The 57,671-nt window shown below is 69.4% G+C and carries 49 protein-coding genes (1 of these 49 running past the window's edge); 13 read left to right on the forward strand and 36 right to left on the reverse strand.

The window, feature by feature from the left end; genetic code table 11:
- The coding region (locus tag ACFHYQ_RS22560; protein ID WP_394303119.1) for a transposase at positions 1–187 on the reverse strand (187 nt) is incomplete at its 3' end.
- Between the two features lie 23 nt (positions 188–210).
- On the opposite strand from ACFHYQ_RS22560, the gene ACFHYQ_RS22565 reads away from it, so the two are divergent.
- On the forward strand, positions 211–852 hold the full coding sequence (locus ACFHYQ_RS22565) for a hypothetical protein (protein WP_394303120.1): 642 nt from the start codon (positions 211–213) through the stop codon (positions 850–852).
- Positions 853–877: 25 nt separating this feature from the next.
- Here ACFHYQ_RS22565 and ACFHYQ_RS22570 read toward each other — a convergent pair whose 3' ends face one another.
- Both ACFHYQ_RS22570 and ACFHYQ_RS22575 read right to left on the reverse strand, forming a co-directional pair.
- Complete coding sequence (locus ACFHYQ_RS22570) at positions 878–1,960, reverse strand: lytic transglycosylase domain-containing protein (protein ID WP_394303121.1); 1,083 nt, start codon at positions 1,958–1,960, stop codon at positions 878–880.
- 298 nt (positions 1,961–2,258) lie between these two features.
- The gene (locus ACFHYQ_RS22575) at positions 2,259–2,813 is read right to left on the reverse strand and encodes a hypothetical protein (RefSeq protein WP_394303122.1); all 555 of its coding nucleotides are present in this window, start codon (positions 2,811–2,813) and stop codon (positions 2,259–2,261) included.
- Positions 2,814–2,872: 59 nt separating this feature from the next.
- Between ACFHYQ_RS22575 and ACFHYQ_RS22580 the strand changes: the two genes are divergently transcribed.
- Positions 2,873–3,052 carry a hypothetical protein gene (locus tag ACFHYQ_RS22580; protein ID WP_394303123.1) on the forward strand — a complete coding sequence of 60 codons (180 nt, stop codon included), beginning with the start codon at positions 2,873–2,875 and terminating at the stop codon, positions 3,050–3,052.
- An 8-nt stretch (positions 3,053–3,060) separates the two neighbouring features.
- Here the strand turns inward: ACFHYQ_RS22580 and ACFHYQ_RS22585 are convergent, their stop codons facing one another.
- The 6 genes from ACFHYQ_RS22585 to ACFHYQ_RS22610 all read right to left on the reverse strand — a co-directional run bounded on the left by ACFHYQ_RS22585 (position 3,061) and on the right by ACFHYQ_RS22610 (position 8,360).
- Positions 3,061–3,816: a hypothetical protein gene (locus tag ACFHYQ_RS22585; RefSeq protein ID WP_394303124.1), complete on the reverse strand. Its 756-nt coding sequence runs from the start codon at positions 3,814–3,816 to the stop codon at positions 3,061–3,063.
- A complete protein-coding gene (locus tag ACFHYQ_RS22590) occupies positions 3,803–4,228 on the reverse strand; it encodes an SUKH-3 domain-containing protein (RefSeq protein ID WP_394303125.1) in 426 nt (141 codons plus the stop codon). The genes ACFHYQ_RS22585 and ACFHYQ_RS22590 overlap by 14 nt, the downstream gene beginning before the upstream one ends.
- A 3-nt stretch (positions 4,229–4,231) precedes the next feature.
- On the reverse strand, positions 4,232–4,801 hold the full coding sequence (locus tag ACFHYQ_RS22595; protein WP_394303126.1) for a hypothetical protein: 570 nt from the start codon (positions 4,799–4,801) through the stop codon (positions 4,232–4,234).
- 740 nt (positions 4,802–5,541) lie between these two features.
- The gene (locus ACFHYQ_RS22600) at positions 5,542–6,111 is read right to left on the reverse strand and encodes a hypothetical protein (RefSeq protein WP_394303127.1); all 570 of its coding nucleotides are present in this window, start codon (positions 6,109–6,111) and stop codon (positions 5,542–5,544) included.
- Positions 6,112–6,138: 27 nt separating this feature from the next.
- Positions 6,139–7,578 carry a polymorphic toxin-type HINT domain-containing protein gene (locus tag ACFHYQ_RS22605; protein ID WP_394303128.1) on the reverse strand — a complete coding sequence of 480 codons (1,440 nt, stop codon included), beginning with the start codon at positions 7,576–7,578 and terminating at the stop codon, positions 6,139–6,141.
- Positions 7,579–7,886: 308 nt separating this feature from the next.
- On the reverse strand, positions 7,887–8,360 hold the full coding sequence (locus tag ACFHYQ_RS22610) for an Lrp/AsnC family transcriptional regulator (protein ID WP_394303129.1): 474 nt from the start codon (positions 8,358–8,360) through the stop codon (positions 7,887–7,889).
- A 100-nt stretch (positions 8,361–8,460) separates the two neighbouring features.
- On the opposite strand from ACFHYQ_RS22610, the gene ACFHYQ_RS22615 reads away from it, so the two are divergent.
- On the forward strand, positions 8,461–9,927 hold the full coding sequence (locus ACFHYQ_RS22615; RefSeq protein WP_394303130.1) for a pyridoxal phosphate-dependent decarboxylase family protein: 1,467 nt from the start codon (positions 8,461–8,463) through the stop codon (positions 9,925–9,927).
- 308 nt (positions 9,928–10,235) lie between these two features.
- Here ACFHYQ_RS22615 and ACFHYQ_RS22620 read toward each other — a convergent pair whose 3' ends face one another.
- Complete coding sequence (locus ACFHYQ_RS22620; RefSeq protein ID WP_394303131.1) at positions 10,236–11,477, reverse strand: ATP-binding domain-containing protein; 1,242 nt, start codon at positions 11,475–11,477, stop codon at positions 10,236–10,238.
- Between the two features lie 601 nt (positions 11,478–12,078).
- Between ACFHYQ_RS22620 and ACFHYQ_RS22625 the strand changes: the two genes are divergently transcribed.
- Positions 12,079–12,273, forward strand: coding sequence for a DUF5999 family protein (locus ACFHYQ_RS22625; protein ID WP_204018190.1), 195 nt, complete (start codon positions 12,079–12,081; stop codon positions 12,271–12,273).
- Between the two features lie 30 nt (positions 12,274–12,303).
- Here the strand turns inward: ACFHYQ_RS22625 and ACFHYQ_RS22630 are convergent, their stop codons facing one another.
- From ACFHYQ_RS22630 to ACFHYQ_RS22710, 17 genes are all read right to left on the reverse strand, one after another.
- Positions 12,304–12,927: a response regulator gene (locus ACFHYQ_RS22630; protein WP_394303132.1), complete on the reverse strand. Its 624-nt coding sequence runs from the start codon at positions 12,925–12,927 to the stop codon at positions 12,304–12,306.
- Positions 12,905–14,056, reverse strand: a complete 1,152-nt coding sequence (locus tag ACFHYQ_RS22635; protein ID WP_394303133.1) for a sensor histidine kinase — start codon at positions 14,054–14,056, stop codon at positions 12,905–12,907. The genes ACFHYQ_RS22630 and ACFHYQ_RS22635 overlap by 23 nt, the downstream gene beginning before the upstream one ends.
- Positions 14,057–14,124: 68 nt before the next feature.
- Complete coding sequence (locus ACFHYQ_RS22640) at positions 14,125–14,760, reverse strand: response regulator (protein ID WP_394303134.1); 636 nt, start codon at positions 14,758–14,760, stop codon at positions 14,125–14,127.
- The gene (locus tag ACFHYQ_RS22645) at positions 14,757–16,004 is read right to left on the reverse strand and encodes a sensor histidine kinase (protein WP_394303135.1); all 1,248 of its coding nucleotides are present in this window, start codon (positions 16,002–16,004) and stop codon (positions 14,757–14,759) included. The genes ACFHYQ_RS22640 and ACFHYQ_RS22645 overlap by 4 nt, the downstream gene beginning before the upstream one ends.
- A gap of 136 nt (positions 16,005–16,140) precedes the next feature.
- Complete coding sequence (locus ACFHYQ_RS22650; RefSeq protein WP_394303136.1) at positions 16,141–16,461, reverse strand: hypothetical protein; 321 nt, start codon at positions 16,459–16,461, stop codon at positions 16,141–16,143.
- A 104-nt stretch (positions 16,462–16,565) separates the two neighbouring features.
- A complete protein-coding gene (locus ACFHYQ_RS22655) occupies positions 16,566–18,041 on the reverse strand; it encodes a SagB/ThcOx family dehydrogenase (protein ID WP_394303137.1) in 1,476 nt (491 codons plus the stop codon).
- On the reverse strand, positions 18,038–20,314 hold the full coding sequence (locus ACFHYQ_RS22660; protein WP_394303138.1) for a TOMM precursor leader peptide-binding protein: 2,277 nt from the start codon (positions 20,312–20,314) through the stop codon (positions 18,038–18,040). The genes ACFHYQ_RS22655 and ACFHYQ_RS22660 overlap by 4 nt, the downstream gene beginning before the upstream one ends.
- Positions 20,315–20,338: 24 nt before the next feature.
- Positions 20,339–23,611 carry a DUF4135 domain-containing protein gene (locus ACFHYQ_RS22665; RefSeq protein ID WP_394303139.1) on the reverse strand — a complete coding sequence of 1,091 codons (3,273 nt, stop codon included), beginning with the start codon at positions 23,609–23,611 and terminating at the stop codon, positions 20,339–20,341.
- 1 nt (position 23,612) lies between these two features.
- Positions 23,613–26,207: an ATP-binding cassette domain-containing protein gene (locus tag ACFHYQ_RS22670; protein WP_394303140.1), complete on the reverse strand. Its 2,595-nt coding sequence runs from the start codon at positions 26,205–26,207 to the stop codon at positions 23,613–23,615.
- Positions 26,204–28,372, reverse strand: coding sequence for a cysteine peptidase family C39 domain-containing protein (locus ACFHYQ_RS22675; protein ID WP_394303141.1), 2,169 nt, complete (start codon positions 28,370–28,372; stop codon positions 26,204–26,206). The genes ACFHYQ_RS22670 and ACFHYQ_RS22675 overlap by 4 nt, the downstream gene beginning before the upstream one ends.
- Positions 28,365–29,078 (reverse strand): hypothetical protein, encoded by a 714-nt coding sequence (locus ACFHYQ_RS22680; RefSeq protein ID WP_394303142.1) that lies wholly within the window; start codon positions 29,076–29,078, stop codon positions 28,365–28,367. Before ACFHYQ_RS22680 ends, ACFHYQ_RS22675 begins: the two co-directional genes overlap by 8 nt.
- The gene (locus ACFHYQ_RS22685; protein ID WP_394303143.1) at positions 29,075–29,404 is read right to left on the reverse strand and encodes a TIGR04351 family putative TOMM peptide; all 330 of its coding nucleotides are present in this window, start codon (positions 29,402–29,404) and stop codon (positions 29,075–29,077) included. Before ACFHYQ_RS22685 ends, ACFHYQ_RS22680 begins: the two co-directional genes overlap by 4 nt.
- A 185-nt stretch (positions 29,405–29,589) precedes the next feature.
- Entirely contained in the window at positions 29,590–29,880 is a 291-nt protein-coding gene (locus ACFHYQ_RS22690) for a hypothetical protein (RefSeq protein ID WP_394303144.1), read from the reverse strand.
- Between the two features lie 151 nt (positions 29,881–30,031).
- Positions 30,032–30,808, reverse strand: coding sequence for a sensor histidine kinase (locus ACFHYQ_RS22695; RefSeq protein ID WP_394303145.1), 777 nt, complete (start codon positions 30,806–30,808; stop codon positions 30,032–30,034).
- Positions 30,809–30,980: 172 nt separating this feature from the next.
- Positions 30,981–31,331 carry a thiocillin family RiPP gene (locus tag ACFHYQ_RS22700; RefSeq protein WP_394303146.1) on the reverse strand — a complete coding sequence of 117 codons (351 nt, stop codon included), beginning with the start codon at positions 31,329–31,331 and terminating at the stop codon, positions 30,981–30,983.
- Positions 31,332–31,572: 241 nt separating this feature from the next.
- Positions 31,573–33,936 carry an ATP-binding protein gene (locus ACFHYQ_RS22705; protein ID WP_394303147.1) on the reverse strand — a complete coding sequence of 788 codons (2,364 nt, stop codon included), beginning with the start codon at positions 33,934–33,936 and terminating at the stop codon, positions 31,573–31,575.
- Between the two features lie 21 nt (positions 33,937–33,957).
- Positions 33,958–34,191 carry a hypothetical protein gene (locus tag ACFHYQ_RS22710; RefSeq protein ID WP_394303148.1) on the reverse strand — a complete coding sequence of 78 codons (234 nt, stop codon included), beginning with the start codon at positions 34,189–34,191 and terminating at the stop codon, positions 33,958–33,960.
- Positions 34,192–34,497: 306 nt separating this feature from the next.
- Here ACFHYQ_RS22710 and ACFHYQ_RS22715 point away from each other — a divergent pair, with 306 nt between their 5' ends.
- Positions 34,498–36,756: an MMPL family transporter gene (locus tag ACFHYQ_RS22715; RefSeq protein WP_394303149.1), complete on the forward strand. Its 2,259-nt coding sequence runs from the start codon at positions 34,498–34,500 to the stop codon at positions 36,754–36,756.
- Between the two features lie 62 nt (positions 36,757–36,818).
- Here the strand turns inward: ACFHYQ_RS22715 and ACFHYQ_RS22720 are convergent, their stop codons facing one another.
- Positions 36,819–37,544, reverse strand: a complete 726-nt coding sequence (locus ACFHYQ_RS22720) for an MBL fold metallo-hydrolase (RefSeq protein WP_394303150.1) — start codon at positions 37,542–37,544, stop codon at positions 36,819–36,821.
- 90 nt (positions 37,545–37,634) lie between these two features.
- On the opposite strand from ACFHYQ_RS22720, the gene ACFHYQ_RS22725 reads away from it, so the two are divergent.
- Entirely contained in the window at positions 37,635–38,471 is an 837-nt protein-coding gene (locus ACFHYQ_RS22725) for a putative RNA methyltransferase (protein WP_394303151.1), read from the forward strand.
- Positions 38,472–38,474: 3 nt separating this feature from the next.
- On the opposite strand, the gene ACFHYQ_RS22730 is transcribed toward ACFHYQ_RS22725, so the two are convergent.
- On the reverse strand, positions 38,475–40,013 hold the full coding sequence (locus ACFHYQ_RS22730; protein WP_394303152.1) for a PP2C family protein-serine/threonine phosphatase: 1,539 nt from the start codon (positions 40,011–40,013) through the stop codon (positions 38,475–38,477).
- 160 nt (positions 40,014–40,173) lie between these two features.
- Here ACFHYQ_RS22730 and ACFHYQ_RS22735 point away from each other — a divergent pair, with 160 nt between their 5' ends.
- Together ACFHYQ_RS22735 and ACFHYQ_RS22740 are read left to right on the forward strand one after the other, a co-directional pair.
- A complete protein-coding gene (locus ACFHYQ_RS22735) occupies positions 40,174–44,385 on the forward strand; it encodes a HAMP domain-containing protein (RefSeq protein ID WP_394303153.1) in 4,212 nt (1,403 codons plus the stop codon).
- 3 nt (positions 44,386–44,388) lie between these two features.
- A complete protein-coding gene (locus ACFHYQ_RS22740; protein ID WP_394303154.1) occupies positions 44,389–45,033 on the forward strand; it encodes a response regulator in 645 nt (214 codons plus the stop codon).
- 251 nt (positions 45,034–45,284) lie between these two features.
- Here the strand turns inward: ACFHYQ_RS22740 and ACFHYQ_RS22745 are convergent, their stop codons facing one another.
- Together ACFHYQ_RS22745 and ACFHYQ_RS22750 are read right to left on the reverse strand one after the other, a co-directional pair.
- A complete protein-coding gene (locus ACFHYQ_RS22745; RefSeq protein ID WP_394303155.1) occupies positions 45,285–46,760 on the reverse strand; it encodes an NYN domain-containing protein in 1,476 nt (491 codons plus the stop codon).
- A 195-nt stretch (positions 46,761–46,955) separates the two neighbouring features.
- Entirely contained in the window at positions 46,956–49,541 is a 2,586-nt protein-coding gene (locus ACFHYQ_RS22750) for a hypothetical protein (RefSeq protein WP_394303156.1), read from the reverse strand.
- Positions 49,542–49,673: 132 nt separating this feature from the next.
- On the opposite strand from ACFHYQ_RS22750, the gene pyrE reads away from it, so the two are divergent.
- Positions 49,674–50,210 carry an orotate phosphoribosyltransferase gene (gene pyrE / locus ACFHYQ_RS22755; RefSeq protein WP_394303157.1) on the forward strand — a complete coding sequence of 179 codons (537 nt, stop codon included), beginning with the start codon at positions 49,674–49,676 and terminating at the stop codon, positions 50,208–50,210.
- On the opposite strand, the gene ACFHYQ_RS22760 is transcribed toward pyrE, so the two are convergent.
- Both ACFHYQ_RS22760 and ACFHYQ_RS22765 read right to left on the reverse strand, forming a co-directional pair.
- Entirely contained in the window at positions 50,188–50,676 is a 489-nt protein-coding gene (locus tag ACFHYQ_RS22760; protein ID WP_394303158.1) for a hypothetical protein, read from the reverse strand. The genes pyrE and ACFHYQ_RS22760 overlap by 23 nt on opposite strands.
- Before the next feature lie 46 nt (positions 50,677–50,722).
- A complete protein-coding gene (locus tag ACFHYQ_RS22765; protein ID WP_394303159.1) occupies positions 50,723–51,403 on the reverse strand; it encodes a DedA family protein in 681 nt (226 codons plus the stop codon).
- Positions 51,404–51,558: 155 nt separating this feature from the next.
- On the opposite strand from ACFHYQ_RS22765, the gene fbaA reads away from it, so the two are divergent.
- The 4 genes from fbaA to ACFHYQ_RS22785 all read left to right on the forward strand — a co-directional run bounded on the left by fbaA (position 51,559) and on the right by ACFHYQ_RS22785 (position 55,612).
- Positions 51,559–52,581 (forward strand): class II fructose-bisphosphate aldolase, encoded by a 1,023-nt coding sequence (gene fbaA, locus ACFHYQ_RS22770; protein WP_394303160.1) that lies wholly within the window; start codon positions 51,559–51,561, stop codon positions 52,579–52,581.
- A 119-nt stretch (positions 52,582–52,700) separates the two neighbouring features.
- Positions 52,701–53,123: a DUF3151 domain-containing protein gene (locus ACFHYQ_RS22775; RefSeq protein ID WP_394303161.1), complete on the forward strand. Its 423-nt coding sequence runs from the start codon at positions 52,701–52,703 to the stop codon at positions 53,121–53,123.
- Positions 53,124–53,252: 129 nt separating this feature from the next.
- Complete coding sequence (locus ACFHYQ_RS22780) at positions 53,253–54,536, forward strand: adenylosuccinate synthase (RefSeq protein WP_394303162.1); 1,284 nt, start codon at positions 53,253–53,255, stop codon at positions 54,534–54,536.
- A 149-nt stretch (positions 54,537–54,685) separates the two neighbouring features.
- Entirely contained in the window at positions 54,686–55,612 is a 927-nt protein-coding gene (locus tag ACFHYQ_RS22785; RefSeq protein WP_394303163.1) for a glycerophosphodiester phosphodiesterase family protein, read from the forward strand.
- 264 nt (positions 55,613–55,876) lie between these two features.
- Here the strand turns inward: ACFHYQ_RS22785 and ACFHYQ_RS22790 are convergent, their stop codons facing one another.
- The 3 genes from ACFHYQ_RS22790 to ACFHYQ_RS22800 form a co-directional block, all read right to left on the reverse strand.
- Positions 55,877–56,071 carry a ferredoxin gene (locus ACFHYQ_RS22790; protein ID WP_394303164.1) on the reverse strand — a complete coding sequence of 65 codons (195 nt, stop codon included), beginning with the start codon at positions 56,069–56,071 and terminating at the stop codon, positions 55,877–55,879.
- Between the two features lie 9 nt (positions 56,072–56,080).
- On the reverse strand, positions 56,081–57,283 hold the full coding sequence (locus ACFHYQ_RS22795; RefSeq protein ID WP_394303165.1) for a cytochrome P450: 1,203 nt from the start codon (positions 57,281–57,283) through the stop codon (positions 56,081–56,083).
- 130 nt (positions 57,284–57,413) lie between these two features.
- Positions 57,414–57,671 carry the end of a magnesium and cobalt transport protein CorA gene (locus tag ACFHYQ_RS22800; protein ID WP_394303166.1) on the reverse strand. The gene runs 855 nt beyond the window's last position, so only the last 258 of its 1,113 coding nucleotides appear in the window; its start codon lies off the right edge, out of view — the gene reads right to left on this strand; its stop codon occupies positions 57,414–57,416.

Genomic DNA, 57,671 nt, shown 5'->3' on the forward strand with positions numbered 1-57,671 from the left:
TGAACTCACGCAGCTCGACCTCGAAGTCGGCGCACACCTCCCGCATGATCTCCCCGCAGCGGACCAGCATCGGGCCGGTGAACACCCCCCGCCGATACTTTGTGACGAACACCAAATGCGCGTGAAGGTGGGAGACGACATGGCGTCCCCTCCGGACGTCAGGGTTCGGTTCCCATCGCGGTGACATAAACCAAACGATACGATCAGGGTGTGGAGTTGGTGAAGCAGACCCGGGCGCACGTGGCGCGACTCGACCTCAGCGCAGCCCAGGTGGCTGTGCTGGACGGTCAGGCGCACACCGCCCGCGCGCTGTGGAACCTGCTGCACGAGTACTTCACCTTCCGACAGGGCCGGTTCGCGACGGTGAAGGACTGCGACGAGGCGATCCGGGCGGCCCGCCGCGAGATCGACTGGATGGGCCAACTGCCCGCCCAGGCAGCGCAAGCGGTACTGAAAACGTATCGGCAGGCATGGGCGAACTTCTTCAACCCCGGCCACCCCGCCGGACGCCCCACGTTCAAGGCCCGGTTCCGATCCCGGCCGGCCGTAGACGTGCCCCAGGCCCGCGACCTGCAGATCAAGCGGGTCAACCGGCGATGGGGCGCAGTCAGCCTGCCCAAGGCCGGGCGGGTCCGGTTCCGGTGGACCAAAGACCTGCCCGGCGTCACCAGGGGCGGCCCCGCCGGGCGGATCACCGGAGCCCGCCTGGTCAAAGCAGCCGACGGCTGGCACATCGTGTTCCGTACACCAGATCCTGGAGAAGATCGGAGACGCCCGGGGAGGCACCGGCGTCCGGTACGGCCCGGGCCCTCGCTTTCCCGGTTGACATCAACGTCGAGGAAGAAGGCGTAACCGACCGGACAGTTCCGATGCGGCGTCACGGCCCGGTCAGGCGGCGCTCGCCGCGAGTGGTGATCACGTACACCTGCCAGTTGTAGTAGGCGTAGTAGTTCCTGACGTCCCGCTTCATCTGCCGCGCGTGCAGCAGGACCGCCTCGACGTACGCGTTGGAGTGATTGTAGGCGTACAGCGCGCGCCGGTAGTCACCCGGCGCCCCCGACGCGTGCAGGTAGTTGGCCGCGGCGAGCAGGGCATCGCGGGTGTCGTGGACGTCACCGCCCATGCCGTACGCCTTCCAGGTGCCCGGCATGAACTGCATCGGCCCCTCGGCACCCGTGTGGCTCGGCGACCGCACCCGGCCGAACTTGGTCTCGACGAACATCACCGCCGCCAGGACCTCCCACTCCACGCCGAACCGGCGCTCGGCCCGCCGGAAATGCCTGAGCAGCACATCGGCCGGCTCGGGAGGCTTGAGGCGGAACTTCGCCGTCCCGCTGACGGGGTGGGCGAGGGAGAGCAGGCCCCGCACGGCCGTCACGTTGTCCCGGGCCCGCCCGGCCAAACCCTTAGGCAGCTTGTCGTACGTCCGGGACGCGAGCTTCGGATCGCGGGCCAGGCGCCGGTAGACGCGCTGCTCGTACAGCGCCGGCAGGACCACCGACTCGGGCGCCTGTCCCTTGGCGGGGCCGCCCGTACGGACCCAGTCGTCGACGCTGTCACGCAACAGCGCGACGGTACGGCGCAGGGCGTCGGCCAGCCGCGCGGGATCCTTGGGGATCGCCGCGTCCGGCGCGGGCAGACCGGCCGCCGAAGGCCTCAGCGACGGCACCGCCGAAGGCTCCGGGGTCGGCCGTACGGTCACCGGCCGCGTCGCGCTCTCGGTGACCGGCGCGGCATCCCCCTGCGCCCCGGCACAGCCGGAGACCGGCACGAGCAGACCGGCGAGCACGGCGACGAGCAGTCTGGCGGGCAGTCTGGCGGGCAGTTCGCGACGCCACCGGCCTCCGTACATCCCCGGCCTGCCGCCCGGCATATCGACGACTCCCTTGGCGGGCAGCGCCCACCCACCCGGCCTGCGGCGACGTCCCGGCCGCTCACTCCCCGCACACTGATCCCTCATCGTTCCCAACGTATGCCCAGCGGAGACCCGCCACGCCGCTTTCCTGGACAAGGCCGGCAGGCCGGCGAGGAAACCCGGAGATGAGCTAAGTCAGATCCAGGCCGCCGGGGCAGCCGCCGACCCGCCAAGACTGGGGACGACTGGCCACCCACCTTCGCGCCGCGTTGACCCACCGCATCGACGAACTGTTCACCCTGCTCGACCCGATGACGGTCTGGCAGCCTGACGACTAGAGGTTCATCTACGAGAACAGTTCGCCAGGCTCAAGGTTGCAGGAGCACCGCCGCAGCGGCTGCACTCACAGGCCGAGCGACATCTGCCCTTCCCACAGTGACGACGGTAGGAAGATCGGGCCTACCACGGCCCGAGCTCCCGATGCATAGGCGAGCCACCTCACGTCATCGGCCTGAAAATTCGGCTCGTAATTCGAATCAAGCCAGATCTGCGCAATAGACCCTCCAGCCGCTGTTACGTCCCACCATGACCATTGACGTGTTCCCGATGCGAACTCCCATAGCCAATCCTGCAGATCCCAGGGCTCTTCACCACAGTGCTCGATATATCGGCGGCGCCCTTCGAGAACTTCAGGCCAAGAGTCCAAAGCCGGCGCCTGCTCTCGGCATGCGGCAGAGAACCAGACGGGGACGTTCGATTCGCTCAACTCCTCGGCGTCGGACTGCCCTTGAGCAGCGAACTCCACGCCTGCGGCCAGCGCTACGCGAATACGGCTGGCATACGCGTTCAGATTCCCGATTACTTCCACCACGAAGGATGACAGCCGGGAAGGCGTTCCCTCCCGGACCGGTCTCCCGTGCAAGCGTTCCATCTCGTCCCGCGGCTGGAACCCGTCCACAACTCACCATCCTCAGAGCAGGAACCTCCGGTTCTACCGGTGCCCTGGACGGGCCCCGGATGGATCACGTCGGGCGCAACTACGAGAATCAGCTTTTCGATGGCATCATCACCGACCCCGAAAGTCACCAACCAGTCAGCGACCAGATATATCTCCTCGAACTGATCGTTGCCAAGAAAGTAGTGATCGATGAGGTGGTCAGCGGGCGGACGTGCTGTCGGTACGGCGCGGATGACTGAGTGGCCCTTCACGCATATTCGTCTCTGAATCCACCAGTCCGACGGACCTCGGAATAAGCCGTATCGAGCACTGATTCCGCATGTTCGAGATCGACCCCGGTCGGACGGGCCCTCAGGATGACCCTGGCGACCCGGAAACGCACAGCCGCGCTCTCATCAGCGAGCAAGTCCGCGCATAACTCTGCGGCGCGCTCAGCGCTTTCCTCAGTGCGGATCGCGGCTGCAGCCATCGCGGCGGCAAGATCAGCCCGCGCAGAAGGGTCGTTCTCAGAGGCGAGCCGTATGGAGAATCGTCGTATCACCTCCTCGGCCTCGCCCGCATCGCCCAGCAACTCGATACAGGAGCCGCGAATGTTAACGTCTCCAGCATGCTCGGCAAGCTCTGCGACCAAGCCGATCCCCTTCTGAATCGCGATCCTGCACGCATACTCAGCAGACGCTCCGCGAGGCGCTAGAGGCGGCGCGTATACTCCTCGGACGACCGCGACGCAATCGATGAACTGCACGACGTAATGTCGCCAGTGAAACGATTGGTCGGCGACCAGCGACCACAGGATCTGGATCGCCGGAGCCGTCGCATCGACGACTTCAAGTCCCCCGTGGCAGAGCCTCTCGTTGAGCTCCCATGCCGACTCTGCGGCTTCGTCCCGCGTCGACGCAGATTGCAGTCTGGCGACTATGTGAGGAATATCTGACGCGCTCCCGATATTGTGACTCAATGAGCCCCAATCGATCCTTTCCTGTGTGAAGTTATCTCGATTCATCTGAACACCGCGACAGGAGCGTCCAGCGGGTCCTCGCCGTCGCTGTCGGGGAAGAGTGCCGCGATCTCGGCGTAGCGGGCGTTGGGGGCGATGACGGGGAGCCGCCCGTCCCCGATCGCCGCCAGCTCCGACTCGGCGAGCCCGCGCAGGTCGGTCTCGGATGTCGGGACGGCACGCGGCCGCGCCTCGCCGTACCGGGCCTTCCACAGTGCTCGATAACGGATTCAGCTCGAAAGCCTCGCGTGCCCCCCGAGATGCCAGCACCGCCGAACTCGGAGAGGAACCGGGCGGCTGCGTCACGCATATCGAAGCCGGAAGCTTCGAGCGAAGCACGCCACCCACCGGTGCAGGCCCTTCTGCCGGGCTGCCATCCCGCAGCCAGCAGAGCACGCTCCGTTTCCGCCACGCTCATTCATTACCCGCTCGCCATTAGATTCAACACCTCTGCTCGATGCCGGCCGATTTTGCGAGACCCACCTCTGAGAACAGGTACGAGTTCGGTCCCGTCTCCCGACTCTCCAATCAGCAGATCAATGTCGCCGATTTGCGCCCTGATCTCTTCGTTGACGAACGTCTCCCCAGCACCTGCAGCCTCATCGAGAAATCCCGCCGAATTCAGCAGGTGATTGGAGCAGTAAGTGATGTTCAACCTGTCATCGGATACCAGATACGCGTACGAATAGAACATGGCGGCGACCGCATCGTACGCATAGGCGAATACCCCCGGCGGTTCCTCCTCTTGCTGCAGTTCCCGGAAACCGGCTGCTATCTCTTGGCACCTGCGCCTTTCATCTCGTGGCAAACTCTGAAATTTCCAGAGACTTTCGAGCAGTTCCAAGAACTGGTCTGCGTCCGCCCTTCTAGTTTCATCAAGCGACATGGCCAGGAAGAATGCAACTGAGGCCCGCTCAACACAGCTTGCTGCAAAATATGTGAGCTGAGGACCGTCCGCCTCGTTGAGGAAGCGAGCAAGGCTCTGATCCACTGCTACCACTCAAAGGTCCTGATCATCGTTCCGCTCTCTCGCCGATAAACCTGCCCCGTGATTCGGCCACCCGCCGCGAATCAATGGGGCACAGTTCTCGGTGCCTAAACTACGCGAGGCTGCGCCCGCGACAGGAGTCCAACCCATGCAGTTGATGAACAGCAAAGCATTCTGCTCTGCGTGTTCCCAGGGAGGAGGCAACGCTGATGACCACCGGTCAACCGCTATATCAGTTGCCGGAAGGGATATAGCCCGGCCTGTCGGGATCTGGATTCACTAAAGTAATGACGTCGACTCGTACGTCGATCGTCACCCAGTAATCCCGTCCACAGAAATGGCACTCCACGTATCCTTCACCGCTGAGGTTTCCCTCTTCGGGGCGCCGCCGCGGAGAGCGATCTCCTGTGACGCCCCATTCTAGGTGATCACCGATTTCATACTCTCGGAACTCGAAGAGACCGAAACGAAATTCGGCACACACTGATCCCAACTTATCGCAGCGCGGACACATCAGTACTGCCTTGAGTAGGTTATATCCGCTCACTACGGCGTCGCTCTCCGAACATCAGCACCCGGGATTCTGGCCGTCTGTGTAACGAAGTTGGTTAGTCGCTTCTCCATCGTTACCGCGGTTCTTCCACTAGCGGCACCGAACGCGATCAAGGCGGCATCGCCCCGGCGATTCCATTGCCTTCCGTAGAGGGATTCGACCTTTTCGTCAGCGGAGCGTTGCTGAACAACTACCTCGCCGCACCTCCTTCGCTCAACTCACGGATCGAGGCGTGAATGACGTCTCGATGGCCTTCCAGGCCGTCCAACTGAAGTGCCTTCCCCAGGAAATACACCGATCGCCCCCTGAGCCTCTCATCTGAAAGTCCGCACGCGAGAATCAGATCAATGCAGGCGGTTCGAGAGTGAATACTCTTTCCAGCCTCAAGGATCTCGACATACATCGGGAAGCCTAGCCTTATCTCGCTAAGGCATTGCTCCTGACTTATCGGTCCGTAAACAGTCGGATCTTCCTCATCGACAACGGCCACAGAGATATCCGAGAGCATGCCGAGAATCAGATCCTCGGCATGCTCGGACCGGCGCCACAGGCAGTGGACCAGAGTCGATGCCGCTGCAGCCGAGGCCTCGCAGAGCAATCCCTGCGCAAAGATCACTCTTTCCACACGGCGTGCAGCTTGGACTGCCTCATCTCGGTCGCCGGCTTGAGCAAGTGCGCGAAGGGCGGACTCAAGGGCACCGGCATCGCCTGACACTCCCTGGAGTGATCGCCATTCATGCCGCTTCAGTTCCAGTTCCAAGAGCTCGCCCCTCGGTCACACTTACCATTAGTCATCGAAAACCCTAAGCACGTCTGAATCGAATATTGTACCGGGCTCCTTGAATGGTTTACGCCCGAACTGACCTTCGCACGAGACGCAGATGTTTATGGATTGCCCGGTCCGCGGCCGGACAGCTGAGGTGAACACAATCTTCGAAGGGTCACCTCCGAGCTGGTTGACGACACAGACCTCTGCACAAACTCCCTTAGCTGATGCGCCTGCCGCATACTGCCCAGTTTCAACGTTGTAGCCAGCCGTAACTGTCGCAGGCCGCTTTCGATTCGATAGCTTTGCCATTTCGCCGGCGTACCCGTCTCGAAGGTCCTGGGCCCTCGACATGAGTTCTTCGGGAGTAAGGCCAGCGCCATCCTTTGGACCAGTACCGCAGTTGTGCACGAGGACCGGCGTGGCACTTGCGAGTACATAGTAGGTGTGGGTGTCGGCGATGGTGAGGTTGTGGACGCGCTGGTCGCTCTTGGTCCAGGTCTTGATTGCGGTGACCTGGACGTGGGTGCCGGCGCTGGTGCGCAGCCACATGCCGGGCTGGAGTTGGTCGGCCTTGAGCCAGGCGCGCGCGTTCTCGACCCAGAAGGGGTGGCCGTCGGTGGCGACGAGTTGGCCGGTGGCGGTGCCCTTGTCGCCGTCGGTGTCGACGGTGACGCCGACCAGGTGTTTGTCGCCGTCGCCGGTGATCAGTCCGACCACGGGTTCGGCTGCGGTCTGACCGGTTTCGGGATCGGTGGCGATCACGGTGTCGCCGAGGTCGACCTCTTCGATGGGTTTGGCCGTGCCGTCGGCCATCAGCACCAGCGTGCCGGGGACGAAGCTGTTGCCGCCGACGGTGGCCGTGGCCAGGCTGTTGTCGAGGTTGTAGGTGAAGCGATCGGCGCCGGCCCGGATCTGGTTGCCGTTGACGTCGTAGGCGAAGTCCTTGGCCGTGCTCGCGCCCGGCCGGGTCACGGTCTCACGGGTGAGCTGGTCGGCGACGTCGTAGGCGTAGGTGGTGGTGTCGTTGCCCTCGCTGCCGGTCCGCTTCTGGGACAGGCGGTTGCCGACCAGGTCGTAGGTGTAGTCGATCCGTCCGGCCATCTGCGAACCGGCCGCGCAACTGGTCGCCGAGTAGCGGTGGCTGTCGGCGTCACCGGTGCCGCGCTGGGAGCACACCAGCGTGTTGCCCCGGTACCCGTCCCAGATCACCACGCCGTCGGGGTCGGTGGTGGTCGCCTCCTGCTTGGCGGCGTTCCATTCGAAGGTGGTCTTCTTGCCCAGCGCGTCGAGCTGGGCGGTCATCCGGCCGTCGGGGCCGTAGGTGTTGGTCACGATCGCCACGCGGTGCGGATCGATCACCTGGGTCAGCAGCCCGTTGGCCTGGTAGACGTACTTCCAGGTGAACCCGCGGGCGCCGATCACCGACGTCAGCAGCCCGCCGGTGTAGAAGTACGACACGTGCCGTCCGTCGGGCAGCTTGATCTGCTGGATCAGCCCGCCCTCGATCCGGACCTCGGCCCTGCGGCCGGAGGCGTCGGTGATGTTCCGCTGGTCGCTTGAGGTCGACAGATCTCACGCGGCGTCAACAGGCAAGAAATACGCCCGACCGAAAGGCGCGACCATAATTCCGGGGTAGGGACAAAGAGGTATGCCTGCAGCAGGCCGACCGGCTCCTTGTCCCTTCGAAACCGAGGCCGGCCGGGCACCCGGACCGACAACACGGTCAAGGTCCTGGCCGGGGCGGGCCGTTGTTGGCGCAGACCCCTTCACGCCAGAGGACGCTGGTCGGCGGCCTGCTCGATCAACGCGCGGGTGCGCAGTGGCAACTGTTCACGGAGGGAGATCACCGTGCTGGTGCGCACGACGTCCGGGACGGCGAGGAACTCTCCGGAGATGCGGTGCAGGTCGGCGGTGTCGCGGGCGACGACCTTCAGCAGCAGGTCGGCTTCGCCCGTGGTGGAGTGCATCTCGATGACTTCGGGAAAGGCCGCGAGGGCGGCGGTCGCACGGTGCCCGGTGGTCTGGCTCAGGGCGATGGAAACGAACGCGACGAGGCCGTAGCCGAGAGCGGCGGGGTCGACGCGGCGGGTGAATTCGCGTACGGCACCGGCTGCTTTGAGCCGCTGCAGCCGGGCGTGAAGAGTGTTGCGGGCGATGCCGAGCCGCTTGGCCAGGGCGAGGCTGGGGGCATCGGGGTCGTCGTCGACAGCGAGAAGGATTCGGGCATCGAGCGCATCCACACTGACCATTATGACAAGTCTTACCCCCGTATGAGTATCGTTCTGCTCAACGAAACAGTGCCTTCTTGTGCGTATGCCCATACTTCAGCACGCTGTCGGCATGACGCGTGCGACAGACCACCTCGTTCCAGAATCGCTTCGTACCTCGCCTTCGGCGCTCACCGACCGGGCGGGAGTCCTCGAAGGCCTTTCCCACTACCTGACAGCGGCATGGGAGTCGTTCGACCGCCCGCGACCGTGTGAACCGGATATCGACGCGGACCTTGTCGGGCGCCTGCGGGCCGCGCTGCCGGAGCAGCCGGACGACACGCGGGCCGCGCTGGATGACGCCGTCCACATCCTGGAGGCCAGCGTGTCGCCATCTCGACCGCTGTACCTCGCCTATGTCGGCTCCAGCGGACTGGAAGTAAGTGTGCTGGCTTCCGCGCTGTCCGCCGCCTATGACGCGAACCTGGCCACCGCCGCAGGGGCTGCCGACCTTCTCGACCAACAGGCTGTGCGCTGGGTGGCCGAATTCGTCGGCTTCCCGCTGGGGGAGGGACACTTCACCAGCGGCGGCCAGACGTCCAACCTCACCGCCCTGCTCGCGGCGCGGGAGCAGGCACTGCCGGGCGCGCGTGAGGAGGGAGTCTCCGGCTACCGGGCCACCGTCTACTGCTCGGACGAGGCGCACCACTCCGTCGCACGCGCTGTGGAGGCGGCGGGCCTGGGTCGCCGAGCACTGCGCCGGATACCGACCGACGAACGGCGCCGGATGCGGGTGGACGCGCTCCGAGACGCCCTCGAGCGCGACCGAGCGGAGGGCTTCACCCCTGTGGCGGTCGTCGCGACCGCCGGCACCACCCTGACCGGAGCGGTCGACCCCCTCGCCGCGATCGCCGACGTGTGCGAGCGCGAGGGGGTGTGGCTGCACGTCGACGGTGCCTACGGCCTGCCGGCCGCCGCCACCTCGACGGCCGGGCACTGGTTCGCCGGACTCGACCGCGCCGACTCCGTCACCGTCGACGCACACAAGTGGTTCGGCACGCAGAAGAGTTGCAGCGTCATCCTGCTGCGTCATCGCGGCCCGCTACGGGCGGCGTTCGGCCACGAAGAGCGCTACATGCTCCACGCGGAGGACACCGGCAAACCGGTTGACCACACCTTCGAATACTCCCGGCCCTTCCGCTCCCTGCGCCTGTGGCTGTCGATGCGGGTCCACGGCGCCGACCAGTTCCGTGCCTGGATCGAGGGCACGCTCGCCAACGCGGCGCTGCTCGCCGACGAGGTGCGGGCGCACGCCTCCTTCGAACTGTCGCACGAGCCGATGCTGTCGACCGTCTGCTTCCGGCACGTCCTGCCCGGGATGAGCGACAGCGAACTCGATTCCCACAACGAACGGCTCGCCAGGGCCATGCAGGCCGACGGCCGCGTCTACCTGGCGCCGGCCATCGTCGACGGCCGCACCTGCCTGCGTGTGTGCTTCGTGAACTTCCGCACCACGCCGGATGTCGTCAAGACCGTCCTGGACGTGGCGGACGAACTGGGGCAGACGTTTCCGCCCGAAGAGACCGCCATCACCCGCTGAACGGCAGAGAGGTGTCGGTCGGCCGGCTGGTCGGCAACGGATACCTCGCGCAACGCCTGCGAGTGGTTGCAGGCGTACAGCGCACGCCGGTAGTCACGCGGCGCCACCGGCCTCCGTACATCCCGGCCTCCCACCCGGCATATCAACGACTCCCTCAGCGGGCAGCACCCGCGGACGGCGAGGAACCCGAAGGCGAGGGAAGCGTGATCGGGTTAGCAGTCGCCCACACAAAGTAACTTATGCCATAATTCTTTTCGCAAAAGCGCGGGAGAAACAAGTTTTTCATATCCGTGCTTCTATCCTGAGCGTCAGGCGTCGTGGCGAGGCGACGGAAAGGCCTCAGCCAGACGGCCAACGGCCGTGTCCATCCGCGGGGTGAGCTTGCTGAGCATCTCGGGGAGCGGGGATTCGTAGACCACGGTCAGCCGGCGGGTCGCTCTGGTGATCGCGACGTAGAGGTCCTGGCCGCCCTTGGCGGACTGCCGCAAGATCGCGCCGGGATCGACCACCACCACCGCGTCGAACTCCAACCCCTTGGAGCTCCGCACGGTGAACACCGCGATCGGAGCGTCCAGCGGGTCGTCGCCGTCGCTGTCGGGGAAGAGCGCCGCGATCTCGGCGTGCCGCGCGTCGGGGGCGATGACGGCGAGCCGCCCGTCCCCGATCGCCGCCAACTCCGACTCGGCGAGCCCGCGCAGGTCGGTCTCGGACGCCGAGACAGCACGCGGCGGCGTGTCGCCGTACCGGACCGACTCGGGAGGTGACTGCTCCGGCATGACCGCCTTCAGCACGTCGGCGGCGACCTCCATGATCTCGGCGGGGGTGCGGTAGTTGACCAGCAGGCGCTCCTCGCGCCACCGGCCGCCCACGTGGGGTTCGAGCATCTCTCCCCACGATCGCGCGCCCGCCGCCGACCCGGTCTGCGCGATGTCGCCCACGACCGTCAGCGAACGGGTCGGCACTCGGCGCATGACCATCCGCCAGGCCATCGCGGAAAGCTCCTGTGCCTCGTCCACGACCACGTGCCCGTACGCCCAGCGCCGGTCGCGGGCGGCCCGGTCCGCCGTGGTCAGGTGGGCGCCGGTGTCGCGGTTGCGGTCGGCGAAGGCCGCCACGTCCATCACGTCGCCGAGTTCGTTTACCGTCAGGACCTCCCTGGCGTACAGCTCCTCCTCGGCCCGCTCCTCGGCGCGGCGCCTGCGTTCGGCCGACCGGTGGGCGACCGCCGCCGCGGTTTCGTCCTCGCCGAGCAGTTCGGCGGCCTCGTCCAGCAGCGGGACGTCACCCAGCGTCCAGGGAGCGGTGCGCGGCCGTGCCAGCGCCCCCGACTCCTCCTCCGACAGGTACGGCGAGGCGGCCGGGCGCAGCCGCTCCTCGTCGGACAGCAGCTCGCCGATCAGCCGCTGCGGGGTGAGCTCCGGCCACAGTGCGTCGAGCGCGTCGCGTACGGACCGGTGCTGCCAGAGCCCGCGCGCGGCGTACCGCAGGTCGGCGGCGTCCATGGGCCGATCGAGCCGGTCGGCCTCGTCGCGGGCGAGCGCGTCGAGCATCTCGGCGAGGAAGAGCCGGCGTGCCGCGTTGTGCGGCCGCCGCAGCCCGCGGGCCCGGTCCCGGGCACGCTCCGCGGGCGAACACCTCGCGCAACGTGCGTGCGGTCCGCTCGCGCGTGACGTCCAGCCGTCGGTAGAGCCTCGACACGTACGTCTGCTCCGCTTCCAGGGCCTCGACCCGGGCGGTCTCGGATTGACACTGCTTCATGCGTGTGATAGCATCCTAGTTGGAGGATCGGGTTACTTCATTTGCGTGTTATCCCATTCTAGACGACCGGGTTCTGTGCTGCGTATCGGCAGACAGGCCCGTTTTTTGTTTCGCCCACTACATCAGAGAACCTTCTGATCTACCTTGACCGGGCTGCGGGGGCAGTACGTACTACCCGTACAGGGCGGAACGGGTACCGATGTGGGGGTTTCCCCGGTGCAGTGCCAGGGGTAGGAGAGGGCACGCTGAAGCGGACGTAAAGAACGTTCCGGCACCCGCCGTCCGAAGTCCGGCCCGGTGCCCCGCACCGAAGCCCGCCCGGTGCCCAACCCGGAGCCCGGCCACCGACATCCCGGTCGACGTCCAGTACAGCCCAGCCGGAGGAAACCGATGCTGTGTCAGCACCACCCGCCCTGTCCGTCCGCCGATGCCCCCGACCGTGAAGCCGCCTGCCTGGTGGCCTTCCACCCCGAGCAGGGCTGGGGCCTGCTGTGCAACGGCGTCGTACTGTTCGACGACTGGGGAGAACTGCTGCCCGATGGCCGCAGCGTGCCCTCCCATCAACAGACCCTGGGACGGGCCGCATAAGTTCTCACGCCGGCCGGACGACGGCGTGGCTCACCCGTGCCGCGGCCTCTCGATCCACCCGGACTCCATGGCGATGCGCACGGCGTCCGTCCTGTTCCTGGCGCCGGTCTTGGTGAGGACGCTGGAGATGTAGTTGCGGACTGTCGCCGCCGACAGGTGCAGCTCGGCGGCGATCTCCCCGGTCGTGGCCCCAAGGCCGACCAGGCCCAGCACGCTCGCCTCCCTGTCGGTGAGCGGCGTGGCCGTCGCGCTCATCGCCGCCAGGGCCAGGGACGCGTCGACCACCCGCTCCCCTTGGGCGATCCTGCGGATGCTCTCGGCCAGTCGTTCAGTGGGGGCGTCCTTGAGCAGGAAGCCGCTCGCGCCCGCGTCCATGGCCCGCCTGAGCAGCCCGGCCTGGGCGAGCGCGGTGAGGATGAGCACGCGGCAGGACGGCATGGCCTGCCTGAGGCGGCAGGTGGCCTCGATCCCGTCGCATCCCGGCATCTCGATGTCGAGGACGGCGACGTCGGGCGCGGCGGCGAGAGCGTAGGCGACGACCTTGTCACCTCTGTCGGTGTCGGCCACCACCTCGATGTCGCCCGTCAGGTTCAGCAGGATGGTCAGGGCGCCCCGCACAACGCCGTGGTCCTCAGCCAGCAGGACACGAATCAATGGTGATCACTCTTTCCAGATCGTGTACGGCGGGCAGCCACACCCGCACTTCGAACCCGTCTCCCCCCGTGCCACCCGCGTGCAGATACCCGCCCAGCTTGTCCACCCTCTGCCGCAGCCCGGCGAGCCCCGAGCCTCGCCGCGGGCCCGCTTCGCGGCGTGCGCCGTCGTTGCGCAGCAGCAGATGGATCCGCCCGTCCACTCTGTCCAGCTCGATCAGGCAGTGACGGGCGTCGCTGTGCCTGACGATGTTCGTGGCCGCCTCGCGCACGATCCAGCCGAGCGCGTCGGCCGTCTCCTCGTCGATCTCACTGATCCCCACGCGCAGGTCGCAGCGCGCACCGGACAGTTCGATCAGCGCGACGGCCGCCGACAGCTCCGCCCCCACGTCGAGCGAGCGCCTGGCCGCCACGACGTCACCGATCTCCTCACGCGCCTCGTTGACGATGGCGATCACGCCCGCGACCTCGCCGATGGCCCGATTCCTGTCCAGGTCCACCAGGGCCAGGGCCAGCTCGGTCTTCAGCGTGATCGACGCCAGCGTCTGGCCGAGCAGGTCGTGCAGCTCTCCCGCCATGCGCACCCGGTCCTGGTCCACGGCCATCTCCGCCAGTGCCGCCCGCAGCTCGCGCAGTTCCCGGACGAACCTGGCGTAGTGCAGGATCCCCGCGGCGACCACCGAGGCGACGAACACTCCGGCGCTCTTCAGCAGCGCATCCTCCGGTGCGTGGTCCGACACCGCCAGTGCCAGCGGGAACTCGGCGACGGCCACCGCGAGGACTACGCCGACGGCGAACCCGAGCGGCAGGAGGAGCAGCCCCGCGGCGGCGACGATGAGGGGCGTGTAGATCCAGGCCGACCCCATGAACGGGAACGCCCCGTAGACGACCACCGCGAACAGGGCGAAGGTCCGCACCCGGTGCGGCCCTTGGCCCGTCCCGGCGATGTGCCGGGCGACGACCCGCATGTACACCACCAGCAACCCGCCGAGCAGCACGCCCGACAGCAGTGCCCGGCCCACCTCCCCGACGATCAGGAACGCGACGGGGGTGAGTGCCCACAGCGCCCCTGTCACCGCGACGATGCCCGTGAACAGCCACCTGGCCTGCGCCTCGCTCTCCTGCGCCACGGGCGATCTCCCGAAATATCCGGAGGCATCATGGTTTCACATAGATCTTGACGCCTTCCGGGCCCGTGTCAACCGGCGACGCGATTGTTCTCCAGCCACCCGTTGACCCGCGCGATGCGTACGGCCTCCTCATCGCTGCGGGCACCGGTCTTCAGGCGAGCGGCGGCCAGGTAGTTCCTGATCGTGTGGTCGGACAGCCCCAGGGTGCTCCGCAGGTCGCTGCCTCGCCCGCCGGCCGCGACGGCCGACAGGACGCTGATCTCCCTCGCGGTCAGCGGGTTGGTGTCGACCTCCTGCTCGCCGCCGCCGTCGGCGGCCACGTCCAGGTCGATGTAGCGCTCCCCCCTGGCCACGGCGCGGATGGCGTCGGTGAGCCGATGGGCGGGCGCGTCCTTGACCAGGAACCCGCGCACCCCCGCGGCCATGGCCCGGTCGAAGTTGCCGGGCGACCCGACGCTGGTGAGGATGAGCACCGGAGGCGGCTGCTCCAGCTTCTTGATCAGGCCTGCCGCTTCGAGGCCGTCCATGCCCGGTAGTCCGATGTCGAGCAGGGCCACATCGGGCCTGCTGCCGACGACGGCGGGCACGATCTCATCGCCCCTGGACACCTCCCCGATCACTCGGATGTCCCGCTCCTCCGACAGCAGCGCGATCAGCGCTCCCCTGATGAGATCGTGGTCCTCCGCGATCAGAACTTTGATCATTTCCGGTCTCCTGTGGCCGAGGTGAGTGCGGCCGCCGTGGGGCGGCCGGGAACGTCCAGCGACAGCGTGAACCAGCCGTCTTCGGTGTGCCGCCCGCTGCTCCCGCCGACCTGTGCGAGCCGCTCGTCGAGCCCGGCCAGGCCGCTCCCGCCCACACCGTTTCCGCCCACGCCGGGCCCCGAGGTACGCCCCGTGGCGCTTTCCGAGGCGCTTTCCGAGGCGGCACCGCCGCCGTCCGGACGTACGCCGTCGTTGGCGACGGTGACCGTGATCCGGTCACCGTGCGACTCGACGCCGAGCAGGCAGACGGTGGCGTCGCTGTGCCGCAGCAGGTTGGTGGCCGCCTCGCGCACCGCCCAGGCCAGCGCCACGCGCACGTCCGGGGGCAGCGAGGGCGGCAGTTCGGCGAAGTCGCACCTGACGCCGGCGGCCTCGAGCACCCGGCGCACCCCGCCCAGCTCCTTTTCCAGCGACATCTCGCGGTAGCCCTTGACCACCGCCCGCACGTCGTGGAGGGAGCGTCTCGCGATGTCGTGGATCTCCGCCAGCTCACCGTGCAGCCGCGCGACCTGGTCGGTGGGGATCCGCATGGACAGCTCGGTCCGCATCGCGATGACCGAGAGGTTGTGCCCGAGCACGTCGTGCAGCTCGCGGGCGAACCTGAGCCGCTCCTCGGTGATGGCGAGCCTGGCCAGCTCCTCGCGGGTGCGTTGCAGCTCGCCCAGCAGCGTCGCGAAGATGGTCAGACCCGCGAGCGCCCCCGCCGTGAGCATGTTCTGCAGCGAGCCGAAGATCAGCAGGCTCATCTCATGGGAGGCCGACAGGGCGGTGCCGGCGGCGAGCGCGGCGAAGAAGCCCGCCGCCGCCCACCAGCCCCGCAGCGTGATCGCGAACGCGAACGGGAGCATGAACCCCAGGTTCAGCCAGGAGGGCCCCGCGGCGAACGGCGCGGCCACGGCCAGCGCCGCCATCACGCCCAGCACCACCAGGTCCCGCCGCGAGCCCCGGTCGAGCACGGCTCTCACCGCGAGCCACAGATAGCAGCCCGTGAGGCCGGTGATGAGGAGCACCGCGATCGCCGCCCTGAAGCCGCCGAACGCGCCGGCACCGCCGAAGGCGCCGAGCGCCTCCGCGAGGGGTACGGCGGCGAAGGCCGCCATGCCCACCAAGAACGCCGCGGCTCCGACGCGCGCCAGCCGTACCGCGCCCGGCCCCACGCCCCTCAGCCTCTCCGAGGCTCCCACGTGAACCACCTCTTCGCGGCCGACGACGAAAGGACGAGTCGGGCGATCAGGACCAGCCCCCCAGGCCACCTCCCCCGGATGCCCTCCAGGTTCTGGATCGTGGTGGTCCTGCCCGCGCCATCGAGCAGCGCCTCGCTCATGTCGTGCCTTGGGGGAGGGTGGGGTCACTCCCGGTGAGCACACAGCCGATGCAGGCCGCGGTGCCGGTCGTGCTGGCCGAGGCGACCGCGTAGCCGGCCGCGGACTCGAGCTCGGCGATGTCGAACTCGCCCTCGGGTCTGGCCGGCAGCGGCGGGGTGGGCACGCCGGACGGGTAGACGATGCCGTACTGCGCGAGCACGGTTCTGGGCTCGGTCTCGTAGCGGCCTCGGAGCTCGGGATCGTCCCAGGCCGCCGCGATCAACCGTGCGAACTTCTTGCGGTCCTCGTCCCCGAGGATGTAGATGCTCTCAGCCATCAGGTCTCCTCTTTCTCTCGGCAACTGGTCCTTCTACCTGCCACGATCCCGAATCTGGGCGAGGTCGGGCAGATGCAGACGACATCTGCCGACCGTGACGGACATCACGAACCGGACGACGCGTCGTCCGGCGCGCTGCCGATGAGGAAGTCCCCGACCGACGACTCCGTCGCCCAGTCGAGGCCGAAGGTCCGCGCGGCCAGGTCGGCGTCGCCGCTGCCGAGGCCGCAGGGACCCAGCCCCATCGCGGTGGCCACGAGGTAGAGGGTCTGGTACAGCACGCCGACGTTCTTCAACGTGGCGGCGTACGCCAGGCCCGAGTACTTCCACGACAGCCGCCGGAACCGCGAGGTGATGGTGATGAGCACGTCGGGGTCGGCGGCCCCGGCCGTCGCCCGGCTCGCCACGGCCAGCATCGCCCGCGCGTCCTCGGCCCTGGCGGGCAGCGGGATGAGCCGGTGGCCGAGCGGATCGTAGTAGTAGACGCCGCGGTCCAGGCCCTCGCACCTGCTGACGGTGAGGTACAGCTCGAGCTCGTAGACCGCGCCGCCACCGGGGTAGGGCCTGCTGCTGGCCTCGTAGGGCATGCCGGGCTTCGGCGCGACGACATCCCGCACCCGCGCGGCCCGGTAGAGCAGCTCGCCGAGCTGGCGGACGGTGGGCGGTGCGTCGGCGTACGCGCGTACCGACCTGCGCGACTCCAGCACGGTGGTGAACGGCGGGTCGGCGGCCGCGGTCTCCTCCAGTGAAGGCGCGAACAGCTCAACGGCCGCGCCGTCGGACAGCTCGGGTGGCGGTTTGATCGCCGGCTCGGGTGGCAGTTCCTCAAGGAAGCGGAAGGTCGCGCCGAACGGCTGGTCGTGCCGCCCGATCCTGCTCCTGCTGTGGAAGAGCAGGTCGTGGAAGTCCCAGGCCCGCAGCGTGGGATCGGTCTCCTCGGCGTCGCCGACGCAGGCCAGGCCCGCCCCGACCAGATGGCCGAGCGCCTCGGGCGCCTCCTTAGCCGGGACCGCGCGGCCGAGCGCCGCGAGCAGCGGCATGGCCTCCTCGGTCAGCATGGCCCGGTGCCTCGACAGCGGGGACTCGAGGACCAGGCCCTCCTCCGACCTGCGGACCAGCGCGAACCTGGACAGACGCACCATGTCGTCGGGGGCCAGGTCGGTCGGCTGGAAGACGGCGTCGCGGGCGATCGGCACCACCCGGAGCAGCGGCTCGACCGCGTGCACCAGGACAGGGCGCAGCCGGGAGAGCACCAGGTACAGCAGGGCGGCCTCCTGACTGGTGCCGCCCGCCGCCAGAAGTCTCTCCACGAGCTCGTCCTCGCCGGCGAGTGCGCCCGGCAGCTCGCGCAGGAGCGACTCGATGCCCGGGGTCAGGCCGCGCGCGGTGAGCGCGCCGAAGGGATGCGCGATGGTCAGCACCCCGCCGCTCATGTCGCCGTCCGCCGACGCCACGACGGCGTCCGGACGCAGGCCGACCCGGCACACGGTCGCCGGCGCGCTCGTGGGACCCGCGCTCGTGGGACCCGCGCTCGTGGGACCCGCGCTCGTGGGACCCGGGGTCACGGGACCCGCGGTCACAGGAACATCGTGATGGGGTTCATCTGCTCCTCCTGGGTGGGCTCGGCCTGCCAGCCGAGCCGGACGGGTACGTCGTAGAGGCGGCCGGGCGCGAGCCGCCGCCAGAAGTGGCGCATTCCCGGCACGATGACCTTGACGACCGGCAGGCCGATGTCGGGCCTGGTCTGGTCGAGCACGAGCATCTCCATGCCGCGCTCCTCGACCAGCGCGCGGGCCGCGGCGACGTCGTCGAGCAGGTCGGTGGTGGCGGGCCTGTCGTACGCCGCCGCGGCGACGGGCGGCCCGCCGGGCGCCAGATAGGGGTGATCTTCGATGCGTGCGGTCTTCCACCAGGTGAGCTGGTCGCTGTCGTGGAAGCGGTAGCGGGTGCCGGTCTCGTCGGCGTCGATCACCGCGGGGATGAACTGGTTCATCTCGGCCAGGGCCCGCTGGACGGCGATCCGTGCGTCGAAGTGCGCGCCGAAGGCCATGAGGATGTCCTCGGTGGGTCCCTTGACGCGGCGGCTGACGGCGACGGCCACCGGGATGCCCAGATCGGTGGTGAGGTCGAGCACGTGCAGCTCACGGTCGAGCCCCGCGTAGACCTCCTGGAACTCCGTCATCCACGGGTCGGCGAAGCTGTCGAGGTCGAAGGCGGGACGGCGGACGCGGTTGTACCACCACAGGGCCACCGCGTCCCGTTCGACGAGCTCCATGAAGCCCTGCACCACGGCGTCCTCCAGTGAGGACCCGGCGGCGTTTCCGTTGGAGTCGGACCAGACGGAGCTCGGGACGGAGCCGGACGGGTCGCGATAGTAGTAGTAGAGGTAGCCGGTGGGCAGGTACTTGTGCCGCTGTTCGGTCAGCGACCACACGGGCGTCCACTCCAGCGTGGCGTCCTCGTCGAAGGGGTCGCTGACGTAGCCGTAGCTGGAGCCCCCGCGGGTCTCCGTCCTGGTGCGGTACTGCTCCTGACTGTAGAGCGAGCACGCGTTCGGATGGACGGCGTCCGCGCCCAGCTCCCGGTAACTGGCCGCGAGCCTCGCCTCGTCCCCCTGGAAGATGCCCGAGTACCGTTCCATCGCCTCGCACATGGCGCTGACCTTGGCCTGCAGGTCGGTCGTGCCCTTACCCGCGCTCTGGCTGCGCAGACCGGTGCGCAGGGTGTGCAGGTCGCGTACCTGCCTGGCGAAGTTGTGGCCGGCCGCGTACGTCTTGACGAACGGCGTTCCCGAGTCGACCCTGGTGAGCTCCTTGATGACGCCGGTGACCGGGCTGACCAGGTGGGCGTACCGCTCCGCGGTGTCCTCGGGATGCCGCGAGCGGTGGCCGCCGTCGGCGGTGAAGGTCTTGGGGCGCGGGCTCAGCTCGACCGGCCGCTCTGCCGCGGCCGCCATCAGTCCCGCATCGCCGCACTCGGGGCACTGCGGCCGGGGGCGCAGCTCGTGGCGGGTGGTGCCGAGCCCCTGGGTGTCGAAGGTGATCACGTCGCGCTGCTCCGGGCTCCTGGCTCCCGCCAGCCACTTCAGCGCCTCGGCCGCGACCAGGCGGATGCCCGCCTCGCGGATCAGCGGCAGATCGGCGACGGGCAGGGCCAGCGGTCCCGTGCTGCGCAGCCGTTCCTCCAGGTACGTCAGCGACTGCCGATGCCCTTCCAGCCGCTGCGACAGGCAACGCCAGCAGCCGCCCTCCCCCGGCTGGAACACGGGCCCCAGCCAGAGGACCGGACCCACGGGGCGGGCCAGCAGCCACGGCCGTCCGTCCGCCAGGTGCCGCCTGTTGATCTCGGCGAGTTCGTCGCGGAGGTAGTTGTCGGTCAGCACGACGGTCAGCGTTCCCGTCCCCGGGTCGGCCACCTCCCCATCGGTTACCTCCACCCCCTCGGCGGCGAGCAGCCGGCCCAGCTCCGCACCCGGCACGTCGCCCACGGTGAGCACCCCGACCCGCGCGTTCCGCACCCCGGCGGCCGCGGTCTCCGCGTGCGGCCCCGCCATCTCCCAGAACGCGGCCTCCCGGTGGGCGGACGTCCCCCGGTCCAGCTCCTCGGTGACGTCGATGACGAGGCCGCGCTCCCGAAGCCGGTGGATCACGTAGTAGACGTGCTCGGGCGGGAGGTCGGACTCCGTCGCCGTGAGGATGTCCGAAGTGGTGTGCTTGCCGTCCAGCAGGCCCGCCACCGCCTCGATCGATCGGCCGGTGAGGAGGTGCAGCTCACGCTCGGAGATCAGGTAGACCCCCTCTCCCTCGATGGTCTCCACCCGGTAGTGGCGGCGAAATCCCGGTCGGGCATCCACGGCGTTCCTTTCTGAGGAATCAAATCAGTGCGCGAGTCGGAGCGAGGCGACCTGGTCGTCCGCCAGCCGCAGGAGGGTGAGCCCCGCCGCTGCCAGCCCGTTGACGGCGGACAGGGTCAGCCGGTCGGCGCGCCGCCGGTCGGCGAACCATCGTCCGGTGTGGTCGCGGCGGCGCAGCAGCTCGGCGGCGAGCTCTCGTGCCGACCGCGCCAGCGCCTGGTCACCGGTCAGGCGGGCGGTGTGCAGCGCCACCTCGGCGTCCACCACCAGCCGCACGCAGGAGCGTCCCGGGTCGGGCGCGCAGTGCCTGGCCACCCGCTCCCGCAGCCCGCCGGGCACCTCACCGGTGAGCAGGTGCGCCGTGGCGACGGCGGCGAGCAGCGAGCCGGGCGTGTCGAGGGCGAACCGGTGCGCGGCCAGGGTCGCGGCGCCCCCGCTCATCGGCGGGGCGCCCTGCTCCCCGAGCGCGGCCGCGCTCGAGGCCAGCGCCCACACCAGCCCGTCCACGCCGGTGGGCAGCCCCTCCAGGACCGGCACCCGGTCCGGGTACGGCCGCCGGGCCACACCACCCATGCCACCCATGCCACCCATGCCGCCCACACCGCCCGCGCCGCCCGGGACGACAGCGCCCTCCGAGGTGTACAGAGCCAGCAGCTCCGTGTGCAGCCGCGCGGCGAGCTCGTCCGCCTCGGGCACCGGCACGGGGGACGCCTCGCGCAGCTTGTTCAGCGCGAGCAGCAGCCCCGCCCGGCCGAGCACGGGCTCGGCCGAGGTCGGCAGGGACAGCTCGCCCTCGGCCAGCGGCACCAGCGCCGCCGCCCGCTCCACCAGCCTGGTGTCGGCCAGCGCGGCGCCGCAGCGGCTCAGCGCGTAGATGGCGGAGCCGACCCCGACGAAGGCGCCGACGGGTGCCAACGTGCCGCACATCCTGCGGTAGAAGGCCGACCTGGTGGACAGCGTCGCGAACTCGACCGAGGCGTCCAGCGCGTCCTGCGCGGCCGTCCAGTGTGCGGGAGCGCCGGTGTTGGCGTACAGCTCGGCGAGGAAGACGGCCAGGCCCGCCGTGCCGGTGAGCAGGTCGCCGTGGAGAGGTTCGATCTGGTCCAGCCCGTGCGCGGGGTAGGTGACCACGCCGATCCAGCCGGACCGCTCTCCGGGCGGCCTGCCGGTGGGTGAGCCGGGGGGCGAGCCGAGCGGCACGGCGCCGGCCAGCACCTCGTCGGCCAGCTCACCGGCGCGGGCGAGCAGCACCTCGGCCTGCGGCTCCTCCTGCCTGCCCGACAGGTCGTAGGCGTGCAGGCCGATCTCGCGCATCGTGCGGGGTCTCGGCCCCGGACTGGGGAAGGATGCGGGCAGCTCGCCCGCGCCGGTGAGGTCGAGGCAGGTGTCCAGCACCGCCAGGTGCTCCTCCACCGGGAACCCGGCCAGGTCGGCGACGCGGTCCTGGAGGCGCTGCCAGGCCGTACCCGAGAAGTGCCCGGGGATCTCGACGCCGTCGGGCGTGAACACCGAGTCCGATGCGGGGCGGGAGACGAAGAGCGGGACGTCCATCCGGCGGAACGCGTCGATCTCCTGCTCGACGATCTCCAGGATGTCCGTGCGGCCCGGGTCCTCCCGCAGGGTCTCCCTGGCGCTGCGGAACAGATGGGCCAGGCAGACCTCCCTGGCCACTCCGTCGATCAGCGCGCCGGGGCTGACGCTCATGCGGAGCAGTTCGACGCAGTCCCAGGTGCTGCGCCAGATGTAGCGGACCGGCGCGTCCTTGAGCAGGGCCAGCGGGCCGCGCACGTCGGCCAGCAACTCCTGGTTGCGCGTCAGGCAGTCCTGCATCTGCCGGTAGCCCTCGATCACCTCGTCGGCGTAGCGGCGGGGGTCGGCCAGCTCGCCCGCGCCCCATGTGGGCCGGTACGGCGGGGCCTCCCAGCCCAGGGGATACCCGTAGGAGTTCTCCGCGACCTGCTCCTGCAGCGGGGCCAGGCAGCCGATGTCCTGGGCCTGGACGCCACCCGCGATCACTCGGGGGAAGGTGACGACGGCGGTCTTGACCACCGTGTCCTCGACCCTTCCCCACAGACTCTGGATCCGGTCGCTGAGGTGGGCGGGCTTGCTGATCCGGGCCTGCAGGATGTTCTCCAGGTCGATGAAGACCGGTGTGTCGCCCCGCGCGACCAGGTTGTCGGCCCACAGGTCGCGGCACTCCAGGAACTGGGCGAGTCTGGCCAGCATGCCGAGGCGCGTGTAGAAGCGGCGGACGCTGTCCTCGTCGGTGCCGGGCTCGGCGGTGACGTACTCCTCCCAGCCGTAGTCGTCGCGCAGGACGACCTTCCTGGTGTGCAGGGCTAGCGGCAGGCCGTGGTTGTTCAGCAGGGTGCACACGTCCATCAGCCCCACCACGGAGCGCAGGTCCTTGGGTTTGTAGACCACGCGCTCGCCCGAGGCGAAGGTGAGCAGCGTGACCACCCTGCCGTGGTTGTGCGGGTCGCCCGAGTCGCCGGAGTACCCGGTGACCGGTCCCGGCGCGGCCCACCCCCACAGCGTCCTGCGCAGCTCCGGCAGGTCGGCGCCGAGCCGGTCGAACATCTCGTGGACCACGCGTTTCCACTGCAGGCACGCCATGCCCATGACGTACGCGAGCCCCGGCAGCGTCTCCAGCCGGTCCAGCCAGCCCGACTGGCTGACGTCGAGGCCGGGGCTCTGCAGCCAGGCGGACACCTCGCCCGCGGTGCCGGCCAGCTGCGCCTCGAACGCGAACCCGGAGAAGCACACCTGGGTGAGGCGTTCGATGAGCTGTCCCGCGATGTCCTCGCATGCCTCGGGGGTCACGGGCACGCCGCGCAGCGTCCCGTCCTTGATGTCGACCAGCCGGTTCACCGCGCGCCTGAACGCCACGAAGGGGGCGCCCGGCCGCCCGGAGGCGGGATCGGCTCCGGCTGTGGGCGGCTGCGCGAGCAGGAAGTCCACCAGCGCGTACCCCCAGTCGGGCAGCCTGCGCGGATCTTTCAGCCTGACGTCGACGAGCCCGGCGCCGAGGTCGCGTCCCGAGCGTCTGCGGTGGTGCAGCAGCGCCCGCTTGGCGTCCTCGTCGTCGCCGACCGCCGCCTTGAGCCAGCGGTTGGTGCGTTCTGACGCCTGGCGTCGGCCGCGCCCCGTGACGGGGACGAAGAACTCCCCCGACACGCGTTCGTGGAACGGCGCGGCGGCGGCCAGCACGGCCATCAGCCGCTCGTCCCCGCCGGGGACGGCGAGCAGCCCTTCGCCCTGCGCTTCGGCGTATTCCCGATGAACCGAGACGGGCATCTCAGACCTCCTGTCGGCGGACCATGCGGGCGAAGAGCGGGTTCCGCTCCACCAACTCCTCGAAGGGGCCGTCGGCGACGACCCTGCCCTGGTCGAGTACGTAGATCCGATCCGCCGACCTGATGGTGCTCAGTCGATGCGCGATCACGATCCTGGTGATGTCCAGCTCGGCGATCCTCTGGCTGACCAGTGCCTGGGTGACGTTGTCCAGAGCGCTGGTCGCCTCGTCGAGGACGAGGATCCGTGGCCGCTTCACCAGCGCTCTGGCGATGAGCAGCCGCTGGAGCTGGCCTCCGGAGAAGGAGGCGTTGTCCTCGCTGACGATGGTGTGCATGCCCATGGGCATCGCGGCGATGTCGCCGTCCAGGTCGGCCAGGCGCGCCGCCCGCCAGGCGTCCTCCTCCGCCGCGCCGGGCACATCCCCGATGATGTTCTCCAGGATCGAGCCGCGCAGCACCCTGGCCTGCTGCATCACGACGCCCACCTGGGTGCGGACCCGGCGCAGGTCGAGGTCGCGCAGGTCACCCCCGTCATAGAGGACCTGGCCGGTGCGCGGCGGCTCGAAGCCGAGCAGCAGCCGCACCAGCGTGGACTTGCCCGCGCCCGACGGACCGGCGACCGCGACGAACTCGCCCGGCCGGAACACCATCGAGACGTCGTCGAGGATCCGCTGGGTGGTGCCGGGGTAGGCGAAGGAGACGCCGCTGAGCCGTACCAGACCGGTCAGCTCGCCCGGGTCCTTGGCTTCGGGCGGTGTCTCGGCCGGCCGTTCGAGCACGGGCCTGAGCCGTTCGAACCCGGGCAGCAGGGCGAAGGCCGCCTCCACCGCCCTGTTGACCTGGCCGAGGGCGAGCACGAACTGGCCGAGCGCCACCGCGGCGATCACGAAGGAGGCCGCCGACACGTGCAGGCCCAGTGCCGAGACGGCGAGGACGAGCAGCAGCGTCGGCTGCGCCGCGGCGCCGATCGCCGAGGTCACCGCCCGCTCGCGCTGCGCCGCCGCGGCGGCGCGCTGCTGCGTGGCGAACAGCCGCGTCCACAGCTCGAAGACCTGGGCCTCCCGGCCCGCGACGTGGATCTTGTCGATCGCGCTGAGGCAGGAGTAGAGCAGCGAGTAGACGTTCCCGTACTGCTCGTGCATGACGAGTTCGTGCCGCTGCTGGCGGACCGCGCGCGCTGCCAGCACGGCGAGCAGTGCCGCCACCCCGGCGAGCACGGCCACCGCCAGCCGCCAGTCGACGACCAGCAGGCCGAGCAGGCCGAGCAGGGAGAACACGCCGCCGAGGAGCGAGTTGACCGCCGCCTCCCCCAGCGACTTGCGCATGTCGGCGACGGCGTTGGCTCGCTGGACCAGCTCGCCGGTGCTGTACTGGGCGAAGAACGGCAGGTCGAGGGCGATCAGGTGACTCCAGACCGCGGGTTCGAGCCTCTCCTGCAGACGGCCCTGCACGCGTACGAGCACCGCGTTGCGCACGGCGAGGAGCATGGCGCCGGCGCAGACCACGCCCGCGATGAGCACCGCGATCCCGATCATCGCGGGCCGGTCTGCGGGGTTCGCCGCGGTCTTCAACAGGGTGAAGGTGAACATGGGGACACCGAGCGCGAGCAGCGCGGCGCCGCCGCCGGCCGCCAGCAGCCACGCCAGGTCCTTGCCCGCGCCACGCAGGCCGTATTTGAGCAGGCCGAGGGGCGAGGAGATGCCCGCGTCGAGCGGCGGGTAGACCTGCCAGGCGTCCGGGGCGAGGGCGGCGGCCACGGTCTCGGTCACCCGGCGCGTGCCCCCGTCGGCGATCAGGTAGCCGCCGCGGTGCGGCAGGAGCGCCACCGGCCGGCCGCCGTCCCGGGTGAAGCCGATCATGGGGACGGTGGCCTTGCGCCACCACCGCTCCTCCAGACGCACCCGCCGGTGTCTGACCCGGGCGGCGTCCAGCGCGGCGCCCAGGGGATCAGCGGACTGGGGGTCGCCGGACTGGCGCTCACCGGATCGGGGAGCGATGTCCCGTGTGGCGAACCCGCAGTGGTCGCCGAGCACCTTGACGACCTCCACGGCGTGTTCCGCCGCCGTGCGCGGCCTGTCGGGCGAGGGGGCCGCGCCCGCGGCGACCGCGACGTCGGCGAAGGACCGCCTGAGCGTCTCGCCGGTGGCCGCGACCCGGGCCGCGCGCCAGTTGTCCCGGTCGGCCTGCTCCGCCTCGGCCAGCAGCAGCACCTGCGCGAGCGCTCCCTTGTGCAGCGCGCGCACATCGCTGTAGCCCAGCGCACGCGACTCGCTCTCGCTCGGCGGGGAGCCGTTCCGCGCACCGTTCCGCCCGCGGGGCCCGTGCAGCCCGCGCGCCCACGCCGTCAGGGCGCTCGCGTCCCTGCGGACGCGGCGCACCGACGTCCCCTCGGCGGGGACCGCCATGACGGTGTAGCCCCGCGGCAGGTCGGTCGCGGCGAACCCGTGCATGAGCTGTCCGCTCTCCACCCGCACGACGGGGTGGCGGGGACCCTGGCCGTCCGTGGGGGACAGCAGCACGTCCACGGAGCCGCTGACCACGCGCCAGCAGGCGTAGGGGTCGATCAACTCGATCTCGCTGACGGGATATCCGTTCATGCCGCTTCCTCGACGAGCGTGCGATAGGGGCCCGGCCCGGCGATGAGCTCGGCGTGCGTGCCGCGCTGGACTACCCTGCCCCGGTCGAGCACGAGGATCAGGTCGCTGTCCCGCACGGTGCTGAGCCGGTGCGCGATCACCACGCACGTGCAGCCCCTGGCCTTCAGGTTGGCGTCGACCAGGGCCTCGGTCTCCGCGTCCAGCGCGCTGGTGGCCTCGTCGAGCACCAGGACCGACGGGGACAGCGCGAGCGCCCGGGCGATCTCCATGCGCTGCCGTTCGCCGCCCGACAGGTTGCGGCCCCGCTCCTGGATCCAGCCGCCCGACAGCCCGCCCCTGCGGTGGACCACCTCGGCCAGGCAGGAGTCGGAGAGCGCCCTGTGCAGCCGGTACGACGGGATCGTCGGATCCCACAGCGTCAGGTTGTCGGCCACCGTGCCCTCGAACACCTGCAGGTTCTGCTCGACGTAGCCGACCGAAGTGGTGAGCGTCTCCCTCGGCGTGTCCTCCCTCGGGACGCCGTCGAACCTGATCTGCCCCGACCACGGCCGGACAGCGCCGGTGAGCAGGCGGGCCACCGTGGACTTGCCGCTGCCCGTACGGCCGACGATGGCGACCCGCTGGCCGGGCTCGGCCCGGAACGACAGCCCCTCGATGACCGGCCCGTGCTGGCGGTCGTAACCGAACGTCACCTCGTCGAACTCCACGGCGCCGCGCAGGCCGCCGGACGTCTCGGACGCGAGGGGCAACGCCGCATGCTGCGGATCGGGTTCCGTGCAGAGCGCGTCGTCGAGCATGCTGGTCTGCGCGACCACGATCTGGGCTTGGGCGCCCAGCCCGACCAGCGAGGTCACCGGCACGAGGAAGGCTCCGACGAGAAGCTGGGCGGCGATGACCGTGTCCATGGTGACCTCGCCGCGGGCCATCAGCACCCCTCCGGTGATCACCACGGTGGCCCCGGCGAGGGAGCCGAGCGAGGCGGGCACCACCATCAGCCCCTGGGTGACGCGCATCAGGTCCTGGGCGGCCGACAGGCTCCGCGCCGACAGACCCGCCCACTTGGCGAAGAACCAGCCCTCGGCGCCGTCGGCCTTGAGCGACTCGGCCATCGAGACGCCGTTGAAGGCCATGCTGTCCCTGTGGTGCTCATCGAAGATCAGCCGTTGCTGGTGCGGCGCGCTGCGACGGCTGACCGCGCGCATCGCCAGCAGGTTGACCACCGCGAGCACGCCGGCGACCACGGCGAACACCGGGTGGAAGACGAAGAGGATCGAGGAGTGCACCACCATGGTCAGCGCGGCGGCGATGGCCGTGGCGACCCGATCCGACAGCAGCAGGGCCAGCCCGGCGCCGAAGGCCGTCCTCGTCACCAGGCCGCCCGTCGCCCGCCTGTGGAAGTAGTCGCCCGGCAGCCGCAGCAACCGCCACATGTAGCGGCCCGACAGGTCGGCCGCCATCGCCATCTGGACGGCGGTGAGCAGCCGCTGCTGCGCCCAGGTCCCGACCAGGGTGAAGGCGACGCAGCCGAGCAGTCCGAACAGCACGGGCGCCGACCAGGTGGGATCACCGGCGACCAGCACCCTGCCGAGCAGCAGCCGGGTGAGCAGCGCGGTGGCCGCGGCGGGAACGGCGAGCATGAAGGCCATGACGGCGATGGCGAGCAGCGTGGACAGGTACGGCCGGACCTTGGCCAGCGCCGAACGGGCGAGGGGGAGGCGCTGCCCCCCGGGCGTGAAATCCTCGCCCGGGCGCGGCACCATCACGATCCCGCTGAACCGTTTGCGGAAGTCCTCCCTGCTCAGCCGGACCCTGCCCACGGCGGGGTCGTTCAGGTAGGCCCATCGCCTGCGCATGCCCTCCAGCACCACGAAGTGCCGGCGATCGACGAAGATCATCGATGGGACGGGGAAGGTCTCCAGTTCGTCGGCCGTCACGCGCCAGGCACCGATGTCGAAGCCGTATTCCTGGGCCGCCGCCTTGATGCCGGTGCCGGTCAGCCCGTCCCTGCCGACGCCGCACCGTTCCCTGATCTCGTGCAGGGGTACGCGCAGGCCGTGGTAGGCGAAGATCATGCTCAGGCAGGCCGGCCCGCAGTCGGCGTCCTCCATCTGCGGGCGGCGCTCGGTGCGTACGGGACGCCGCCGCCTGGTCGCCGTCTCAGACACGGCGGCCTCCCGGGAACAGCGCGTCGACGGGACGGACGACGGCGACGGTGATCTCCGCCGCCACCGGGGTCAGCGTGGCGCCCGGCCAGGCCGGCCGGTCGAGATCGACGGTCACCAGATATCGGCCGTCGGCCCGCAGCGCATCGCCGAAGAGCGGGCGCAGCATCTCCTCGGACGCGGGGTACGGCTCGACGGCGCCCACCCGTCCCGGTACGGCGCCGGCGACCATGACGGGCTGGCCGGGCGCGAGCGCGCCGACCCTGTCCTGGCCGACCATGAGCAGCGCCCGTAGGGACCCGGCGGCGGGATCGAGGGCCGCGACGGTGCCGCCGACGGCCAGAATGGTGCCGGGGGCGGCCGTACGAAGCACCCGGCCACTCAGGGCGCCCGTCACGATGTGCCGGTTCCCCTTCCCGTCAGAGAGCACGGCCAGCGGAGTCGCCGGGGTGACCTCCTGCCCCGCATGGACCAGCACCTCGGCCAGGCTGCCGGCCACGGGGGCGGCCACCGGCACGGGCCCGCCCCCCGCCACCAGCACGCCCGTGGCCACGACAACGTCGCGGACCTGACCGAAGAAGGCCCAGCCCGCGCCGCAGCCCGCGACCAGGATGAGCGCCACCGCGGCGAGCCACGCCTTGGTCCGCACGGTGGAGACGAGCTGGTCGATCCGTTCGCCTCCCGGCGCCTCCAAGACGGGCGTGGTCATCGGAGGCTCGCCTCCGGGGGGTTTTGGTCCATGCAGAAGCAGAAGCTGAGCAGGCACGGAGGCACCGCCGCCGTCACCTCGCCGTCGAGCGCCTCGATGACCAGCTCGGTAACGGGTTCCGATGGCAGCGCCGGCGCGCGGACCCCCTCCGCGAGCGTGAGGCCGTACTCAGCCAGGATGGACGCGGGCTCGTGCTCGTAACGGATCCTGAGGCCGGCGTCGGACCACGCCCGCGCGGTCAGCTCGCCGAACTTTCTGCGCTGAGCGGTGTCCCAACCGATCGGGTCCCTGCCGATCGTGTCCCTGCCGATCGTGTCCACAGTCATCAAAAATCTCCCGCCGGGTGGTATGAGATGCTTCTTCCGCGGGGTGGTGAGCATCTGGACTGCCCACCACCCCGTCTGGGCGTACTGGGCCCGGCCGTCCCGGGCCCGGGTGTTCTGGCCCGGTTGTTTTGGCTCGGTTGTTTTGGCCCGGACGTACTGAGGCGTCTCGGGTGGTCTGCCAGGTCTCAGGCGCTCTGCCTGCCGGACAGACATCCGGTCGGGCAACTGACGGTGCCGATCGTGCCGAGGGCGCCGCCCGCCGACGACTCCAGGCTCTCCAGGTCGATGGCCTGATCAGGCTGGGCGGGCAGGTCGGGAGTGGGAAGCTCGCGCGGCCAGTCGACGCCGGCGTCCGCGAGTGCGGCGCGTGGGTCTCGCGCGAAGTCCCGCCTGATCGACTCGTCGGACCAGGCGAGTGCGTAGAAACGGGCGAGTTGGGTGCGTAGCTCGTGAGACAGTGTCGGATCTTCCGGCATGATGTCACCTCGTCACGGAGGCCCCGGGGTCACGGACACCTGCTCGTCCGCTCTCTCCGGAAGTCGGGGGGCGGCCTCCTGTGCTGTCCAGTTTCGTGATCAGTCGCTGGGGCCACCAGAAACAACTAACACCGACATATCGTGATATTCATCATCTCGGGCGGTTCGTCGGCCTCGATGGCATCCGCTGTTCCCGATGCGCGAACCCTCGCATCTCTCTCTGCGCCTCGCGGGCCAGTTCGAGCATGTCGCGCAGCTCCTTCTTGACGTTCTCGGCTTCGCCGTCGGCGCCGCGGAGGACTTCACGGCCCTGCGCGGCGATGGCGTCGAGACGGCTGCCGAGGACTCTCTCCAGCTCGCGCATCGCCCGCGCGCGCTGGGCCGACAACTCGAACGTGACGAGTTCGGCTCTGGTCGCGTACAGGACCCTCGCCGTCTCCGCGAAATGCGTCAGACCCGCGAGACAGACGGCCATCACCGCGACCGTCAACGTCCAGGACATCATCTCCTGAGGAGGATCGCCGAGGACCCTCGACTTGAACGCCTCCGCGAACAGCACAAGCGCGAAGGCCGGCAGGGAGAACGGCCTGGGGAGGAATCCGAGCGCCGCCGCGGCCAGGAAAATCCCCGAAGTGGCCCACCACGCGCCGAGGAACGGCAACGGCGCGTAGACGAGGAGGGCCATCGCCGCCACCGCCCAGTGCCGGCGGTCTCTGAGGGGACCGGCGAAGCCGGTCGCGACGTACAGTGCGACGACGGCGGTCAACAGGATGACGGCGGGGATCCACCGGTCCGGGCCGCTGTCCTCGATGTAGTGCCTGAACACCCGGCTCATCAGGACAAAGGCGAACGCCAAGACCGCGGCGCGGCCGAACCGCACCTCCAGCGGTGCGCGAGCGGCCACCCGCGGTTCACGAGCCTGAGTCACAAACGGATCATGGCAACCGATTCCGGTCGAGGCAACGCCTCACGGGCCGGCGTTCGGTACGAGACACGCCCATCGCAGAGCGCCTTCTGGAAGCGCCCTTCTGGGGAGGCGCCCTTCTGGTGAGGCGCCCTTCTGGGGGGCGCGCACAGACGGAGGCGCCCCCCAGGACAGGTCAGGTGGGCAGCTGGCTTGAGGCAGAGCCGTAGGTGCCCGCGCAGGCAGCGGTGCCCGCGGTGCCGCCGATGGTGCTGACCGAGCTCGCCGTGCCCGCTGTGCCCGCCGTGCCCGCCTCGGCGACGCCGGCCGCGACCTCCAGCTCCTCGACGCTGAACTCGCCCTCGGGCTTCGGCGGCAGCACCGGCGTGGGCACGCCCTCGGGGTAGACGATGCCGTACTCCGCGAGCATCGCCCGGGGCTCGCGACCGTAACGAGCCTTGACCTCCTCCTCCGCCCACGCGGCGGCGATCAGCCGGGCGAACTTCTTGCGGTCCTCGTCACCGAGAATGTAAATGCTTTCGGCCATCGGGCCACTCTCCTTCCGCCCCGGATCGCGACCGGGGTCCGACGGGAGTGACAGCGGGCATCTGGACTGCTCGCTGCCCCTTGTTGCAGGTTCAGACTCGCCCGAGACGACCTTCGGCGGAAGGCACAACTAACACCAACCGGCCGTGATAACTGTCATGTGGCCGGCGGAGGCCGTGGTCCCCCAGGTCCGGCGTCGAGGACGCCGATCCCGCCGGCGGTCTCTGAGATGTCCCCTGTGATCAGGAGGCCTCGTCCCTGGTCCGCCCGCTGAGCCAGGCGGCGATCTGGGTTCGGGAGTTGAAGCCGAGCTTGTCCAGGATGTGCTCGATGTGCCCTTCCGCGGTGCGCTGCGAGATCACCAGCGCCGCCGCTATGTCCTTGTTGCTCAGCCCCTGCGCGACCAGTTCGGCGATCTCCGACTCACGACGGGTCAACGGCCACAGGCGTCCCGGAACCCCGGCGGTTTCGGTCCGCTCGGGCGACTCCTCCTTCAACGCGTAGCGGATCGCCTCGCCGTACGACATCTTGGCCCCGCGCTTGACGGCGGCTCGGAACGCCGTCTCGCCCAGGGCCTCCAGCGTCAGTGCCTCGCATTCATCGTGATAGCGCCTGAGGCAGCCGAACTCGGACATCGACGCTTCGACCGCCTGCCACACCCTGTCGAGCACGCCGAAGAGCCGAGCGGCCCGCTCGAACTGCTTCTCGCTCACGGCGGTCCAGGCCAGCACCTCCAGGCTGATCCCCGCCCCGGGGAGGTCATCCAGCCTGTCCAGGCACCGCAGTGCCTCCTGCTCCCGCGCCGTGGCCTGCCGGAGATCGCCCAGCCGCCAGGCCTCGAGGCCCAGCGCCGTCATCGCGTACGCGCGGTGCCACTGTTCCCGGTGCTTCTCGCAGAGCGTCACGCTCTCCTGCCCGACGGCCGTCGCGCGGTCGTCGTCGCCCCGCAGGCCGTACACCAGGCAGAGCCGGTTGAGCACGACCGCCAGGCCCACCGGGTCACGCGCCGCGCGGTGGTCGTCCGCCGCCTCCCGATAGAGCCGGAGAGCCCGGTCGATCTCCCCTCGGCCCATCGCCACCATCGCGGAGTACGTGGTCACGTAGGCGAGGACGTGCTTCAGGCCGAGACGCTCGGCGATGGCCCCGCTCTCCGCGAGCATGGCCGCGGCCGGCTCATATTCGGCCTGGATGACGGCGAGCCAGGCGGCGGCCGCCAGCGCACGGGCCCTGACCTCGCCCGGCTCGGAGTCGAGGGCGAGGCCGCGATCGAACCAGCGGCGGCCCTCGCCCACCTGGTAGCCGACCCGCCAGTGATAGAGCAGATCCGCCGCCATCTCCAGGCCGGCGCGCGCCTCGCCGGGTTCGTCGAAGGACCATTCGAGGGCCGCCCGGATGTTCGGCTGCTCCTCACGTAGGCGCAGTGACGTGACGACGTGATCGGGGCCGAACAGCTCGGCTCGCGCCCGCGCCGCCCGCCGCCGGAAATGGTCACGGTGCCGCCGCCGCAGTGCGTTCTCCTCGCCGGACTCGGCGAGCCGCTCCGCCGCGTAGGCACGGATCGTGTCGAGCAGGCGGTAACGCACCCCGGCCCGCTGCCGCTCCTCCCTGATCAGTACGGATTTCTCGATCAGCCCGCTGATCAGGTCGAGGACGTCCTCCCCGGCGATGCCGTCGCCGGAGCAGACCTCCTCGGCGGCCTCGAGGTCGAGCCCGCCGCGGAACACCGAGACCCGCTGCCACAGCAGCCGCTCGGCCTCCGTGCACAGGTCGTAACTCCAGTCGATCGACGCACGAAGCGTCCGCTGACGCGTCTGCGCCGCCCGCGATCCCGAGGTCAGGAGCCGGAAGCAGTCGTCCAGGCGCTCCAGCACCTGTTCCACTGACAGCGCGCGCAGCCGTACGGCCGCCAGCTCGATCGCGAGGGGAAGACCGTCGAGCCGCTCACAGATCGCCGCGACGGTCTCACGGTTGGCCTCGGTCAGCTGGAATCCGGGCAGGACCGCCGCCGCCCGCTCGGCGAACAGCCGGACGGCGTCGGACTCGTCCACCGGCTCGGCGAACAGCGGCGACCCGACCGCGCCGGTCGACGGCGGCAGCGGCAGGGGCCCGAGATCGACCGTCTGCTCGCTCCCGATCCCGAGCGCCTGCCGGCTGGTGGCGAGAATGCGCAGGTCCGGCAGGGCACGCACCAGCGTGTCCACGAGGACGGCGCACTCGGCGAGCAGATGCTCGCAGTTGTCCAGGACCAGCAGCACGCTGCGGCCGGCCAGGTGCTCGATCAGCACCTCCACCGTGGGACGCGACGACACCCGCGACGACACGCCGACGGTCTCCGCCACGGTCTGGACGACGAGTTCTGGCCGATCCAGCGTCGCGAGCTCGATCAGCCACACGCCGCCGGGGAAGGCCCGGCGCACGTCCAGCGCGACGCGGGTGGCCAGGCGCGTCTTGCCGACCCCGCCCACCCCGGTGACGGTCACCACATGCGACGTGGACAGCATGCGCTTGACCTCGGCCACCTCGTGCCGACGCCCGACGAAACCGGTGACCTCGACGGGCAGCCCGTTCTGTCCTCGCTTAACCGCCCTCGCCGACCCCGCGGCCATGGTGCTTCACGCCGCCCTGGATCAGTTTGTTCTCAGGCGGCGCAGAATCTGCTCCCGCCGGTTCTGCAGGTTGCCGATCAGGGCCTCCTGCTGTTCCACGTTGGTCAGCAGGACCGCGCGCTCCGCGGGATCGGTCGGGGCGTCCCAGCTCTGCCCGATCTCCTCCCGCATCTGCACCGTCTCCCGGCGCAGCCGCGCGATCCTCGCGTCCACCTCTTCGAGCCGGCTCTTCAGCTCGGACTCGTCGTTCGCCACGCGATCACCTCCGCCCGTTCACCTGTACGGCCGTTCGGACACCGAGCCGTACCTCCCCGAAACACGCATCGGGCGTCGTCTCCTCACATTCCACGAACACGGGAAACTAACCGAGACCTGGGCCGACATCCCCGGCCTGAGGTGATCCCCCCTTTCGTGCGGGAGATCCCGGAGGAAGGCATGGGGGATGTCCCCTAGCCCTCAAGGACGAGGGCCGTACGTCAATAGCACTACCCCGATTTGGTCTTCACGTCCGATGCTCCCGCCGTGATCGCTTTCTACCGTTGAAGCGCAGATAAGGGAGTGATGATGGAACGCCGGAAGAAGAACTTCGCCGCCTCGGTCGGCGGTTGGAGTGCCCGCCACCGCTGGTGGGCGCTGCTCATCTGGATCGTTTTCGTGGCCGTCGCGACATTCGCGGGGAACGCGATCGGCACCGAGAAGATGAAGAGCTATGAGAGCTTGAGCGGGGACTCCCGCCAGGCGGGCCAGACCCTGGACGAGGCGAACTTCAAGGACGTGGCGAGCGAGGTCGTGCTGGTGCAGACCCGCACGGGGTCGCTCACCGTGACCGACGCCGCCTTCCGGCGGGCCGTGATGGACGTGAAGAGCGCGGTCGAGGCGACCGGCCAGGTCGAGAACGTGCGCACGCCGTATGACGAGCAGCCGTCCCCGGTGACCGCGGACCGGCGCACCACACTGGTCCAGTTCGACATGAAGGGCGAGGGCGCCACCGCCACCGACCGGATCGAGCCGGTGCTCGACGCGGTGGCCGGAGTCCAGCGGTCACACCCGGACCTGCGGATCGAGGAGGCCGGCGGCGCGAGCGCCAACAAGATGATCGGTGAGGCGATCGACAAGGACTTCGTCCGCGCGGAGCAGCTCTCGATTCCGATCACCCTGGGCATCCTGCTCGCCGCCTTCGGCGCGCTGCTGGCCGCGGTGGTCCCGGTCGCCCTGGCGATGACGGCCATCGTCGCCGCCACCGGCCTGCTCGCGTTCACCAGCCAGCTCCTGCACGTGGACTCGGCGACCAGCAACGTCATGCTGCTCATCGGCCTCGCGGTCGGCGTCGACTACTCGCTCTTCTACATCATGCGGGCTCGTGAGGAACGCGCGAAGGGGCTCGGCAAGCGGCGGGCCCTCGAGATCGCGGCGGCCACCTCGGGCCGTGCCGTACTGATCTCCGGCATCACGGTCGTCGTCGCCATGGCCGGCATGTTCCTCACCGGAAGCGGGGTCTTCATGGGCTTCGCCGAGGGCACGATCCTCGTGGTGCTGACCGCCGTCGTCGGCTCGCTGACCGTGCTGCCGGCGCTGCTCTCGCTGATCGGCGACAAGATCGACGCCCGGCTGATCCACGGCACGGTCCGGGTCGCCACGCGCGGCCGCGTCACCTGGCGGCGCGTGCTCGGCGTCCGCGGCGGGCAGAGCCGGATATGGGCCGCCATCCTCCGTCCGGTGCTGCGCCACCCGCTCGTGTCCGTGATCATCGCGAGCGGCCTGCTGGTCGCGCTGGCGATCCCCGCGCTGAGCCTGAAGACCGGCCCCCAGACCATCGACGACCTGCAGGGCGACTACGCCATCGCGCAGACCTTCAAACGGATCGACAAGGCCTTCCCCGGCGGGACCGAGCCGGCCGTGGTCGTGGTCAAGGCCGACGACGTCACGACCCCCCAGTTCACCGCCAAGATCGAGGAGTTCAAGCGGCAGGCCCTGGCCACGGGTGAGGCCAACGAGCCCTTCTACGTGACGGTCAACCCGGACAAGACGGTGGCGAAGATCGCCATCGGCATCAAGGGGTCCGGCACCGACGAGGTCTCCGAGCACGCGGTCCACACGCTGCGTGAGAAGGTCGTTCCCGCCACACTCCCCGGCGCCCACGTCACCGGTGGAACGGCCGCCTCGATGGACTTCAACAACCAGATCAGCCGCACCCTCCCGCTGGTGTTCGGCTTCGTCCTGCTGCTCGCCTTCATCCTGCTGCTGATCTCGTTCCGCTCACTCGTGATCGCCATCAAGGCGATCCTGCTCAACCTGCTGTCGGTCGCGGCGGCCTACGGCGTGCTCGTGCTGGTCTTCCAGGAGGGGCACGGCGACAGCCTCCTGGGCTTCCACTCCATCGGGACGATCACCGACTGGGTTCCGCTGTTCCTGTTCGTCATCCTGTTCGGCCTGTCGATGGACTACCACGTCTTCATCCTCAGCCGCATCCGGGAGGCGTACGACAAGGGCATGCGCACCGAGCAGGCGGTCACGGTCGGGATCACGAGCACGGCGGCCGTCGTGACCAGCGCGGCGCTCATCATGGTCGCGGTGTTCGCCACCTTCGCCACGCTGTCCCTGCTGACCTTCAAGGAGCTCGGCATCGGGCTCGCGGCGGCGATCCTGATCGACGCCACGATTGTCCGCGCGGTGCTGCTGCCGGCCTCCATGAAGCTGCTCGGCCAGTGGAACTGGTACCTGCCGCGCTGGCTCGGCTGGCTTCCCCAGCTCTCCCACGGCGAGGAGCCCGAGGAGGAGGCTCCGGCACCCGCGGAGCGGGAGCCGGTCCTGGTCGGCTGATCTCCCCACCTGTACGGCCCGGCGCTCGGGCGGCCCGTCCACCCCGGCGCCGGGCCCTGCTGTCATGGGGAGAACGGTTCGGCGAAGTGGGCGGGGGCGAGCACGGCGGCGCGGGCGAGAATCGCCATGCGGCTGCGGACGGCCTCCTCGGGGTCCGCGTCGTACACGTAGGTGATCGTGGGGTCGGCGAGCTGGACGGGGTGGTGCAGCACGTCGCCGCTGCACACCAGGTCCCCCACCTCCACGCACTGGTGTCCGGGCGTGTGGCCGGGGGTGTGCAGCAGGCGGATCCCGGGGAACACCTCGGCGTCGCCGTCCACGACCTCGACCAGGTCCTCGATGGGGGCCACCACCTGCTCACGCATCTGCCCGGAGACCCAGTCGAGCTCGGCCCGCTGGATCAGGTGGCGGGCGTTGGGGAAGGCGGGGACACCGCCCGTGACGCAGCCGCTCGCGTGGTCGCTGTGCAGGTGGGTGAGCACGACCGCGTCGACATCGGCCGGTTCCACTCCCACGGCGGCCAGTTCCCCGCCGATCCTCCCGGGCACCGGCGCCCAGCTCGCGGCCGGCGAGTCCGTACCACCGATCCCGGTGTCCACCAGGACGGTACGGCCCGCGGCCCGCAGCAGATAGCAGTGGAAGTGCAGCACCCACTCGGCGTCATCGGGGAAGGACGCACCGGGGAACATCTCCGGCAGCGGCTTGCGGATCTCCGCCCCCATCGGCCCGACGGCATCGCAGAGCGGGATGATCTCGACATCCGCCACGATCCTCGACTCATGCGGCATCCGACCACCGTAATGCGCGGGACCGACAGCCGTCGCGCGCGTTTCAGGCCCTGCACGCCAAGGCGCCATGCGGTACGCCAATATGAGCGGGTGCTCTCGGACATCATCGACTACCTGATCTGCCCGGTGTGCGGGACCACCACATCTCTCACCGCGGGCTCGGTCCGCTGCGCGCGAGGACACAGCTTCGACGTCGCGCGACAGGGTTACGTCAACATGCTGACCGGATCGGCCGCGGCGGGCACGGCCGACACCCCCGCGATGGTCGCCGCCCGGGCGGAGTTCCTGTCGGCGGGTCACTACGCGCCGCTCACCCGCCGCCTCGCCGAGATCGCCGGAGAGGCCGGGGTGGTGGCGGACGCGGGCGCCGGGACCGGCCACTACCTGGCCGGAGTCCTGGGCGAGGGGGCCAGCGGCCGGGCGGGCATCGCCCTCGACGTGTCCAAGCACGCGCTCAAACGGGCGGCGCGCGCCCATCCCCTGATCGGCGCGGTGGCCGCCGACGTGTGGCGTGGCCTGCCCGTCCGGGACAGCTGCGTGGACGTGCTGCTCAACGTCTTCGCACCGCGCAACGCCGCGGAGTTCGCCCGGATCCTCCGCCCCGGCGGCACGCTGATCATCGTCACACCGACCGCCGGACATCTCCGCCCTCTCGTGGAGCGGCTCGGGCTGCTCTCCGTCGACGAGGACAAGGACCGCCGCGTCGAGGAGACCCTGGGCGGCAGGTTCGCCAGAGCCGTACAGGAGGTGATCGAGATCGGGTTGACGCTCCGCCACGCGACGGTCGCCTCGGTGGTGGAAATGGGCCCGAGCGCCTGGCACACCCGGCCCGACGAACTGGCCGGGCGCATCGCCGACCTCCCCGACCCGGTGGAGGTGACGGCGTCCTTCCAGATCACCCGGTGGGCCGTACGCGAGAGGAGCTAGCGATCAGGGCGCGCGCAGCACGAGGATGGCCAGATCGTCGGACATCGGCTCGGGCGAGAAATCCTGTACGGCACGGCGGATCCGCTCGGCCACCGCCCGAGCCGACAGGTCGACGCACTCCGCCAGCAGCCTGGACAGTCCGCCGTCATCGTCGAGGAGCCGGGTGCCCGACCGTCGCTCCGTCACCCCGTCGGTGACCCCCAGGAGCACGTCGCCGGGCCCCAGGTGTGCGCTCTCGGCGCGGAACTCCGCCTCCGGGAAGACCCCCAGCAGCGACTGGGGCGAGCCGACCACATCGACGGCGCCGCTCGGCCGCAGTCGCAGCGCCTCGGGGTGACCGGCGGAGACCAGGTGGATGGTGAGCCCGCCCTCGACGCGGGTGATCTCCCCGTGCAGCAGGGTCAGGAACCGGGCACGCTCCCCTTCTTCGAGGATGGCGTGATTGAGCCGGCCGACGACCGCGGCCACGCCGTACCCCTCGCGGGCGAGCAGCCGCAGCGTGTGACGGGCGAGGCCGGTGACGGCCGCCGCCTCCGGGCCGGTGCCGCAGACGTCGCCGATGGCGAACCGCCAGACTCCCTCGCTGACCGGGAACAGGTCGTAGAAGTCGCCGCCGACCTCGTTGGTCTCGCCGGCGGGCTCGTAGATGACGTGGAAGTCGAGCCCGGGCGTCGTCGGCTCGTCGGGCGGCAGCAGGCTTCGCTGGAGCGCCCGGTTCGCCGCCGCCTGTTGGGCGTACAGGCGCGCGTTGTCCATCGCGAGCGCCGCGCGGCGGCTGAGGTCCTCGGCGAGCTGCATCGCCTCGTCGGGGAACCGGTCGTGCCGGCCGAGGCACATCACCCCGAGTTGCCGCCCCCGGGCGGTCAGCGGGAAGGCCAGGGACTGCCAGCCGTCGACGTGCAGCACCACGGGGCCGTCCTCCGACGGCATCTGGGCGTCGGCGAGCCGCTCGCGCAGCCCGTCGATCTGCGTCTCGTCCGCATGCCACAGGTAGGCGAGCCGCAGCGGCCCGGTGGCGTGCGCGGCGGTGTAGACGGCACACCAGCTCGCCAGCCGGGGCACCACGACCTGCGCGATGATCGCGGGGACCATGTCGGGGTTCAGCGTGCCGGCCAGCAGTTCGCTCGCGTCGGCGAGGAAGCCCAGCCAGCCCGGCCCCCGCGCGGCCTCGGCGATCCACTCGTCCGCCGACTGCACCTCACCGCCCGGCAGCTTCAGCCGGGCCCAGCGGTTCCGGAGCGAGGGGGTGAACGTGACGCCCCAGGATGCGGCTCCGGCGGGCGAGCCGAACTCGGCCTGCTCCGACTTCTCCCGCACCTCTATCTGTACGCTGTCGCCCTGATGGATCCAGACGACTTCGAACGGCTCATCCGGTGCGCCCGCCACCAGTTCGGCCGCCAGCCGCTCGGCCTCGGCGTTCACGGACATGGCGGCCCAAGCGGTCATCACCTCTCGGGTGAACCGCTTGGCGTCGGGTACGGCGGTCTCGCCCGGCGTGAAGGACGCGGCGAGGACGGCACGAGGAGAATTATTCACCGTCATCGTGCATACCACATTCTCGCTTACTGGAGTAAACAAGGGGACGTCGCATTAGGCGGAACGTGACAGACTGACAAGGAGTCCGCGGCTGGATGGCTGTACGTCTTGGTCGCCGTACATGTGGGTCTTGGTCGCGTAACCCCCGCGGGGTGAAGGAGGCTAGATGGCGTCCGCCAACGTCGAGGCGGCTGGGACGGAGCGGGGCTACACCGAATCCGATCTCATGCCATTCGTGGAAACACTCGTCATGTGGCGGGACGGCAACTTCCGCAGGCGGGTGCCGCACGCCCCGCCCGGTGTCCTCAGCGAGATTCGGCTGCTGCTCAACGAGATGGCCGACCGGCGCGAGCACCAGGCCAACGAGCTGGCCCGGGTCCGTCGGGAGATCGCGAAAGAGGGCAGGTTCAGCGAGCGGCTCAGCCCCGGCCCCGGCGTGGGGTTGTGGGCCGAGAGCGTGGAAGCGGTCAACGATCTGATCGACGCGCTGGTCACCCCCGTCAGCGGCGCGGCGGACGTCATCGACGCGGTGGCCAAAGGAGACCTGTCCCGCAAGATAGAACTGGACCGTAGCTCACGCGGCGAGGTCAGGCGGCTCGGCAAGGCCATCAACGGCATGGTGGACCAGCTTTCGCTGTTCACCTCCGAGGTGACCCGCGTGGCCAAGGATCTGGGCACCGAGGGCAGGCTGGGCGGCCGGGCCAACCTGAAGGGCATGGCAGGAAGCTGGCGAGACCTCACCGAGTCGGTGAACACCATGTCGGCCCGCGTCTCCGCCCAGGTGCGCGACATCGCCGAGGTCACCACCGCGGTCGCCAGGGGCGACCTCAGCCGCAAGGTCACCGTCGACGCGGTCGGCGAGATGCTGGAACTGAAGAACACCGTGAACACCATGGTGGACCAGCTCTCCGCGTTCGCGGAGGAGGTCACCCGCGTCGCCCGCGAGGTCGGCACCGAAGGCCAACTCGGCGGCCAGGCCCAGGTGCGGGGCGTCTCCGGCGTCTGGAAGGACCTCACCGACAACGTCAACTCGATGGCCAACAACCTCACCTCCCAGGTGCGCAACATCGCCGCCGTCTCCACCGCCGTCGCCCAGGGCAACCTCACCAAGAAGATCACCGTCGACGCCCAGGGCGAGATCCTGGAGCTCAAGGAGACCCTCAACACGATGGTGGACCAGCTGTCCGCCTTCGCCGACGAGGTCACCCGCGTCGCCCGCGAGGTCGGCACCGAAGGCCGGCTCGGCGGCCGCGCCGAGGTGCGGGGCGTCTCCGGCGTCTGGAAGGACCTCACCGACAACGTCAACTCGATGGCCAACAACCTCACCTACCAGGTGCGCAACATCGCCCAGGTCACGACGGCCGTCGCCAACGGCGACCTGACCCGGAAGATCGACGTCGACGCCCAGGGCGAGATCCTGGAGCTGAAGAGCACCATGAACACGATGGTGGACCAGCTCTCCTCCTTCGCCTCCGAGGTCACCCGCGTCGCCCGCGAGGTCGGCACCGATGGCCAGCTCGGCGGCCAGGCCCAGGTGCGGGGCGTCTCCGGCGTCTGGAAGGACCTCACCGACAACGTCAACTCGATGGCCAACAACCTCACCTCCCAGGTGCGCAACATCGCCGCCGTCTCCACCGCCGTCGCCAACGGCGACCTCACCAAGAAGATCACCGTCGACGCCCAGGGCGAGATCCTCCAGCTCAAGGAGACCCTCAACACGATGGTGGACCAGCTGTCCGCCTTCGCCGACGAGGTCACCCGCGTCGCCCGCGAGGTCGGCACCGAGGGCCGCCTCGGCGGCCAGGCCCGGGTCCGCGGTGTGTCGGGTGTCTGGAAGGACCTCACCGACAACGTCAACTCGATGGCGAACAACCTCACCTATCAGGTGCGCGACATCGCCGAGGTGACCACGGCGGTCGCCAAGGGCGACCTGACCCTCAAGGTCGACGTCGACGCCCAGGGCGAGATCCTCGCGTTGAAGACCACGATCAACCGGATGGTGGACCAGCTCTCCTCGTTCGCCTCGGAGGTCACCCGAATGGCGCAGGAGGTCGGCTCCGAGGGCCGCCTCGGCGGCCAGGCCCGGGTCGAGGGCGTCGAGGGCATCTGGAAGGGCCTCACCGAGAGCGTGAACGAGCTGGCCGCCCGCCTCACCACACAGGTGCGCGCGATCGCCGCGGTGACCAGCGCGGTCGCCCGCGGCGACCTGACCCAGTCGGTCACGGCCGAGGCCGAGGGCGAGCTCGCCGACCTCAAGGACAACATCAACACTATGGTGGCCAACCTGCGGGCCACCACGAAGGCCAACGAGGAGCAGGACTGGCTCAAGTCCAACCTGGCCAGGATCTCCCGCCTCATGCAGGGCCACCGCGACCTGTTCGAGGTCGCCAGGCTGATCATGAGCGAGCTCACCCCGCTCGTCTCCGCCAGCCACGGCGCCGCGTACCTGGTGGTGGACGGCGAGCTCAACCTGATCGCCGGGTACGGCATCCAGCCGGGCTCGAGCCCCCGGCAGAGCTTCGCCTTCGGCGAGGGCATCGTCGGCCAGGCCGCCCTCGGGGACCAGCCGATCATCCTGGAGAACATCCCCGGCGAGAACATCACCATCGAGACCGGTCTCAGCAGGTCGCAGCCGGCGCAGATCGTCGTCCTGCCGATCCCGTTCGAGAACAAGGTCCTCGGCGTGCTGGAGATGGCCTCGTTCACCCAGTTCAGCGAGGTCCACCTCGACTTCCTCACCCAGCTCGTGGAGACCATCGGCGTCACCACCAACACGATCATGGCCAACTCCCGCACCGAGGACCTGCTCACGGAGTCGCAGCGGCTCGCCCACGAACTGCAGGAGCGCTCCGACGAGCTGCAGCGCCAGCAGGAGGAGCTGCGCAGGTCCAACGCCGAGCTGGAGGACAAGGCGGCGCTGCTGGCCAAGCAGAACCGGGCCATCGAGATCCAGAACTTCCAGATCGAGCAGGCCAGGCGGACGCTGGAGGAGCGGGCCGAGCAGCTCGCGGTCTCCTCGCGGTACAAGACCGAGTTCCTCGCCAACATGTCCCACGAGCTGCGCACCCCGCTGAACAGCCTGCTCGTGCTCGCCAAGCTCCTGACGGAGAACACCGACGGCAACCTGACCGCGCAGCAGGTCGAGTTCGCCAAGACCATCCACGGGGCGGGCTCCGCGCTGCTCCAGCTCATCAACGACATCCTCGACCTGTCCAAGGTCGAGGCGGGGCGGATGGACATCGACCCGCAGCAGCTCTCGCTGCCCAAGCTGGTCGATTACGTCGAGGCCACCTTCGCGCCCCTCGCCCAGGACAAGGGGCTGTCGTTCGCCGTCACAGTGGACCCGGACGTACCGAACGAGCTGCACACGGACGAGCAGCGCCTGCAGCAGGTGCTGCGCAACCTGCTCTCCAACGCCGTCAAGTTCACCCCCAAGGGACAGGTGCGGCTGGAGGTCACCCCGGCTCCGCGGGACGTGTCGTACGTCGACGAGACGCTCCAGGGTCTGGAGGGCGTCGTCGCGTTCAAGGTCGTGGACAGCGGCATCGGCATCGCCCCGGACAAGCTGGAGGTCATCTTCGAGGCGTTCCGACAGGCCGACGGGACCACGAGCCGCAAGTACGGCGGCACCGGCCTCGGCCTGTCGATCTGCCGTGAGATCGCCCGGCTGCTCGGCGGAGAGATCCACGTGGACAGCGCGCCGGGGGTGGGCAGCACGTTCACCCTCTACCTGCCGATGGTCTACTCGGGACCGCTCGCGTCACCCGACGGCGGGGCCACCACCGGGGGCGGCCCGGCGGCCGATCACCGTGTCTCGGTGCCCGTTCTGGAGGCGGAGGAGATCCGCCCGGAGATCCCGATGCCCACCGAACTGCCGTCTCCCCAGATCATGCCGGTGCTGGACGGGCAGGATTGGCAGGGCGATGACCCGCTCATCGGAACCAAGATCCTTATCGTGGACGACGACATCCGCAACGTGTTCGCGCTCACCAGCGTGCTCGAACGGCACGGCTCGACCGTGGTCTACGCCGAGAACGGTCGCGAGGGCATCGAACAACTCGAACGCAACGAGGATGTCGCGCTCGTCCTGATGGACATCATGATGCCGGAGATGGACGGCTGGGCCACCACCTCGGCGATCAGGCAGATGCCCCAGTTCGCCGAACTTCCGATCATCGCGCTTACCGCGAAGGTCCTGCGCGGAGACCGGGAGAAGAGCATCGCCTCCGGAGCATCCGACTACGTGCCCAAGCCGGTCGACGTCGACCGGCTCCTGGAACGACTCCGCGGCTGGCTGATGCGTGGCCGCTCCGACGTGGCGGAACGGCCACGGTCGACCTCGAACACAGGGCCTCATGAGACCGACGAAGGGGAGTGATCGATGGCTGATCGCGTAAAGGTCCTCCTCGTTGACGACCGCGAAGAGAATCTGATCGCACTTGAGGCGATCCTCAGCTCGCTGGACGTGGTCCCGGTGCGGGCCAAATCCGGCGAGGAAGCGCTCAAGGCCCTGCTGTCATCCGATTTCGCGCTCATCCTCCTCGACGTGCGAATGCCCGGAATGGACGGCTTCGAGACCGCCGCACACATCAAGCGGCGGGAGCGTACCCGCAACATCCCGATCATCTTCCTGACCGTGGTAGACAGCGCCCCCGACTACGCCTTCCGGGGGTACGCCGCCGGGGCCGTCGACTACCTGACCAAACCCTTCGATCCCTGGGTCCTGCGGGCCAAGGTCGCCGTGTTCGTACAGCTCTACACGATGAACCAGCGTCTCGCCGAGCAGTCGGCGCTGCTTCGCGAGCGGTTGGCGTCCGAGGTGTCGGGCGGTGCCGGGGCCACCGGGGGCGTCGGCCAGGTGTCCCTACTGGCCGAGCTGTCCAACCGGATCGTCGCCGTCCAAGACGAACTCCGGCGGGTCCGCGAGATCGCGGACAAGTCGGGAGACAGCACGCTCAACGGGGCGATCGCCGAGCTCAGTGAACGGATCAGGCACCTTCGGGCCGGATTCGACGCCCTCCAGTGACCCCCACGCCCACCCCCAGGACCGTGATCTTGCGAATACTCGCACATGTGTGCCGCGACCAGGCATTTCATCGTCCATGATCTTGCATTTTCTCGCAGGCACCTGCCCGGAACAGCGAAAACACCGCCCGTGATCTTGCACTCACGACTGCGAGATCACGAATGGGAAAAGCGCAGGTCAGATGACTCGTCTGCGAGAAACTGCAAGATCACGGGGTAGGGGGTGGGGGGATAACGATCACGGGACACGATCTAGTGGCGTGCCCGTTCGAGTGCGTCCCAGAAGCCGCGGCGGAGGGCGTGACGTACCTCGTCGTGGAGCAGGAAGTCGATCGGCAGCGATGATCCCTGCAGCAGACGCGCCTCGAGGTCGGACGGCATGCGGGGTTTACGCGCCAGAACCGCCTCCAACCAGAGGGCGGGAGCATCGCGCGCCACCGAATCGCCGAAGTCATGGCCCTCCTTGTGCGCGGCCTGCACCGCCTCGGCGAGGGTCGTGGTGGCCGCGGACTGAGGCGGCACAGGAGCGGGGTGCGGCCCTGTGTACGGCCCAAGCGCGGGCGAGTAGCTCCCACCGCCCCCGTACTGCTGCGAAGGGGAGGACATCGGCGTCTGGGACGGAACACCTTGGGATGGAATCCCCTGCGGCGTCCCCTGCGACATCTCCTGTGACGAGGCATGTTGCGACGACGCGCCCTGGGATGGCGGAGCCTGCGGCGGAGCAGCCGATTGGGGCTGATGGCGCGCCCGCTGAGGTAGCCCCTGGGACGGCGGCGACTGCGACTCGGAGACCAACCCCGGATAGCCGGACGGCGAACCCTCTACGGGCGTCGACGAGTGGGCCGAGGTCGAGGGCTGGGTCGGGTTGGAGGGCGGCGCAGAGCCGGACGAGCGGGCGGGACCGGACGAGCCGGCGGGCAGCGCGGGCTGGGCCGGGCCGGGCGGCGGGGCCGGCGGGAGTTGCGCGGGCGGCGACGGCTGCGCCGGCGGCAGCGCGGGCTGTGAGGACTGTGTGGGCGGTGAAGGGCGAGCGTGCGCCGCGCCCGAGGGCCGCCCGCTCCCCTGTGACCCGTTGGCATGCGGCGCCTGGCCGTTGCCGTGCCCCTGACTGTTGCTGTGCGCCTGGCCGTTGCCGTGCCCCTGACTGTTGCCGTGTGCCTGGCCGTTGCTCGCCGCCTGCTGGTGGCGGTGCTGACCGTTGCCACTCAGCGGACCACCGGGATCGGCGCTAGTGATCATGGTGATGTACGGCCGGAGGTGACCGGCGCCGATCTCGATGAGGTCGTCGCACTCCTGCCGCAGCGTCCGAGATGCCGCCCAGGCGCTTTCGGCGGCGATCTGCATGACGGTGACACGAATGCCGAGATCCTGGGCATCGCTGACCACCTGGGCCAGATCCTCGTCACCGCTGACGACGACGGCGTCGCAGATCGCGTTGTTACGAGCCAGGGTCATCAGGTCGCGATGCGTCTGGGCGTCCACGCCCTCACGACGTCCGGGCCGGATCCGGGCCAGGCGCAGTTTGAGGCCCGGGATGTCGGCCAGCACATCGTGTTCCGGCGTCCGGCGCCCCTCAACAGTCGCCTCGTACCAGTAGCAGCGCAGCAACGGCAGGCCGGTACGCTCACGCGACAGGCTGGTGAGCAACTGCAGCAGACCGGGATAGTCCCAGGTGACGGCTTCACGATGGCGGGTCCCATGCACGGCCATCGCGCCGTCCGCCAGCAAGTAGCCAGCGTCAACGAACAGCGCGCACCGATCCACGTGACACCGCCCTTCCTACGTGGCTCTATCAGGGTAGTGAAGCGGGTAGATCGCGCGAGGCGATTCCCGGCGATTCAGCCGACGCCCCTGACGTCGCAGTGCTTAACGCAGACCGTACCAGTTTGCCCCGTTTTTGCCTTCCCTCCAATGGTCAGGAGGTTAGGACCACGTGTGGGTGGTGATCGCGGCGACTCCAAAGAGGAGCCCCTCCCGCCTGGTCTTCAGCCGGAGCACCGGGTGGCGGCCGAGAAGCGTCTGGAAGGTGTCCACCGCCACCGCCGATACACCGGTTCGTCTGCCTCGATGACCGGCACCCACCCGCGACCGGTCGCTCAACGTCGCCACGCCGTCTCCCGCGCCGGTCGCGTTCCACAGTACGAGATCGACTCTGGCCGGCGCCGTGTCGGCGGCGAGACCGTCAAGCGGGATCTTCGTCATCTCACCGCTCCCCACCGAGGCCGCGTCCAGGACCGTCGCGGTGCCGTACGGCTGCCGCCTGTCCTCGGCCACCACGACCAGGCTCCATCCGGCCTGTCTGGCGGCCCCCGGCCCGGTGGGAGCGTCGGCGACCCACCAACGGCCCCCGCGAGCCTCACGGACCATGGGGGTGACGTCCGCGAACGCCTGGTAGCCGGTGCGCCGGTCCCGGTGGGTCACCTCCGTCGCCTCGATCGTCCGATAACTCGGGGCGCCCGGAGGTCGGACCCTGACCGCTCGACCGGAATCGGATCTTTGGCTGGCGCCGGAGGCCCGGGCATCGCCGGTGTTTCGGGCGCTCTCCTGGCCGATCGCCGACCAGTAGAGGCCCGCCCAGAGCACCCTGCTCCCGGTGGGCAGGTCGAGGCGGGCGCAACTCGAGGTGCGCGTGACCGGATCGTCGTCGAGGTCGACCGGCACCGCCACGCCCGGGCCGCCTGCCCGCGGCTCACCGGAGTCGGCGGGTGCGCAGTCCGGGCGTCTGGCGACGCGGCCCAGCAGCGCGTTGCCGATGGTCCGGGTCAGCACCCGGCCCGTCGCGGCGAACCTGGCCGCGGCGCCGGCGTCCCGTACCCCCGAATCCGACTTGGCGACCGTCTCGAGCGAGCCGGACCGCACCGACGCCCCGAGTCCCTCGCCCTTCGGGGCATCGGCCGCCACGTTCACCGGCAGGAAGAGCGTGCTTTTCTCACCGGAGGCGAGTCCCGGGTGAGCGCATCGCACGCGCTGCCCGGCCGTACGGCAGGTCCAGCCGTCCCGCGTGCCGGAGTCCGTCGGGGTGACGCCCCGCGGCAGACGTACCGTGGCCGTGACGCCCTGCCCGGCAGCCGTACCGGGGTTGCGAAGCCGAAGGGCGACGATCCCGGGTCTGGCCGGCACGAGCGCGCCGAGCGGGGCGATGCTCGCGACCAGCGCGGGCCGCGTGGCCCCCGGTTCCCTCGGATTCGTCGGGCCCGTCCGGGCCGTGGGCGACGTCTGCCGCCGCACCTGTTGACGGGTGACCGGCGGGGCGGCCCGTCCAGGCTTGCCGAGCACTCGTGCCGGTCGATCCTCCCGAGCGCGGGTCCCGGTCGTCTGTGACCCCGTCGTCTGTGACCCCGTCGTCTGTGACCCCGTCGTCTGCGAACCCGTCGTCTGCGAACCCACCGCCTGCGACCCGGCCGTCTGTGAACCCACCGCCTGCGACCCGGTGACCTGGGAACCCACCGCCTGTGATCCGGTCGCCTGCGAACCGGTGGCCTGCGACCCCGTCGCCTGCGAACCGGCGGTGCCGGTCGCGGCGGACAGGGAGGCATCGGATTCGGCGGCGGGAGTGCCCGCGGGTGAGCCGGAAGCGGGGTACGGGAGCAGAGCCGATTCTCCCCTCGCCAGGGGCTTCTTGACGGCCGGCCCGGAGACGAGCAGGAACATGCCCAGGGTCAGGGCGGCGGCGGCCGCGCCCGCCATGACGGCGCGGTACGGCGTGGGCAGCCGGGAGAGCACGGGTACGCCCCGCGGCTCGACGCCCACCCCGTCACCCGCCGCAGCGAGGTCCGCGAGGTAGTCGTCGACGGCCGGCCCGGCCACGAGCGGACCGACGATCGCCCGCAATCCCTGCGTCACGTCCGCGAGTTCCAGGTACACCGACCGGCAGTCGATGCACCCGGCGACGTGCTCGTCCACTCCGCCGGCATCACGCTTGGGCAGGCCGCCCTCGACGTACTGCACGATCTTGGGCAGGACCGGGCGGCACTCCTCGTCGGGTCCGGCGTCCTCGTGGAGCCTGAGGTAAGCCTGCCGGAGTCCCGCACGGGCCTGCGCGACGAGTGCCGCCGTGCCTTTCGCGGAAAGGTTGAGGAACGAGCCGATCTCCCCCAGCCCCGTGCCCTCGATCTCGGCATGCCACAGCACCATCTGCCACTGCTCGGGCAGCGCGAGATAGGCCCGGGCGATCGCCGAGCGTTCCAGCCCGGCCAGCTCCGGGTCCACGTGGACGTGACCCGGATGCGCCAGGTCCACCTCACCGATGGCCAGGTAGCGCCGGATCGCCATCAGCAGGTAGGGACGGAAGGCGCAGGCGGGACCGCCGTCGCACCGGATCATGTCCAGGACCCGGGCGAAGGTCTCGACCAGCACCTCCTCGACCTCGTCCTCGCCCTGCACGAGTTGCCGAGCCAGGGACCGGGCCGCGCCCACGTGCCGCTGGTACAGCACGCCGTAGGCCGCGGTGCTGCCGGCCTGTACGGCCTCCAGCAACTCGATGTCAGTTTGCCGGGCTTGTCTACTCATCGTGACCTCGCGATTACCGGGCGTTGCAAGGCCATTAATTCCGCACTCCGCGGCATGCCTAAACCGAGGTGGCCGGTTTACCCGGAGCGACAGGTGTCCGACACGTCATCGCCAGGCCGTACGCTGAGCACCATGAGCGACCGCGACAGCCTCCTTGACGAGATCAAGAAAAAGGGAATCGTGCACGGCCGGGTCGTGCTCTCGTCGGGCAAGGAGGCCGACTGGTACGTGGACCTGCGGCGCATCACGCTGGACGCGGTGGCCGCGCCGCTGGTGGGCCGGGTGATGCTGGATCTCACGGAGGACCTCGGCTACGAGGCCGTCGGAGGATTGACGCTGGGCGCCGACCCGGTGGCGACCGCGATGCTGCACGCGGCAGCCGCACGCGGCGGCGCGTTGGACGCGTTCGTCGTACGGAAGGCGGGCAAGGCGCACGGCCTGCAGCGCAGGGTCGAGGGGCCGGACGTCGCCGGGCGGCGCGTGCTGGCCGTTGAGGACACCACGACCACGGGCGGCTCGGTGCTGACCGCGGTCGAGGCGCTGCGGGAGGCCGGCGCCGAGGTCGTGGGCATCGCGACGATCGTGCACCGCGGCGGCGACGAGAACCTCGCCGCGACCGGCCTGCCGTACCGCTCGGCCTTCAGCCTCAGTGATCTCGGGCTCGTGTGACTTTGAAAGATTCGCGCTCGCCGGGTTTGCCGGTGGCGCGGGGTTTGCCGTTCTCGAAGACCTGGACCGCGCTCCCGTCACCCAGGACCACGTCGAGTTCGGGTTCGAAATAGGACGCCTGCTCATCCTGGGTCAGGTCGCGGTCGATGAGCACGTCGCCGCCGGGCACCCGGACGAAGACCGGACAACTGTCTGCCTCGCAGACGATCCGTACGGTGGGCGCCCCCGTGTTCTGAGTCCCCGTGTTCTGAGTCCCCGTGCTCTGCGGTCGCGCCGACTCCGCGGGGGTCGTGGGAGCGCTGGCGGGTGCGCTTGAGGACGGGGCGGGCTCCGGAACGTCGCCGGAGCCGAGCGCGGACAGCAGCGCCCGCGCACCGATCACGATCAGCGCGACCAGCAGCAACACCGCCAGGCCGACGAATGCCAGCCTGGTGATGCCCATCGGGTCAGACCTGTGCCGTCCCACATTGTGGAAGGGTAGCGGGTGTGAGACTTGTCTCAGTGCCGATGGGTCACTTCGGCGCGTGATGGCGGCCCTTCGGCTCGATCCGGGTGGCCTTGCGGTTCTTCAGCACCTCCCTGACGATCGGGAGGATGGACAGGATCACCACCACGAAGACGCCGGGCAGGATGTACTTGTCGATGTTCTCGACCCTGGTGCCGAGGAAGTGGCCGAGCACCAGCAGCGCCTCGACCCACACGACGCCGCCCACGACGTTCCAGAGGAAGAAACGGCGCGGGTCCATCTCCAGCACCCCGGCGACCGGGTTCATGAAGGTGCGGACGATCGGCATGAACCGGGCGACGACGACGGCCTTGGCCGGGCCGAACTTCTCGAAGTAGAACTCGGCCTTGTCGACGTGCTCCTTCTTGAACAGCCGGGAGTCCGGCTTGTCGAACATCTTGCGGCCGAATCTCGAGCCGAGATAGTGGCCGAGCTGCGCCCCCGCGATGGCGGCGAGCGGCGTGCAGACGAGCAGCACGGGCAGCGACAGCGGTTCGATGCCCAGGTTCCGCGCGGCGGCGGCGCCGCTGAAGATGCCCGCGGCGACCAGCAGCGAGTCGCCCGGAAGGAAGAACCCGATGAGCAGGCCGGTCTCGGCGAACACGATGGCGATGACGCCGATCGTGGCGAAGGCGCCGAGCATGCCCAGCCACCACTTCGGGTCGAGTAGATCGAGGAGGACGTCCACGAGGTGAGCCTACCCGTCGCGTATCAGCCGAGAGTCAAGCGAAACAGGCGCTCCGTGCGCACCTCGCGGGAGACGGCGGTGCCGCTTTCCTCCGCGGCGTGACCTTCGGGATACTGGGCATCGCCGGGTTAACGTCCAAGAGGAGATGACTACCGATGGCTATCGCGACCCCAGAGGTCTACGCCGAGATGCTCGACCGGGCCAAGGCGGGGGGCTTCGCCTACCCGGCGATCAACGTGACCTCGTCCCAGACGTTGAACGCCGCGCTCCGCGGTTTCGCCGAGGCGGAGAGCGACGGGATCATCCAGGTCTCGACCGGCGGCGCCGAGTTCCTGTCCGGCACGACCGTGAAGGACATGGTGACCGGGTCGGTGGCGCTGGCCGAGTACGCCCGGGTCGTCGCCGACAAGTACCCGGTGACCGTGGCCCTGCACACCGACCACTGCCCGAAGAACAAGCTGGACGGCTTCATGCGCCCGCTCATCGAGATCTCGCGCGAGCGGGTCTCCCGGGGCCAGGACCCGCTCTTCCAGTCCCACATGTGGGACGGCTCCGCCGTACCGCTTGAGGAGAACCTCTCCATCGCCGCCGAGCTGATCGAGAAGTGCGCCGCGGCTCGCATCGTCATGGAGATGGAGATCGGTGTCGTCGGCGGTGAGGAGGACGGCATCGTCGGGGAGATCAACGAGAAGCTGTACACCACGCCCGAGGACGCCATCGCCACCGCCGAGGCCGTCGGCCTGGGCGAGCGCGGCCGCTACATGCTCGCCGCGACCTTCGGCAACGTGCACGGCGTCTACAAGCCCGGTCACGTCAAGCTGCGCCCGTCCGTGCTCAAGGACATCCAGGAGGCCGTCGGGGCCAAGTACGGCAAGGACAAGCCGTTCGACCTGGTCTTCCACGGCGGTTCCGGCTCGCTACTCGAGGAGATCCACGAGGCGATCTCGTACGGCGTGGTGAAGATGAACATCGACACCGACACCCAGTACGCCTTCACCCGGCCGATCGTGGACCACATCTTCAAGAACTACGACGGCGTCCTGAAGGTCGACGGCGAGGTCGGCAACAAGAAGGCCTACGACCCCCGCGCGTACGGCAAGTCCGCCGAGACCGGCATGGCCGCCCGGATCGTCGAGGCGTGCCGGCACCTGAAGTCCGCCGGCACGAAGCTCAAGTAAGCAGGCGGGTCACGCGGAAACGGAGGATTTTTCGACGATCTTCCGTTTCCGCGTGAACGCGGTGAACGTCACTGGGACCAGCCGTTACTTTCGTGCCCTCCACAGGTGAGACTGTGCACATGGAATCGCACGAGAACCTCCTTGCCGGTCCGCTGCCCACCCGGCTGCCGGACCACCCCGAGGCCCGCGAGATGCTGGAGGCGGGCACGAAGGCGGCCGACGTGGCCGCGCGCTTCCCCGCCTACCCGGCGGCCTGGGCCACCCTCGCCGAGGACTACTTCGCGGCAGGCCACGCGGTGACGTCGTACGCCTTCGCGCGCACCGGTTACCACCGGGGGCTCGACCAACTCCGGCGTTCCGGATGGAAGGGCCACGGCCCGATCCCCTGGGAGCACGAGCCGAACCGGGGGTTCCTGCGATGCCTGTTCGCGCTCTCACGGGCCGCGCAGGCGATCGGAGAGAAGGACGAGGCCGAGCGCTGCTCCCAGTTCCTGCGGGACAGCAGCGCGACCGCCGCCGACGCTCTGAACGGCGCGCCCTGACTGGTTTCCAACGGCAACGCCCGATCATCCCAGGTCCCCGGAGCCGCGGGGCCTGGGATAGTCTCTGGTTGCAAGAGCCCCTGCCGCGCTTGCGTCAGGGGTTTTCCATTTGTGCTCGGGAGTGGGACCATGCCGGCTGTCGTTCTCGTGGGCGCCCAGTGGGGCGACGAGGGCAAGGGAAAGGCCACCGACCTGCTGGGCGGCGACGTCGACTATGTCGTGCGCTACCAGGGCGGCAACAACGCGGGCCACACCGTGGTCATCGGCGATCAGAAGTACGCGCTGCATCTGCTGCCGACCGGGGTGCTGTCACCTGACGTCGTGCCGGTCATCGGCAACGGCGTCGTCATCGACCCCGGTGTGCTGCTCAGCGAGATCGACGGCCTCGCCGAACGCGGGATCACCTGCGACCGCCTGCTGATCTCAGCGAACGCCCACTTGATCATGCCCCACCACAAGGCCATCGACAAGGTGACCGAGCGCTATCTCGGCAAGTCCAAGATCGGTACGACCGGGCGGGGCATCGGGCCTACCTACGGCGACAAGATCTCCCGCATGGGCATCCGCGTACAGGACCTGCTGGACCCGGGCATCCTCGGCCAGAAGATCGAGGCCGCGCTCACCGAGAAGAACCAGATTCTCACGAAGATCTACAATCGCCGCGGCCTGGAGCCGGCCAAGATCCTGGAGGAGTACCTCGGCTACGCCGAGCGGCTGCGCCCCCACATCACCGACACCTCGCTCGTGCTGACCCGGGCGCTCGACGAGGGCAAGGTCGTGCTGCTCGAAGGCGGCCAGGGCACGCTGCTCGACATCGACCACGGCACCTACCCCTTCGTCACGTCGAGCTCGCCCACCTCCGGCGGCGCCTGCACCGGCTCGGGCATCCCCCCGAACCGGCTGACCAGGATAATCGGCATTCTGAAGGCTTACACCACGCGCGTCGGCTCCGGGCCGTTCCCGACCGAACTGCTCGACGAACAGGGCGAGTGGCTGCGCCAGACCGGCGGCGAGTTCGGCGTCACCACCGGACGCAACCGCCGCTGCGGCTGGTTCGACGCGGTCATCGCGCGCTACGCCACGCGGATCAACGGCGTCACCGACTTCTTCCTCACCAAGCTGGACGTGCTGTCCGGGCTGGAGCGGATCCCGGTCTGCGTCGCCTACGACGTCGACGGCGTGCGGCACGACGAGATCCCGATGACGCAGACCGAGTTCCACCACGCCAAGCCGATCTACGAGGAGCTGCCCGGCTGGCAGGAGGACATCACCGGTGCCAAGACCTTCGAGGATCTGCCGCCGAACGCCCAGGCGTACGTCCGGGCGCTCGAGGAGATGAGCGGCGCCCCGATCTCCGCCATCGGCGTCGGTCCCGGCCGGACCCAGACGCTGCAGCTCCGCTCCCTCGTCTGAGTTTCTCGCCACGTCGGGGTCACGTACGGCTGGATCCAGTATGCATGCGTCCCAGGTGCGGCGCCCCGTCCGGTAAAGTCCCGTACGACCACGCCGTATGGGACGGTAATGCGCGGCACTGAGCGGGCGACCCAGTAGGGTCTGCCCTTGTGCTTGAAAAAGTTGAGCTGCATGGTCACAGAGGGGCGCGTGGGCTCAGACCGGAGAACACACTCCCCGGCCTGGCCTTCGCGCTCGAACTCGGGGTGGACGCGCTGGAGTTCGATGTAGCCATGTCCGCCGACGGCGAGATCGTCCTCACCCACGACCTCGTCGTCTCGTCGGTGACAAGCGCGGACACCGGCATGGCCGCGCCGAGCGACGAGATGTTCCCCTATGTCGGCAAGCCGATCATCTCGCTCACGCTGCCCCAGTTGCGCACGCTGGACGTCGGCGTACGGCTGCCGCAGCGGCCCGACGACCAGTTCGCCATGACCCAGGTGCCGCTGCCGGACACCCGGATGCCGACGCTCGGCGCGGTGCTCGGCCTGATCGGGGCGCTGGGCGCGGACGACGTGCGGCTCAACGTCGAACTGAAGTCCGATCCCACCCGTCCCGACCTGTCGGCAGACCCGGGTAAGTTCACCGAGCTCGTGGTCGCGGAGCTGGACCGGCACGACCGGCTGTCCAGGTCGGCCATCCTCAGCTTCGACTGGCGGATCCTCGAGGCCGCCCGGCCGATGACCGAACGGCGGTACGCCCTGGTCGAGCGGGACACGATGTACCCGGTCTGGATGAACGGGCTGCGACCATCCGACTTCGCTGACGGAGTCGCCGGAGCGGCGGCCGCGGTCGGCGCCACCACGCTGTCCCCCGATCGCAGGATCGTCGACGCCGCTCTCATGGCCGACGCGGCCCGGCACGACCTCCCGGTCGTCGTGTGGACGGTCAACGACCCCGCGGAGGCCGGCCGGCTCATCGAACTGGGCGTCTCCGCCGTCGTCACCGACTATCCCGACCGCATGCGACGCCTCTGGCAGGCCCGGAAGCTGCCGCTCGCCGAGCCGGTCAGCCCCCTCCGCCCGGTGGTCGCATAAACCCGAGGATTCAGTTCACCTCACCTCACCCCTCACCCCTCACCCCTCACGCCCGTGATCTTGCGAATACTCGCACATCAGGGCCGCGAGCAGGGATTTCGTGTGTTGTGATCTTGCAGTTTCTCGTAGCCATATGTTCTGACCAGCGAAAACACTGTTCGTAATCTTGCACTCACGACTACAAGATCACGACAAGCATAAACGCAGCTCAGCGGGCCCGCCTGCGAGAAACTGCAAGATCACGCACGGAGGGGGGCTCCGGGGCTACTCGGTGATGGACAGGGCTCCTGACGGGCAGAGCCGTACGGCCTGCTCGGCCGCGGCGCGCAGCGCCTCCGGCGGTTCGGGGTCGAGCACCACCACCGTGCCGTCGTCGTCGCTCTGATCGAAGACCGCGGGCGCGGTGAGGGCGCACATCCCGGCGCCCACACATCGTCCGGTATCCGCGTTGATCTTCATTTTCACCTCCTACCAGGCCACCGGAAGGCGATGCACGCCGTAGATCGCCATCGCGGCCCGCATCGGGACCTCCTCCGGTGGTACGGCCAGGCGCAGCCCGGGGAAGCGGCGCAGCAGGGCGGGAAACGCGATGCGCATCTCCGCCCGGGCGAGCTGCTGCCCCAGGCACTGGTGGACCCCGTGGCCGAACCCGAGATGGCCGTGCGCCGACCGCGCGAGGTCGAGCACGGTGGGATCGGCGAACCGTTCGGGATCGCGGTTGACGAGGGGCAGCGAAAGCAGCACGGACTCCCCCGCGCGGATCAACCGGCCGTCGATCTCCACGTCCTCGAGGGCGGCCCGGATCAGGCCGAGGTGGACGACGCTGAGGTAGCGCATCAACTCCTCGACCGCGTTCTCGACGCTGCCGGGGTCATCGCGCATCACCGTGAGCTGCGCCGGGTCGCACAGCAGCGCGAACGTACCGAGCCCCAGCATGTTGGCGGTCGTCTCGTGCCCGGCGATGAGCAGCAGCAGCCCCATGCCGGCGATCTCCCGGTCGGTCAGCTCACCGGCGGAGATCAGCCCGCTGAGCAGGTCGTCTCCCTGCTCTGTCGACTTACGCAGCACGAGTTCGTGCAGATAGGCGAACAGGTCGTCCAGGGCGGCCTGCGCGTCGTCGAGCGGTGTCTCCAGGTTCAGCAGCGCGGCGGAGTCACGCTGGAACCGTTCGCGGTCGCCGTACGGCACGCCGAGCAGTTCGCAGATCACCAGGGAGGGGATGGGCAGCGCGAAGGTCGGCACCAGGTCCACCGGAGGGCCGTGGCGTTCCATCGCGTCGAGGTGGTCGGCGACGATCTCCGCGATCCTGGGCTCCAGGAGCTTCATCCGGCGCACGGTGAACTGGCCGGTGAGCAGCTTCCGGTACCGGGTGTGCTCGGGGGGATCCATCCGGATGAAGAAGCCCGGCGGCATCCGCTCCAGGTCTTCGCGTCTGATCGGGCGATTCGGGAACGGCGAATGAAGCAACTCGGGGCGGTTGGAGAAGCGGGGGTCGGCGAGGATGGCGCGAGCGGCGGCGTACCCGGTGACCACCCACCCCTCATGGCCGTCCGCGTAGGTCATCCGGCGGACGGTCGCCTCCTCCCGCCATCGTCCCAGCTCGTCCGGCGGGTCGAGGGGGCGCTCACGCGTGATGGGAAGGGTCTCCCGGCGAGGAATGGCCTCTGTCATGACACGCTCCTGTAAAGGTGGAAACGGTCGGCTGTCGAGGTCCTGCCCCTCCAGGTAACAATATCAACGAGGAAATCGCAATGAATAAAAATTCATTGCATATGTCATGAAATTCCGGGAAGGCTTGCGGTCAGAGCCAGCCGTTGCGGCGGAAGGCACGGTGGAGGAGCGTGCAGACGAAGAGCATGATGCCGAGCACGACCGGGTAGCCCCAAACCGTCTTGACCTCCGGCATGTAGTCGAAGTTCATGCCGTAAAGGCCTGCGATCATGGTGGGGACCGAGATGATCGCCACCCAGGCGGAGATCTTCCGCATATCCTCGTTGGCGAGCGCGTTGGAGCGCGCCAGGGCGGCCTGCAGGATCGAGTCGGACAGCTCGTTGGTCGC

Origin of the sequence: Sphaerimonospora cavernae (genome assembly GCF_042435035.1) — a bacterium.
GTDB classification, from domain to species: Bacteria; Actinomycetota; Actinomycetes; order Streptosporangiales; family Streptosporangiaceae; genus Sphaerimonospora; species Sphaerimonospora cavernae.

What these genes read in the sequence shown, in the direction of transcription:
- ACFHYQ_RS22750 (WP_394303156.1), bottom strand. Translation starts at nt 49,541, where the DNA reads ATGAGTAGACAAGCCCGGCAAACTGACATCGAGTTGCTGGAGGCCGTA.
- ACFHYQ_RS22705 (WP_394303147.1), bottom strand. Translation starts at nt 33,936, where the DNA reads ATGGCCGCGGGGTCGGCGAGGGCGGTTAAGCGAGGACAGAACGGGCTG.
- ACFHYQ_RS22620 (WP_394303131.1), bottom strand. Translation starts at nt 11,477, where the DNA reads ATGCTCGACGCGCTCGCCCGCGACGAGGCCGACCGGCTCGATCGGCCC.
- ACFHYQ_RS22580 (WP_394303123.1), top strand. Translation starts at nt 2,873, where the DNA reads ATGGATCACGTCGGGCGCAACTACGAGAATCAGCTTTTCGATGGCATC.
- ACFHYQ_RS22730 (WP_394303152.1), bottom strand. Translation starts at nt 40,013, where the DNA reads ATGACGGTGAATAATTCTCCTCGTGCCGTCCTCGCCGCGTCCTTCACG.
- ACFHYQ_RS22780 (WP_394303162.1), top strand. Translation starts at nt 53,253, where the DNA reads ATGCCGGCTGTCGTTCTCGTGGGCGCCCAGTGGGGCGACGAGGGCAAG.
- ACFHYQ_RS22570 (WP_394303121.1), bottom strand. Translation starts at nt 1,960, where the DNA reads ATGAGGGATCAGTGTGCGGGGAGTGAGCGGCCGGGACGTCGCCGCAGG.
- ACFHYQ_RS22590 (WP_394303125.1), bottom strand. Translation starts at nt 4,228, where the DNA reads ATGAGCGTGGCGGAAACGGAGCGTGCTCTGCTGGCTGCGGGATGGCAG.
- ACFHYQ_RS22775 (WP_394303161.1), top strand. Translation starts at nt 52,701, where the DNA reads ATGGAATCGCACGAGAACCTCCTTGCCGGTCCGCTGCCCACCCGGCTG.
- ACFHYQ_RS22690 (WP_394303144.1), bottom strand. Translation starts at nt 29,880, where the DNA reads ATGCCGGAAGATCCGACACTGTCTCACGAGCTACGCACCCAACTCGCC.
- ACFHYQ_RS22685 (WP_394303143.1), bottom strand. Translation starts at nt 29,404, where the DNA reads ATGACTGTGGACACGATCGGCAGGGACACGATCGGCAGGGACCCGATC.
- ACFHYQ_RS22670 (WP_394303140.1), bottom strand. Translation starts at nt 26,207, where the DNA reads ATGAACGGATATCCCGTCAGCGAGATCGAGTTGATCGACCCCTACGCC.
- ACFHYQ_RS22740 (WP_394303154.1), top strand. Translation starts at nt 44,389, where the DNA reads ATGGCTGATCGCGTAAAGGTCCTCCTCGTTGACGACCGCGAAGAGAAT.
- ACFHYQ_RS22665 (WP_394303139.1), bottom strand. Translation starts at nt 23,611, where the DNA reads ATGCCCGTCTCGGTTCATCGGGAATACGCCGAAGCGCAGGGCGAAGGG.
- ACFHYQ_RS22790 (WP_394303164.1), bottom strand. Translation starts at nt 56,071, where the DNA reads ATGAAGATCAACGCGGATACCGGACGATGTGTGGGCGCCGGGATGTGC.
- ACFHYQ_RS22795 (WP_394303165.1), bottom strand. Translation starts at nt 57,283, where the DNA reads ATGACAGAGGCCATTCCTCGCCGGGAGACCCTTCCCATCACGCGTGAG.
- ACFHYQ_RS22735 (WP_394303153.1), top strand. Translation starts at nt 40,174, where the DNA reads ATGGCGTCCGCCAACGTCGAGGCGGCTGGGACGGAGCGGGGCTACACC.
- ACFHYQ_RS22650 (WP_394303136.1), bottom strand. Translation starts at nt 16,461, where the DNA reads ATGGCTGAGAGCATCTACATCCTCGGGGACGAGGACCGCAAGAAGTTC.
- fbaA (WP_394303160.1), top strand. Translation starts at nt 51,559, where the DNA reads ATGGCTATCGCGACCCCAGAGGTCTACGCCGAGATGCTCGACCGGGCC.
- pyrE (WP_394303157.1), top strand. Translation starts at nt 49,674, where the DNA reads ATGAGCGACCGCGACAGCCTCCTTGACGAGATCAAGAAAAAGGGAATC.
- ACFHYQ_RS22700 (WP_394303146.1), bottom strand. Translation starts at nt 31,331, where the DNA reads ATGGCCGAAAGCATTTACATTCTCGGTGACGAGGACCGCAAGAAGTTC.
- ACFHYQ_RS22615 (WP_394303130.1), top strand. Translation starts at nt 8,461, where the DNA reads ATGACGCGTGCGACAGACCACCTCGTTCCAGAATCGCTTCGTACCTCG.
- ACFHYQ_RS22720 (WP_394303150.1), bottom strand. Translation starts at nt 37,544, where the DNA reads ATGCCGCATGAGTCGAGGATCGTGGCGGATGTCGAGATCATCCCGCTC.
- ACFHYQ_RS22715 (WP_394303149.1), top strand. Translation starts at nt 34,498, where the DNA reads ATGATGGAACGCCGGAAGAAGAACTTCGCCGCCTCGGTCGGCGGTTGG.
- ACFHYQ_RS22680 (WP_394303142.1), bottom strand. Translation starts at nt 29,078, where the DNA reads ATGACCACGCCCGTCTTGGAGGCGCCGGGAGGCGAACGGATCGACCAG.
- ACFHYQ_RS22640 (WP_394303134.1), bottom strand. Translation starts at nt 14,760, where the DNA reads ATGATCAAAGTTCTGATCGCGGAGGACCACGATCTCATCAGGGGAGCG.
- ACFHYQ_RS22585 (WP_394303124.1), bottom strand. Translation starts at nt 3,816, where the DNA reads ATGAATCGAGATAACTTCACACAGGAAAGGATCGATTGGGGCTCATTG.